Origin of the sequence: Kitasatospora sp. NPDC057940 (assembly GCF_042887425.1) — a bacterium.
Lineage (GTDB): Bacteria > Actinomycetota > Actinomycetes > Streptomycetales > Streptomycetaceae > Kitasatospora.
The window spans coordinates 54,853-110,146 of the sequence record NZ_JBHVPH010000004.1; the positions used below are offsets into that span (position 1 = coordinate 54,853).

55 protein-coding genes (2 of these 55 running past the window's edge) are annotated in these 55,294 nt (G+C 72.1%); 27 read left to right on the forward strand and 28 right to left on the reverse strand.

Annotated features, from left to right (window positions below; genetic code table 11):
- The 4 genes in view from ACFVTF_RS08510 to ACFVTF_RS08525 are tightly spaced (at most 40 nt apart) and all read right to left on the reverse strand, a layout consistent with a single transcriptional unit that may run on beyond the window.
- Positions 1-1,914: the 5' portion of a 3-hydroxyacyl-CoA dehydrogenase NAD-binding domain-containing protein gene (locus ACFVTF_RS08510; RefSeq protein WP_387810915.1), read on the reverse strand. It extends 279 nt beyond the left edge of the window; 1,914 of the gene's 2,193 nt are visible here — the first part of the coding sequence; it begins with the start codon at positions 1,912-1,914; the stop codon falls past the left edge of the window.
- Positions 1,915-1,952: 38 nt separating this feature from the next.
- On the reverse strand, positions 1,953-3,167 hold the full coding sequence (locus tag ACFVTF_RS08515; protein WP_371516392.1) for an acetyl-CoA C-acetyltransferase: 1,215 nt from the start codon (positions 3,165-3,167) through the stop codon (positions 1,953-1,955).
- 40 nt (positions 3,168-3,207) lie between these two features.
- A complete protein-coding gene (locus tag ACFVTF_RS08520; RefSeq protein ID WP_387810919.1) occupies positions 3,208-4,350 on the reverse strand; it encodes an acyl-CoA dehydrogenase family protein in 1,143 nt (380 codons plus the stop codon).
- A 2-nt stretch (positions 4,351-4,352) separates the two neighbouring features.
- On the reverse strand, positions 4,353-5,579 hold the full coding sequence (locus tag ACFVTF_RS08525) for a CaiB/BaiF CoA transferase family protein (protein ID WP_387810922.1): 1,227 nt from the start codon (positions 5,577-5,579) through the stop codon (positions 4,353-4,355).
- Between the two features lie 212 nt (positions 5,580-5,791).
- Between ACFVTF_RS08525 and ACFVTF_RS08530 the strand changes: the two genes are divergently transcribed.
- The 4 genes from ACFVTF_RS08530 (at position 5,792) to ACFVTF_RS08545 (ending at position 10,195) form a co-directional block, all read left to right on the forward strand.
- Positions 5,792-6,256 (forward strand): hypothetical protein, encoded by a 465-nt coding sequence (locus tag ACFVTF_RS08530; protein WP_387810925.1) that lies wholly within the window; start codon positions 5,792-5,794, stop codon positions 6,254-6,256.
- Positions 6,257-6,343: 87 nt separating this feature from the next.
- Positions 6,344-8,464: a hypothetical protein gene (locus ACFVTF_RS08535; protein ID WP_387810928.1), complete on the forward strand. Its 2,121-nt coding sequence runs from the start codon at positions 6,344-6,346 to the stop codon at positions 8,462-8,464.
- A gap of 5 nt (positions 8,465-8,469) precedes the next feature.
- The gene (locus tag ACFVTF_RS08540; RefSeq protein ID WP_387810931.1) at positions 8,470-9,546 is read left to right on the forward strand and encodes a hypothetical protein; all 1,077 of its coding nucleotides are present in this window, start codon (positions 8,470-8,472) and stop codon (positions 9,544-9,546) included.
- 91 nt (positions 9,547-9,637) lie between these two features.
- The gene (locus ACFVTF_RS08545) at positions 9,638-10,195 is read left to right on the forward strand and encodes a GNAT family N-acetyltransferase (RefSeq protein WP_387810934.1); all 558 of its coding nucleotides are present in this window, start codon (positions 9,638-9,640) and stop codon (positions 10,193-10,195) included.
- A gap of 31 nt (positions 10,196-10,226) precedes the next feature.
- Here ACFVTF_RS08545 and ACFVTF_RS08550 read toward each other — a convergent pair whose 3' ends face one another.
- On the reverse strand, positions 10,227-10,610 hold the full coding sequence (locus tag ACFVTF_RS08550) for a DUF5955 family protein (protein ID WP_371516399.1): 384 nt from the start codon (positions 10,608-10,610) through the stop codon (positions 10,227-10,229).
- A gap of 41 nt (positions 10,611-10,651) precedes the next feature.
- A complete protein-coding gene (locus ACFVTF_RS08555) occupies positions 10,652-12,427 on the reverse strand; it encodes a hypothetical protein (protein WP_387810938.1) in 1,776 nt (591 codons plus the stop codon).
- Between the two features lie 291 nt (positions 12,428-12,718).
- On the opposite strand from ACFVTF_RS08555, the gene ACFVTF_RS08560 reads away from it, so the two are divergent.
- The 3 genes from ACFVTF_RS08560 to ACFVTF_RS08570 all read left to right on the forward strand — a co-directional run bounded on the left by ACFVTF_RS08560 (position 12,719) and on the right by ACFVTF_RS08570 (position 15,549).
- On the forward strand, positions 12,719-13,987 hold the full coding sequence (locus ACFVTF_RS08560; protein ID WP_387810941.1) for a sensor histidine kinase: 1,269 nt from the start codon (positions 12,719-12,721) through the stop codon (positions 13,985-13,987).
- Entirely contained in the window at positions 13,984-14,733 is a 750-nt protein-coding gene (locus ACFVTF_RS08565) for a response regulator (protein WP_387810944.1), read from the forward strand. The genes ACFVTF_RS08560 and ACFVTF_RS08565 overlap by 4 nt, the downstream gene beginning before the upstream one ends.
- Positions 14,734-14,901: 168 nt before the next feature.
- On the forward strand, positions 14,902-15,549 hold the full coding sequence (locus tag ACFVTF_RS08570; RefSeq protein ID WP_363371201.1) for a Pr6Pr family membrane protein: 648 nt from the start codon (positions 14,902-14,904) through the stop codon (positions 15,547-15,549).
- Between the two features lie 71 nt (positions 15,550-15,620).
- Here ACFVTF_RS08570 and ACFVTF_RS08575 read toward each other — a convergent pair whose 3' ends face one another.
- On the reverse strand, positions 15,621-15,992 hold the full coding sequence (locus ACFVTF_RS08575) for a toxin Doc (protein WP_350884595.1): 372 nt from the start codon (positions 15,990-15,992) through the stop codon (positions 15,621-15,623).
- Positions 15,993-16,017: 25 nt separating this feature from the next.
- Positions 16,018-16,230 carry a hypothetical protein gene (locus ACFVTF_RS08580; RefSeq protein ID WP_063351004.1) on the reverse strand — a complete coding sequence of 71 codons (213 nt, stop codon included), beginning with the start codon at positions 16,228-16,230 and terminating at the stop codon, positions 16,018-16,020.
- A gap of 245 nt (positions 16,231-16,475) precedes the next feature.
- On the opposite strand from ACFVTF_RS08580, the gene ACFVTF_RS08585 reads away from it, so the two are divergent.
- Positions 16,476-17,987, forward strand: a complete 1,512-nt coding sequence (locus tag ACFVTF_RS08585) for a S41 family peptidase (RefSeq protein WP_387810949.1) — start codon at positions 16,476-16,478, stop codon at positions 17,985-17,987.
- Positions 17,988-18,050: 63 nt separating this feature from the next.
- Here the strand turns inward: ACFVTF_RS08585 and ACFVTF_RS08590 are convergent, their stop codons facing one another.
- On the reverse strand, positions 18,051-19,658 hold the full coding sequence (locus tag ACFVTF_RS08590) for an ABC-F family ATP-binding cassette domain-containing protein (protein WP_387810952.1): 1,608 nt from the start codon (positions 19,656-19,658) through the stop codon (positions 18,051-18,053).
- Between the two features lie 588 nt (positions 19,659-20,246).
- Between ACFVTF_RS08590 and ACFVTF_RS08595 the strand changes: the two genes are divergently transcribed.
- The 4 genes from ACFVTF_RS08595 to ACFVTF_RS08610 all read left to right on the forward strand — a co-directional run bounded on the left by ACFVTF_RS08595 (position 20,247) and on the right by ACFVTF_RS08610 (position 24,814).
- Entirely contained in the window at positions 20,247-21,479 is a 1,233-nt protein-coding gene (locus ACFVTF_RS08595) for a hypothetical protein (protein WP_387810955.1), read from the forward strand.
- A 104-nt stretch (positions 21,480-21,583) separates the two neighbouring features.
- Positions 21,584-23,221, forward strand: a complete 1,638-nt coding sequence (locus tag ACFVTF_RS08600) for an ABC-F family ATP-binding cassette domain-containing protein (protein WP_387810958.1) — start codon at positions 21,584-21,586, stop codon at positions 23,219-23,221.
- Positions 23,222-23,368: 147 nt separating this feature from the next.
- Positions 23,369-24,043 (forward strand): nitroreductase family protein, encoded by a 675-nt coding sequence (locus tag ACFVTF_RS08605; RefSeq protein WP_371516407.1) that lies wholly within the window; start codon positions 23,369-23,371, stop codon positions 24,041-24,043.
- A 150-nt stretch (positions 24,044-24,193) separates the two neighbouring features.
- Positions 24,194-24,814: a GNAT family N-acetyltransferase gene (locus tag ACFVTF_RS08610; RefSeq protein WP_371516408.1), complete on the forward strand. Its 621-nt coding sequence runs from the start codon at positions 24,194-24,196 to the stop codon at positions 24,812-24,814.
- Positions 24,815-24,961: 147 nt separating this feature from the next.
- On the opposite strand, the gene ACFVTF_RS08615 is transcribed toward ACFVTF_RS08610, so the two are convergent.
- The gene (locus ACFVTF_RS08615) at positions 24,962-25,915 is read right to left on the reverse strand and encodes an aldo/keto reductase (RefSeq protein ID WP_371516409.1); all 954 of its coding nucleotides are present in this window, start codon (positions 25,913-25,915) and stop codon (positions 24,962-24,964) included.
- Positions 25,916-26,456: 541 nt separating this feature from the next.
- Here ACFVTF_RS08615 and ACFVTF_RS08620 point away from each other — a divergent pair.
- The 3 genes from ACFVTF_RS08620 (at position 26,457) to ACFVTF_RS08630 (ending at position 29,970) form a co-directional block, all read left to right on the forward strand.
- The gene (locus ACFVTF_RS08620; RefSeq protein WP_387810963.1) at positions 26,457-27,053 is read left to right on the forward strand and encodes a choice-of-anchor C family protein; all 597 of its coding nucleotides are present in this window, start codon (positions 26,457-26,459) and stop codon (positions 27,051-27,053) included.
- 159 nt (positions 27,054-27,212) lie between these two features.
- Positions 27,213-28,262: a hypothetical protein gene (locus tag ACFVTF_RS08625; RefSeq protein ID WP_387810965.1), complete on the forward strand. Its 1,050-nt coding sequence runs from the start codon at positions 27,213-27,215 to the stop codon at positions 28,260-28,262.
- Between the two features lie 190 nt (positions 28,263-28,452).
- Positions 28,453-29,970: a carbohydrate binding domain-containing protein gene (locus ACFVTF_RS08630; RefSeq protein WP_387810968.1), complete on the forward strand. Its 1,518-nt coding sequence runs from the start codon at positions 28,453-28,455 to the stop codon at positions 29,968-29,970.
- Between the two features lie 208 nt (positions 29,971-30,178).
- Here the strand turns inward: ACFVTF_RS08630 and ACFVTF_RS08635 are convergent, their stop codons facing one another.
- A complete protein-coding gene (locus ACFVTF_RS08635) occupies positions 30,179-30,922 on the reverse strand; it encodes an SDR family oxidoreductase (protein ID WP_387810971.1) in 744 nt (247 codons plus the stop codon).
- 97 nt (positions 30,923-31,019) lie between these two features.
- Between ACFVTF_RS08635 and ACFVTF_RS08640 the strand changes: the two genes are divergently transcribed.
- Both ACFVTF_RS08640 and ACFVTF_RS08645 read left to right on the forward strand, forming a co-directional pair.
- The gene (locus ACFVTF_RS08640) at positions 31,020-31,601 is read left to right on the forward strand and encodes a TetR/AcrR family transcriptional regulator (RefSeq protein ID WP_387810974.1); all 582 of its coding nucleotides are present in this window, start codon (positions 31,020-31,022) and stop codon (positions 31,599-31,601) included.
- A 290-nt stretch (positions 31,602-31,891) separates the two neighbouring features.
- Entirely contained in the window at positions 31,892-32,266 is a 375-nt protein-coding gene (locus ACFVTF_RS08645; RefSeq protein WP_387810977.1) for a hypothetical protein, read from the forward strand.
- An 88-nt stretch (positions 32,267-32,354) separates the two neighbouring features.
- On the opposite strand, the gene ACFVTF_RS08650 is transcribed toward ACFVTF_RS08645, so the two are convergent.
- Complete coding sequence (locus tag ACFVTF_RS08650) at positions 32,355-32,948, reverse strand: TetR/AcrR family transcriptional regulator (RefSeq protein WP_387810980.1); 594 nt, start codon at positions 32,946-32,948, stop codon at positions 32,355-32,357.
- 175 nt (positions 32,949-33,123) lie between these two features.
- Here ACFVTF_RS08650 and ACFVTF_RS08655 point away from each other — a divergent pair, with 175 nt between their 5' ends.
- On the forward strand, positions 33,124-34,131 hold the full coding sequence (locus ACFVTF_RS08655) for a hypothetical protein (RefSeq protein WP_387810983.1): 1,008 nt from the start codon (positions 33,124-33,126) through the stop codon (positions 34,129-34,131).
- A gap of 324 nt (positions 34,132-34,455) precedes the next feature.
- On the opposite strand, the gene ACFVTF_RS08660 is transcribed toward ACFVTF_RS08655, so the two are convergent.
- Both ACFVTF_RS08660 and ACFVTF_RS08665 read right to left on the reverse strand, forming a co-directional pair.
- The gene (locus ACFVTF_RS08660; RefSeq protein ID WP_387810986.1) at positions 34,456-34,944 is read right to left on the reverse strand and encodes a tyrosine protein phosphatase; all 489 of its coding nucleotides are present in this window, start codon (positions 34,942-34,944) and stop codon (positions 34,456-34,458) included.
- Between the two features lie 884 nt (positions 34,945-35,828).
- A complete protein-coding gene (locus ACFVTF_RS08665) occupies positions 35,829-36,464 on the reverse strand; it encodes a S1 RNA-binding domain-containing protein (protein WP_387810989.1) in 636 nt (211 codons plus the stop codon).
- 660 nt (positions 36,465-37,124) lie between these two features.
- Here ACFVTF_RS08665 and ACFVTF_RS08670 point away from each other — a divergent pair.
- Entirely contained in the window at positions 37,125-37,568 is a 444-nt protein-coding gene (locus ACFVTF_RS08670; protein WP_387810992.1) for a hypothetical protein, read from the forward strand.
- Positions 37,569-37,653: 85 nt separating this feature from the next.
- Here the strand turns inward: ACFVTF_RS08670 and ACFVTF_RS08675 are convergent, their stop codons facing one another.
- The 4 genes from ACFVTF_RS08675 to ACFVTF_RS08690 form a co-directional block, all read right to left on the reverse strand.
- Entirely contained in the window at positions 37,654-38,148 is a 495-nt protein-coding gene (locus ACFVTF_RS08675; protein WP_387810995.1) for a DUF4240 domain-containing protein, read from the reverse strand.
- Positions 38,149-38,221: 73 nt separating this feature from the next.
- Positions 38,222-38,932, reverse strand: coding sequence for a flavin reductase family protein (locus tag ACFVTF_RS08680; protein WP_387810998.1), 711 nt, complete (start codon positions 38,930-38,932; stop codon positions 38,222-38,224).
- Between the two features lie 297 nt (positions 38,933-39,229).
- On the reverse strand, positions 39,230-40,300 hold the full coding sequence (locus tag ACFVTF_RS08685; RefSeq protein ID WP_387811000.1) for a hypothetical protein: 1,071 nt from the start codon (positions 40,298-40,300) through the stop codon (positions 39,230-39,232).
- Positions 40,297-40,629 carry a PadR family transcriptional regulator gene (locus ACFVTF_RS08690; protein ID WP_244293322.1) on the reverse strand — a complete coding sequence of 111 codons (333 nt, stop codon included), beginning with the start codon at positions 40,627-40,629 and terminating at the stop codon, positions 40,297-40,299. Before ACFVTF_RS08690 ends, ACFVTF_RS08685 begins: the two co-directional genes overlap by 4 nt.
- Positions 40,630-40,749: 120 nt before the next feature.
- Here ACFVTF_RS08690 and ACFVTF_RS08695 point away from each other — a divergent pair, with 120 nt between their 5' ends.
- Complete coding sequence (locus tag ACFVTF_RS08695; RefSeq protein WP_387811004.1) at positions 40,750-41,088, forward strand: hypothetical protein; 339 nt, start codon at positions 40,750-40,752, stop codon at positions 41,086-41,088.
- A 211-nt stretch (positions 41,089-41,299) separates the two neighbouring features.
- On the opposite strand, the gene ACFVTF_RS08700 is transcribed toward ACFVTF_RS08695, so the two are convergent.
- On the reverse strand, positions 41,300-41,761 hold the full coding sequence (locus tag ACFVTF_RS08700; RefSeq protein WP_371516429.1) for an ATP-binding protein: 462 nt from the start codon (positions 41,759-41,761) through the stop codon (positions 41,300-41,302).
- Between ACFVTF_RS08700 and ACFVTF_RS08705 the strand changes: the two genes are divergently transcribed.
- The 3 genes from ACFVTF_RS08705 to ACFVTF_RS08715 are packed head-to-tail and all read left to right on the forward strand — an operon-like array spanning position 41,760 to position 43,246.
- Positions 41,760-42,764: a Scr1 family TA system antitoxin-like transcriptional regulator gene (locus ACFVTF_RS08705; RefSeq protein ID WP_387811007.1), complete on the forward strand. Its 1,005-nt coding sequence runs from the start codon at positions 41,760-41,762 to the stop codon at positions 42,762-42,764. The two genes, ACFVTF_RS08700 and ACFVTF_RS08705, sit on opposite strands and share 2 nt — an antisense overlap.
- Before the next feature lie 2 nt (positions 42,765-42,766).
- Complete coding sequence (locus tag ACFVTF_RS08710) at positions 42,767-42,952, forward strand: DUF397 domain-containing protein (RefSeq protein WP_387811010.1); 186 nt, start codon at positions 42,767-42,769, stop codon at positions 42,950-42,952.
- A gap of 60 nt (positions 42,953-43,012) precedes the next feature.
- Positions 43,013-43,246, forward strand: coding sequence for a DUF397 domain-containing protein (locus ACFVTF_RS08715; protein ID WP_387811013.1), 234 nt, complete (start codon positions 43,013-43,015; stop codon positions 43,244-43,246).
- A gap of 86 nt (positions 43,247-43,332) precedes the next feature.
- Here the strand turns inward: ACFVTF_RS08715 and ACFVTF_RS08720 are convergent, their stop codons facing one another.
- From ACFVTF_RS08720 to ACFVTF_RS08735, 4 genes are all read right to left on the reverse strand, one after another.
- Positions 43,333-43,974 (reverse strand): hypothetical protein, encoded by a 642-nt coding sequence (locus ACFVTF_RS08720; protein WP_387811016.1) that lies wholly within the window; start codon positions 43,972-43,974, stop codon positions 43,333-43,335.
- Positions 43,975-44,086: 112 nt separating this feature from the next.
- Positions 44,087-45,499 carry an IS4 family transposase gene (locus ACFVTF_RS08725; protein ID WP_387811019.1) on the reverse strand — a complete coding sequence of 471 codons (1,413 nt, stop codon included), beginning with the start codon at positions 45,497-45,499 and terminating at the stop codon, positions 44,087-44,089.
- 137 nt (positions 45,500-45,636) lie between these two features.
- Positions 45,637-45,831, reverse strand: coding sequence for a hypothetical protein (locus ACFVTF_RS08730; RefSeq protein ID WP_387811022.1), 195 nt, complete (start codon positions 45,829-45,831; stop codon positions 45,637-45,639).
- 4 nt (positions 45,832-45,835) lie between these two features.
- Positions 45,836-46,534: a hypothetical protein gene (locus ACFVTF_RS08735; protein ID WP_387811024.1), complete on the reverse strand. Its 699-nt coding sequence runs from the start codon at positions 46,532-46,534 to the stop codon at positions 45,836-45,838.
- 136 nt (positions 46,535-46,670) lie between these two features.
- Between ACFVTF_RS08735 and ACFVTF_RS08740 the strand changes: the two genes are divergently transcribed.
- Positions 46,671-47,090, forward strand: coding sequence for a hypothetical protein (locus ACFVTF_RS08740; RefSeq protein WP_387811026.1), 420 nt, complete (start codon positions 46,671-46,673; stop codon positions 47,088-47,090).
- A 68-nt stretch (positions 47,091-47,158) separates the two neighbouring features.
- Here the strand turns inward: ACFVTF_RS08740 and ACFVTF_RS08745 are convergent, their stop codons facing one another.
- From ACFVTF_RS08745 to def, 3 genes are all read right to left on the reverse strand, one after another.
- Complete coding sequence (locus ACFVTF_RS08745; RefSeq protein ID WP_387811028.1) at positions 47,159-49,627, reverse strand: SAM-dependent methyltransferase; 2,469 nt, start codon at positions 49,625-49,627, stop codon at positions 47,159-47,161.
- Positions 49,628-49,674: 47 nt separating this feature from the next.
- Positions 49,675-49,923 (reverse strand): hypothetical protein, encoded by a 249-nt coding sequence (locus ACFVTF_RS08750; RefSeq protein ID WP_387811031.1) that lies wholly within the window; start codon positions 49,921-49,923, stop codon positions 49,675-49,677.
- Between the two features lie 236 nt (positions 49,924-50,159).
- A complete protein-coding gene (gene def, locus ACFVTF_RS08755; protein ID WP_387811033.1) occupies positions 50,160-50,756 on the reverse strand; it encodes a peptide deformylase in 597 nt (198 codons plus the stop codon).
- 83 nt (positions 50,757-50,839) lie between these two features.
- Here def and ACFVTF_RS08760 point away from each other — a divergent pair, with 83 nt between their 5' ends.
- Complete coding sequence (locus ACFVTF_RS08760) at positions 50,840-51,412, forward strand: winged helix-turn-helix domain-containing protein (protein WP_387811036.1); 573 nt, start codon at positions 50,840-50,842, stop codon at positions 51,410-51,412.
- A gap of 223 nt (positions 51,413-51,635) precedes the next feature.
- Positions 51,636-52,427, forward strand: a complete 792-nt coding sequence (locus tag ACFVTF_RS08765) for an aminoglycoside N(3)-acetyltransferase (protein ID WP_387811038.1) — start codon at positions 51,636-51,638, stop codon at positions 52,425-52,427.
- Between the two features lie 13 nt (positions 52,428-52,440).
- On the opposite strand, the gene ACFVTF_RS08770 is transcribed toward ACFVTF_RS08765, so the two are convergent.
- A complete protein-coding gene (locus tag ACFVTF_RS08770; RefSeq protein ID WP_387811041.1) occupies positions 52,441-53,247 on the reverse strand; it encodes a nucleotidyltransferase in 807 nt (268 codons plus the stop codon).
- Between the two features lie 281 nt (positions 53,248-53,528).
- Between ACFVTF_RS08770 and ACFVTF_RS08775 the strand changes: the two genes are divergently transcribed.
- Complete coding sequence (locus ACFVTF_RS08775; protein WP_371516441.1) at positions 53,529-54,440, forward strand: LLM class flavin-dependent oxidoreductase; 912 nt, start codon at positions 53,529-53,531, stop codon at positions 54,438-54,440.
- A gap of 82 nt (positions 54,441-54,522) precedes the next feature.
- On the opposite strand, the gene hemC is transcribed toward ACFVTF_RS08775, so the two are convergent.
- Positions 54,523-55,294, reverse strand: partial view of a hydroxymethylbilane synthase gene (hemC, locus tag ACFVTF_RS08780; protein ID WP_350886445.1) — the 3' portion only. It continues 164 nt past the right edge of the window; the window shows 772 of its 936 coding nt (coding positions 165-936); its start codon lies off the right edge, out of view; it ends in the stop codon at positions 54,523-54,525.

Below are 55,294 nucleotides of genomic sequence, written 5' to 3' on the forward strand. Positions count from 1 at the left end.
GTCCTCGAAGGGGACGTCCTCGAAGGGACCGTCCGCGGCCGGCCGGCCGAAGTGCTCGCGCAGCCCCGGCCAGAGCCGCCCGCGCCTGCCGTCCTCGCCGTACTCGTAGAAGCCGGCGCCGCCGCTGCGCCCGGGGCGGCCGAACTCGTCGACCATCCGGTCGACCACCGCGTCGGCCGGGTGGGGCGTCCAGCCGCCGCCGGCGGCCTCGACCGCGCGCCGGTATTCGTCGCGGATCTTGCGCGGCAGGGTGAGGGTGAGCTCGTCCATCAGCGAGAGCACCTTGGCCGGGTAGCCGGCCTGGGCGGCGGCCTGCTCGATGCTGGCCGGGGGGACGCCCTCGCCGACCATGGCGACGCCCTCGTTGAGGAACTGGCCGATGACCCGCGAGGTGAAGAAGCCGCGCGAGTCGTTGACCACGATCGGGGTCCGGTCGATCTGCCGGACCAGGTCGAAGGCGCGCGCGAGGGCCTCGTCACCGGTCTGCGGGCCCCGGATGATCTCGACCAGGCGCATCTTGTCGACCGGGGAGAAGAAGTGCAGCCCGATGAAGTCCGCGGTGCGCTCGACGCCTTCGGCGAGCAGCCCGATCGGCAGGGTGGAGGTGTTGGAGCAGAGCAGCGCGTCGGGGGCGAGGACGCCCTCGACCTCCTGGAACACCTTGTGCTTGAGCTCGGTGTTCTCGAAGACGGCCTCGATCACCGCGTCGCAGCCGGCCAGGTCCGCGGCCTCGGCGGTGGGGGTGATCCGGGCGAGCAGCGCGTCCTTCTTGGCCTCGGTGGAGCGGCCGCGGGCGATCGCCTTGTCCAGCAGCCCGGCGGAGTAGGCCTTGCCGCGTTCGGCGGCGGCCATGCTCACGTCCTTGAGCACGACCTCGATGCCGGCCTTGGCGCAGGTGTAGGCGATGCCCGCGCCCATCATCCCGGCGCCGAGCACGGCGACCTTGCGGACGAGCCGCTTCTCGACGCCCTGGGGGCGGCCGGCGCCGGAGTTGACCGCCTGGAGGTCGAAGAACAGCGCCTGGATCATGTTCTTGCTGGTCTGTCCGCAGGCGAGCTCGGTGAAGTAGCGGGCCTCGATCGCCATCGCGGTGTCGATGTCGACCTGGGCGCTCTCCACGGCGGCGGCCAGGATGTTGCGCGGGGCCGGGTAGGGCGCGCCGTTCAGCTGCTTGCGCAGGTTGGCCGGGAAGGCGGGCAGGTTGGCGGCGAACGCCGGGTTGGCCGGGGTGCCGCCGGGGATCTTGTGGCCCTTGACGTCCCAGGGCTGGACGGCGGCCGGGTTGGCCTCGATCCAGGCCCGCGCCCGGGCGGTCAACTCCTCCGGGGTGTCGACGAGTTCGTGGATCAGCCCGTGTTCCAGGGCCTGCGCCGGGCGGTACTGGCGGCCCTCCAGGAGGAACTTCAGCAGGGCGTCGGTGATGCCGAACAGCCGTACCGTGCGGACCACTCCGCCGCCGCCCGGCAGCAGGCCGAGGGTGACCTCGGGCAGGCCGAGCCGGCTGGCGGGGTCGTCCAGGGCGATCCGGTGGTGGCAGGCGAGGGCGATCTCCAGGCCGCCGCCGAGGGCGCTGCCGTTGACGGCGGCGACGACCGGCTTGCCGAGGGTCTCCAACTTGCGCAGCGCGCGCTTGATCCGCTGGGACTTCTCGAAGACGGCGGCGGCGTCCTCGGGGCGGGCGGCGGAGAGCAGCCGGAGGTCTCCCCCGGCGAAGAAGGTCTTCTTCCCGGAGGTGACGATCACGCCGCGCAGCCCGTCGGCGGCGGCGAGGCCGGCCAGCCGGTCGACGACGGCGTCGAAGTCGGCGGTGAAGGCCTCGTTCATGGTGTTGACGGACTGGGTCGGGTCGTCGAGGACGAGGGTGACCACGCCGTCCTGGTCCTGCTCCCAGCGGATGGTGGTGGTGTCGCTCATGAGTTCAGGGTCTCCGAGGGGATCCGAGGGACAGTGGGTCAGATGCGCTCGACGATGGTGGCGACGCCCATGCCGCCGCCCACGCACAGGGTGATCAGGCCGTAGCGCAGGTCGCGCCGCTCCAACTCGTCGACCACGGTGCCGAGCAGCATCGCGCCGGTGGCACCGAGCGGGTGGCCGAGGGCGATCGCGCCGCCGTTGACGTTGACCTGCTCGGGCCGGAAGCCCAGTTCGCGGATGAAGCGCAGGGCGACCGCCGCGAAGGCCTCGTTGATCTCGACCAGGTCGATGTCGGCGGCGGTGAGCCCGGCCTTGGCGAGCGCCTTGCGGGTGGCCGGGGCGGGGCCGGTGAGCATGATGGTGGGCTCGGAGCCGGAGACGGCGGCGGAGACGATCCGGGCGCGCGGGCGCAGCCCGTACCGCTCGCCGATCTCCCGGCTGCCGATGGCGACGAGCGCGGCGCCGTCGACGATGCCGGAGGAGTTGCCGGCGTGGTGGACGTGGTCGATGGCCTCGACCCAGTGGTACTTCTGCAGGGCGACGGCGTCGAAGCCGCCGGCCTCGCCGATGCCGGCGAAGGAGGGCTTGAGGCCGGCCAGGGTCTCGACGGTGGTGCCGGGGCGGATGAACTCGTCGCGCTCCAGCACGACCAGGCCGTTGCGGTCGCGGACCGGGACCACCGAGCGGTCGAACAGGCCGTCCGCCTGCGCCTTGGCGGCGCGGGCCTGGGATTCGGCGGCGAAGGCGTCCACGTCGGTGCGGGAGAAGCCCTCGATGGTGGCGATCAGGTCGGCGCCGATGCCCTGCGGGACGAAGTTGGTCTCGTACGCGGTCATCGGGTCCGCGAACCAGGCGCCGCCGTCGGAGGCCATCTTGACCCGGGACATCGACTCGACGCCGCCGGCCAGGATGAGGTCCTCCCAGCCCGAACGGACCTTGGCGGCGGCCAGGTTGACGGCCTCCAGGCCGGAGGCGCAGAAGCGGTTCTCCTGGACGCCGGCCACCGTGTCGGGCAGGCCGGCCGCGATGGCCGCGATCCGGGCGATGTCGGAGCCCTGGTCGCCGACCGGGCTGACCACGCCGAGCACGATGTCGTCGATCGCCGCCGGGTCCAACTCGGGGTGCCGGTTGCGCAGTTCGTGGATCAGGCCGACGACGAGGTCGATCGGCTTGGTGCCGTGCAGCGAGCCGGTGGCCTTGCCCCGGCCGCGCGGGGTGCGGATCGCGTCGTAGACGTACGCTTCGGTGGTCACGGTCAAACGCCTTTCGGGGCAGGGGGTTTCGCGGGAGGTCTCAGCCGAGGACGGACCGGCCGACGATCTCCTTCATGATCTCGGTGGTGCCGCCGTAGATGGTCTGGATCCGGCCGTCGGTGAACGCCCGGGCTACCGGGAACTCGCTCATGTACCCGTACCCGCCGTGCAGTTGGAGACAGCGGTCGGCGGTGCGCTTCTGAAGTTCGGTGGCCCACCACTTGGCCATCGAGGCGTCCACCGGGGTGAGCGCGTAGCGGTTGTGCTCGGTGATGCAACGGTCGACGAAGGCCCGGGTGACGGCGCACTCGGTGGCGAGTTCGGCGATCTCGAAGCGCACGTGCTGGAGCTTGGCCAGCGGGCGGCCGAAGGCCTCGCGCTGCTTGACGTAGTCGGTGGTGATCTCGACCAGGTACTCGGCGCCGGCGATCGCCGCGGCCGCGATGGTCAGCCGCTCCTGGGCGAGGTTCTGCATCAGGTGGACGAAGCCGCCGTTGAGCTCGCCGAGCAGGTTCGCCTTCGGCACCCGGACGTCCTCGAAGAACAACTCGGCGGTGTCCTGGGCCTTCTGGCCGATCTTGTCCAGGTTGCGGCCGCGCTCGAAGCCGAGCGTGCCGCGCTCGACCACCAGCAGGCTCAGCCCGTGCGCGCCGCCCTCGGGGGTGGTGCGGGCGACCACGACCACCAGGTCGGCGAGGATGCCGTTGGAGATGAAGGTCTTGGCGCCGTTGAGCAGGTAGTGGTCACCCCGGTCGACGGCCTGGGTGCGGATGCCCTGGAGGTCGGAGCCGGTGCCGGGCTCGGTCATCGCGATCGCGGTGATCAGCTCGCCGCTGCAGAAGCCGGGCAGCCAGCGGCGCTTCTGCTCCTCGGTGGCGAGCGAGGTGAGGTAGGGGCCGATGATGTCGTTGTGCAGGCCGATGGCCAGCCCGGAGGCGCCGGCCCGGGCGAACTCCTCGGCCAGCACGGCGGCGTAGCGGAAGTCCGGGGCGCCCCCGCCGCCGTACTCCTCGGGGACGGCCATCCCGAGCAGGCCCTGGCGGCCGGCCGCCAGCCAGGCCGAGCGGTCGACGATGCCGGCCTTCTCCCAGCGGTCGTAGTGCGGCAGCACCTCCTTGGCGAGGAAGGCCCGCACGGCGGCCCGGAAGTCCTCGTGCTGCTCGGTGAAGATCTCGCGCTGCAACGCTACGCTCCTTGTCCTGCATCGGAGTTGTCGAAGTTTCCGGAGTTGCCGGAGTTGCCGGAGCTACCGGAGCTACCGGAGTCCAGGGACGGGACGGCCCAGTCGCGGGCCACTTCGGCGGTGTCCGCGCCCGGCCGGGCCGGCGGGCGGCGCAGCGCGCCGGGGGTGACGGAGAAGCGCGGAGCGGGGGCGGGCTGGGTGACGCCGCCCGCCTCGACATAGGTGCCGCGCGCCAACAGGTGTTCCTCCCGGGCTGCCTGACGCATCGTCAGTACCGGCTCCACACAGGCGTCGGAGCCGGCGAAGACGGCCTCCCACTCGGCCCTGGTCCGGGTGGCGAAGCGGTCGGCGATCAGGGCCCGCAGTTCGGGCCAGCGGGCCAGGTCGTACTGCCCGGGCGCCTGCGGACCGAGGTCCAGCAGCCGGGCGAACTCGGCGTAGAACTGCGGCTCCAGCGCCCCCACGGCCAGGTGTCCGCCGTCGGCCGCCCGGTAGACCGCGTAGAACGGCGCGCCGCCGTCCAGCAGGTTGGCGCCCCGGCGGTCCTGCCAGTGGCCGGCCGCCAGCAGCCCCCACAGCATGCTGGACAGGTGCGCCGCGCCGTCCACGATCGCGGCGTCGACGACCTGGCCGGCGCCGGTGCTCCTGGCGTGGTGCAGCCCGGCGAGCAGGCCGACGACCAGGTAGAGCGAGCCGCCCGCGTAGTCGCCCAGCAGGTTGGCCGGGATGCCGGGCGCCTCCTCGGGCCCGCCCGGCCCCGCGACCAGGCCGAGCACCCCGGCCACCGCCGCGTACCCGAGGTCGTGGCCGGCGCTGGCGGCGCGCGGGCCCTGCTGCCCCCACCCGGTCATCCGCCCGTACACCAGCGCCGGGTTGCGGGCCAGGCAGTGCTGCGGCCCGACCCCGAGCCGCTCCGCGACCCCGGGCCGGTAGCCCTCGATCAGCAGGTCCGCCCGCTCGACCAGGTCCAGCACCAGGCCGGGCCCCGCCGGGGACTTGAGGTCGACCAGCACCGACCGCTTGTTCCGGTTGGTCACGTCGCACGCCGGATCGATGCCCAGCGGCGACGGATCCGGCCGGTCCACCCGCACCACGTCGGCGCCCAGGTCGGCCAGCAGCATCGCCGCGAACGGCCCCGGCCCGATCCCCGCGAGCTCGACCACCCGCACCCCCGCCAACGGGCCGGGGCCGGCGGCCGTGGCGCCCGGCGGACTGCTCGTGTCACGCACTGGCTGCAGAACCCTTCTGGGTTTGACAGTAAAGCTGTAACACCCGTGATGATAGAGAAGCGACCCGCCGGTAACAAGACCTCCTCCCCCATCCACCAGCCGTGCGACCGCGAACACGGAGGGTGCGTCAGTGCACTGACGGAGCGTCCCTGTACCGTCGTCATGCCACAGGGGGGATTGACCCCTTCTCGACGAGAAGGAGTTGCACACGCATGGTTAGCCCGTACTTCACCACCGGGCCGGTCTCGCCGGCCTCGGCTCCGGCACCCGGCTCGGCCAGGACCGCGCCGTACGCCCCACCCGTCCAGCCACCCGTCCAGTCCGGTGGCAACGCGCCCGTCCTTCCGCCGGGCCTGGTGACCACCCGGCTGGACGTCCCGCACGAACTCAACGCCTCGGCCGGGATGGCCCGACAGATCGCCACCGACCTCGACAACGCGAACGGCAAGGCCGGGCCCGGCGCACACAGCCTCACCGAGTACGCGAGCACCGCGTCGACCAGGATCCGCGGCTTCTCCTTCGGCGGCGCCCTCACCGGCTGCACCGAGCGCTGGATGCAGCAGTGCAAGGCCCTGCACGACACGCTCGGCACGGCCGCCGGCAACCTCGACAGGACCCAGCAGTCCTACAGCGCCAACGAAGCCGCGACCGCCGCCGACCTCCGCGCGGGCCGCTAGGGGCTGCTCGGCCTGCTTGGCCTTGCTCGGCCCTGCTTGGCCCCAGAAGAACAGCAGTTGGAAGACCAGAAGGGGGAAACCGGACACATGGTGTCCTTCAAGGAACTGCACGAGGCCGACTTCTCCGGGATCACCGACGCCGCCGAAGCCTGGGCCGGCGTCGCCAAAGCCCTCACCGCCCTGGACGGCCGGGTCGCCAAGGACCTCACCAGCACCGCGCAGCGGGCCGGTTGGAAGGGCGCGGCCGCCGACGACGCGACCAAGGTGCTCCAGGCCGTCGACGGCGACTTCAAGCAGGCCTCGGCCGTCGCCACCGCCCTCGCCGCGATCATGAAGACCGCCGCCGAGGACTTCGCCGCCGCCCGCCGCGACCTCGACACGGCGATCCACGACGCCCGGAGCGACAACCTGACCGTCGCCGCGGACGGCCAGGTCAACTGGAGCCTGCCGAAGGAGACGAGGAACGACCCCGACGGCGCCAAGCTGGCTCAGGCGCTCGCGGTCAAGGCCGAGGCCATCGCGGCCCGGCTGACGAAGGCCGTCGAGAAGGCCGACTCCGCCGACCAGCGGGCCACCGCCGCACTCCAGGGCGACATCGGCACCAGCACCACGGCCTTCAACCCCACGCCCTACGGCAGCGGCCCGGTCGCCGACGCCAACCGGGCCAAGGACCTGATGGCCAGGGCCGGCAGCCTCAGCGATCCGCAGCTGAAGCAGCTGCAGGACATCATGGCCGCCAACGCGGGCAACAAGGACTTCTCCACCACGCTGCTCAACGGCCTCGACCACGGCGGGAAGACCGGCCCGGACGCCCTGCTGGAGTACAGCAAGGTCTACGACGGCCTCGCCCACGGCAACCACAACGCCAAGGGCTACCAGGACGTCTACGGCAACCTGTCGGTGGTGCTCGCCACGGCCACCCGTGACGGGGGAATGGGCAAGGCCTGGGAGGACGGCCTGCTGGCCGCCGCCCGCCGCCCGGGAGGCTCGGCGGCGGGGTTCAACGACAACTACCCGGCGCTGACGGCGCTGATGGGGGCGAAGGGGACGTACGACAAGGCGTTCCTGCTCAAGGTCGGCACCGACCTGGTCGACTACGAGCGCACCAGCAAGACCAAGGGCGAGGACCTCTGGGGCCCGAACTGGAACGGCCGGGTCGACCAGTCCGACCCGCTGGGCGGCCTGATGAACGCGTTCAGCCGCAACCCCGAGGCGTCGAAGGACTTCTTCGACCCAGGGAAGAGCAAGAACCTGGACTACCTACTGCACGACCGGAAGTGGCCGTTCCAGGGCAACGAACAGAACGTTCCCGCCGACTTCACTCCCTCCCGTACCGCGTTCGGCTACGCCCTGGAGGCGGCCACGACCGGTCGGGACCCACACAGCGACCAACCGGTCGTCCGTCCGCACGACAAGGTCATGTCGCAGATCATGGACGAGACGATGAAGTCGTTCGCCGGCACCGGCCCCGGGGACAAGACCTCCCTTCCGGCCGGACTCCGTCGGCCGATGGCCGACATGATCGCCGACTACGCTGCGGACACGCACGAGATCCTCGGCAAGGACCTGTACGGCGCGTCCCAGCCGGACGGACTCACCGTCAACCGCGAGCAGTTGCTGCGCCTGATCCGAGGCACCGTCGAGGACCCGGCGGCATTCGCCGTCATCCAGCACGCCGAGACCCAGGAGATCGCCCGCCGCCTGGACGGGTACGGCCCCGACGCGGTGAAGCCCGATGCGACGGGTGGTGTGAACCACGGACTGAACGCCCTCGTCCACGAGTCCAGCAGGACTCTCGGCGCGCTCGACGCGGTGTACGCCGACTCCGTCGTCGACCACGCGGACACCGACAAGTCGGCCCAGGACTGGCAGGCGAAGATGAACTACCACCTGCTCGGTACACCCGTGAACTTGATTCCGGGAGTGGGTGACATCGCGCAGCGTTACACCGATATCGCGACGGCCACCTACGCCGACGCCGCCAAGGCCGAGATCGACAGCAAGCTCCAGGGCAATCTGAGCTCCCACTTCTCGGCAGGACAGCAACAGCTGAAGGCGATGATCGACTACAAGCTGATCATGTCCGGAGTCGACCAGCAGACCATGAACGTCGGAGAAGGCGTGCCACAGCAGCTCCACAGGACCGCGGAAACCGCCTACAACAACGGAATCGACACCACCTACCGCACCGTGTTCGGCAGGGCGTGAGGACCATGGAGACCAAGAGCAAGAGCGGGCGTCCCGACGACGCCGTAGGGCCGGCCGGCAAGGTCGACGCGGCACTCAGTCGGCGCGGGTTCACCACGCGCGCCCTGCGGATGCGGCTGGCGGCGGTGCTGTTGGCATCCTCCCTCGTCCCGGCAGGGGCGGCGGCGTTCGCGCTGTACCGGCTGACGAACATCAGCGGGCCAGACAGCGTGTGCGACGGAGCGGCCACAGCGGAGCAGGTGCACGACCTGCTGGGGTCCGGGCCGATGAGCGAGAACAAGAATGGCTACTCGGCGACGAAGGACTCCACCGGGAACAGCTGCTCCGTCACGGTCAGCTCCGGCTTGTTCAAGACCTCCAAGAAGGTCGTGCGGTTCACCATCGTCCCCAACTCCGCTGACGGCCCGGGCGCATTGGCCGCGTCGGATGCCCGGCTGTTCTCCGGCGAATCGGCCGGCTCGGTCACCCCGGGCGCCGCGTGGGCCGTGCTCCCCGAGGGGTGCCAGAAGGGCGTACGCGCCGAGGTGAACACCAGCGAGGCGGGCCATGACGAGGTCAGGGCCCGCCTGGCCGTGGCCTTCGCCAACAGCGTGGCCAAGGCCCGCTCGTGCGCGGACCGGACACTTCCGGAACCGAAGAGCCTGTCGGCGAAGGCGGCCCGGACGGAACCGGACTGGGCCAACCTCTGCGGCCTGCCCGGGTTCGCACCCGCGAAGAACCCCGAGGCCCAGTGGCCCATGCCGCAGCAGGTCACCACCGCGTCCAACCCGATCTGGTCCTGCACGATCGGCGAGGACCCGAGGCACGACAGTCGGTCACAGGAATTCACGATCACCACCGAACCGCGGGTCACCGCCCTGACCCAGAAGGACGGCAAGAAGCCGTCCGAGTTCGGGCGGGCCAGCTGGGTCGCCGGCGGGACACTCGTCGCCACCTGCCAGGGCAAGGACGTCTTCTTCACCGTCGACGGCGGGTACGAACAAAGCCTCGAAAAGCCCTTCCTGTTCCCCGATCAGAAGGACCTGGTGCGCCAGTTCCTCACCGCCGGGGGCAAGGCGATCGGGTGTGAGCCGATCCTGTAGCCGCGGTGGGCGGGCGGAAATGGTCGGGCGACTGTCGGAGTAATGGCCTATGGTGCGGTAGACCTATTACGCACGACACGGGGGAAGCGCCATGACCACCGCCGGACACGCCACCGAACACGTCACCGGACCCGCCGCCCGCACGATCGTCACCGCCTCCGAGCGGCTGGTCCTCGGCCGGCCCCAGGAGGGGGACGTGGAGGCGGTGTTCGCGATCCACGGGGATCCGGAGACCAACCGGTACAACCCCAACGGGCCCCACCGGGACCGGGCGGCGAGCCAGAAGATGCTCGACGGCTTCGTCGCCGACTGGGCGCGGGACGGGGTGGGGTACTGCACCGTGTCCACCCGGGAGGAGCCGGAGGCGGTCATCGGGTTCGCCGGGCTCTACCTGCACACGCTGGACGGCGAGCGGGTGTTCAACCTCTACTACCGCTTCAGGCCGTCCGCCTGGGGCCTGGGCTACGCCGCCGAGGCGTCCCGGGCGGCGATGGCGGAGGCGCTGCCGCGCTTCCCCGGCGTGCCGGTGGTCGCGCTGATCCACCCGAGCAACGTGCCGTCCCGCCGGCTCGCCGAGCGGCTCGGGCTGCTGCCGGACCCGGACGGCCGCATCGACGACGAGGGCCGGCTGATCCACCGGACGGCCTGAGCCGAGGGGGCGGGAGACCAGAGGGCGGGCCTCAGAACCAGGGCGCGGCGGCCGTGGTCAGGGCCCGCAGGGCCTCGGTGAGGGCCGTCGCGGCCCCGAGGGCGCCGGTGAGCGTGAAGACGGCGCGCCTGACGCGGCCGTCGTCCCGTTGCTGGCCCTCAGGAGCGGCCGCCGCCAGCTCGTCGAGCACCTGTCCGGCCACCTCTGCGGCGGCGGGCGGCAGTTCGTCCGGGGCAAGCGCCCGCAGCCGCTCGCGCAGCGCGTCCACCGCCGTGAGCAGGGCGCTCAGTTCGGGTGCCTCCCCCAGGGTGGGGGCGGTCTGCTGGTGGGTGTACTCGGCGCGGGCATGGCTGCCGCTCTGCACGATGCCCGTGACGTTGCCGGTGATGCTGATCCCGTGGCCGTCGTCGTTCACTCTGCTCCCCTGTTCCTGGTGCCGTTGGTTCCTGGTGCCGTTCAGTCCTGCCGGGTGCCGCCGACGCGCGGCGCCGGGGTGGTGAGCGTCTGGTACGAGGCGCTGGCCGCGTCCCCGGTCTGCACCACGCCGTGGACGTCGCCGTGCACCTGCACGCCGTTGTTGATCACCACGTGCTGCAACTGCTCCGCCCCGTCCGTCCGGTAGCCGTGGTCCCGCAGGCAGTCGCGGACGGCCGACACGATCCTGGCCCTGACGCACTTCACGTACCGCTGGACGTCCATCTCCTGGAACAGTTGCTGGTACGCGCGCTCCGCACCCAGCTCCCGGACGGACAGCGTGGGGCCGTGGTCGACCAGCCGGTTCTCTCGGCACATCCGGGCGTAGCGGAGCGCGTTGCGCCCGACGGCCCGCCGGCTGCGCGCGGCGCGGCGCAGCACGCCGACCGAGCCTGCCACCAGAGCGGGCAGCGCCGCGAGGGACGCCGCGCAGAGGCCGAGCCAGTCACCGAGATCGGCGGGCGGTGCCGCGGTGTCGATCGCGTGGTAGGCGCGCGCGATCGGCGGCAGCACGAAGGCCCTGCTCTCCAGGAACAGCTGCCCGCCCTGGAGTTGGGCCCGCACGAACACGGTGACGACGATCTCCTCGCGCCAGCCCGCGATCCGCACCGTCAGGTAATGCCGCAGCCGTTCCTCGGCGGCGAGGTCGACGCTCTCCACCCACCAGTGCTCCGGGTCCGACCCGCCCCCGTTCGGCGCGGCGGCGCAGTGGGCCGCGTACGGGGCGAGGGCGGCGAACGCGGTGCCGGGGCCGTGGCCGCACCAGTCGGCGGCGGGGCCGAGGCGCTTGCCGCTCTTGAACACGAGGTCGTGCACGGCGATCCCGTGCAGGCGGTCGCCCGGGTAGGCGGGTGTGTCGGCGGCGCCGAGGCGGGCGAGTTCGGTGCGCAGCCGGGCGTGGACGGCCGGGACGGTCAACGCCTTTGCGGTGGATGCTGGTTCGGCCTTGTTCACCTCGGGCAGCAGGTCGTCGGCGAAGGACCAGTGGTCGATCTCGATCCCGGCGCCGACGAAGGGCGCGTAGTCGCTGTAGACGACGTCGGGGTCGGCCTGCTGCCGCGCGAGCCGCTGGTACAGGTCCTTGCGGAGGGGGTCCTCGGGGGTGGCGGCCCGGCCGGTGCCGAGCTCGTACAGCGTCTGTTCGAGCCGCCGCCGGCCGGCCAGGGACACCGCGAACCAGACGGCCAACAGGGCGGCGATCCAGTGCCACCCGAGCGCCTCGACCGCGACGAGCAGGCAGCCGGCGGCCAGCCAGTTGCCGGTCCGGCGGCGCCGGGGCCGGTCGGACCGAATCAACCAGGCCGCCACGAACACCAGGGGGACGGCCAGTTGCAGCAGCCCGAACCGCACCAGCACGTCGAGCGCGTGCGGCACGCCGGCCTGACCGGACGCCACGAGGGAGACGACGACACACACCACGAGCACGGGCAGCACGGCCGCGGCCAGCAGGACCAACACCGCCCGCCCCACCGCCTGCCGCCGGGCCGCGTAGCACTCCTTGAGCACCGCCGCCAGGTCGACGCCGGGGGTCGGCGGCGGTACCCGGTACGGGTGTTCGGCGAGTTCCTCGATCACCGCGTCCCGGAAGGCCGGGTCGAGGTGCGCCCCCGCCCGCAGGTAGGCGGTGGCGTCGCCGCGCGGCGCGCCGGCCTGGGCCTGGATGAGCTGCTGCAGCGGGTCGGGCACCGCCGGGGCGACCGGCGGCAGGGGCGGGTGCGGGTGCCGGGGCGGCGGTACCGGTACGGACGGTTCGGCCATGGCTGTGCCCTCTCCCGTCCACCTGTGCGTCTCATGAGGCGTGTGTCCGGGTCAACGACGCTCCCCCGGCCCGGGAGGAGGGTAGCAGGGCAAGATCCCCCCGGAGGGGGAGATGGACCGTTCGCCGGGTTGACGCGTCGGCCCGGGGAGCGACGGGACCGTGGACGGCATGAGGATCAGGGAGGACGCGCGGCACCGGCCCGGGCTGCTGCTGGCCCTGGCGGCGGGCATGATGTCACCGGCCGGACGGGCGGCCCCGGGCCGCACGACCGCTGACGTAGGGTCAGCCGGGTGAACACGGGGGCGGGCGGCCGGATGCGGCGGGCGGCGGGGGCGCTGCTGGGGCGGCGGGCCCGGCTGCGCTGGGTGCACCTGGTGCTGGGCGGTGCGCTGCTGATGCCGTACTGGCTGCTCTCGGTGGTGATGCTCGGGGCGCTCAACCCGGACCAGGGGCAACTGCGCCAGACGCTCCTGCAACTCACCGCGCTGTTCACCTCCCTGCCGATGGCCGCCGTCACCGCGCTGGTCCCGACCGTACGGGCGCTGGAGGGGGCCGCGGCCCGGGCGCTGTGCGCGGCGCTGCGGCCCGAGGAACTGGCCGCCGGGCCGGCCCGCTCGTGGGCGGCGCGCCGCCGCGCCGCACTCTGGTACGTGCTGCACCTCTTCTTCGGCGGTGTGGTGGCCGGGATGACGCTCGGCGGGACGCCGTTCGCGGTGGTGCTGCTGTTCTCCATCACCGGCACCGGGGATCTCGCACGGTACTGGGAGGACCGCTTCCCCGGCTGGATGCTCACCGGCCCGGCGCTGGGCCTCGCCCTCCTGCTGCTGATCGTCGCCACCAGCGCCGGCTGCGGCGCCCTGCTGGCCCGCTGGGCGCCGGCCCTGCTCGGCCCGACCCCGGAGGAGCGGCTGGCCGCCGCCGAACGCCGGGCCACCGTGCTCGCCCAGCGCAACCGGCTGGCCCGCGAACTGCACGACTCGGTCGGGCACGCGCTCAGCGCGGTCGGCATCCAGGCCTCGGCGGCCGCCCGGGTGTTGCGCACCGACCCGGACTTCGCCGCCGAGGCACTCCAGGCGATCGAGCGGACCGCGCGAGCGGCCGTCGCCGAACTGGACACCATGCTCGGGCTGTTGCGCGAGGAGGAGCCCGACGCGGGCCGGCCCGCCGGGCCGACCCTCGGCGGGCTGGACGACCTGCTGCGCCAACTCGCCCGCACCGGCGTGACGGTGGACGCCGAGCTGGCCCCGGGTCTGGCCCGGCTGCCCGCCGGAGTCTCCCGGGAGGCGTACCGGATCGTGCAGGAGGGCCTGACCAACGTGCTGCGGCACGCCGGGCCCGCGCCAGCCGGACTGCGGGTCTCCCTGGCCGGTGGCCGGTTGGAGATCGAACTGACCAACCCGCTGGGCCCCTCCCGCCCGAGCCGCCCCGGCGGCGGGCGCGGGCTGCGCGGGATCGGGGAGCGCGCGACCGCCCTGCGCGGCGGGAGCACGGCGGGGCCGAGCGAGGACGGAACGACGTGGCGGCTGGCCGTCTGGCTGCCGGTGGGAGGGACACGATGAACGAGGACGACCACGGCGGGAGCGTGCATGGCGAAAGCACGCACGGCGGGAGCGCGCACCGCGAGGGCCGCGACGGGGCCCTCGACGGCATCCGCGTGGTGATCGCGGACGACGAACGGCTGGTCCGGACGGGCCTACGGGTGGTGATCGACGCCGAGCCGGACCTCACCGTCGTCGGCGAGGCCGCAGACGGCGCGGAGGTCGTCCCGCTGGTGCGCGAACTGCGCCCGGATGTGGTGCTGATGGACGTCCGGATGCCCGGCATCGACGGGATCCGGGCCACCGAGCAGTTGATCGGCGGGATGGCCCGGCCGCCTCGGATCTTGGTGGTCACCACCTTCGAGCACGACGACCACGTGTACGACGCGCTGCGGGCGGGCGCGGCCGGCTTCCTGTTGAAGCGGGCGCGGGCGGAGGAGATGGTCCAGGCGGTGCGCCTGGTCGCGCGCGGGGACTCGCTGCTCTTCCCGGCGGCCGTCCGCGACCTCGCCCTGCGGCACGGCGCGGACGCCCGCAGCACCGCCGCCCCGGACCGCAGCAGCATCGGGCGGCTGACCGGACGGGAGGGCCAGGTGCTGCGGCTGATGGCCACCGGGCTCAACAACGGCGAGATCGCCCGGGAGCTGGTGGTCAGCCAGGAGACGGTGAAGACGCACGTCGGCAGCGTGCTCGCCAAGCTGGGCGCCCGCGACCGCACCCAAGCGGTGATCGCGGCGTACGAGTCGGGCTTCGTCCTGCCGGGTTGAGCCGAGGGGGGCTCAGGGGCCCAGGGAGCGGCGGGGCTGCGGAGTCCGGCGGGCCCGGGCCCGAGGAGGACCGTTTCTTCCGTCGCCCCGCTACCTGCGAGTAGAGTGCGACGTTCCCCCTCAACCGTCCGATACCTCCCGTATCGCCTGAAACGAACTGGTGGCCGCATGACAGTCCGGACCCGCCCCGCGCTGTGGTGGCGCATGGGCATCGTGCTCTCGGCGGGCCTCGGCCTGACCCTCGGAACCGCGCCGCTGGTGTTCTTCACCGTGCAGAGCAACGTCATCGTGCTCGGCTACTTCATCGGCGCCGTGTACTGGATGCTCAAGCGCGACACCGTGGACGCGCCCGCGCCCCGGCTGCGCGGCGCCGCCACCCTGTACATACTGATCACCGGGCTGGTCTCGCACGTCCTGCTCCAGCACGGCGCCAACCCGCTGCCCGGGCTGGTCAGCGGGCCGGACAAGCTCGCGCACTGGTCGTCGTTCTTCCTGCACTACGTGACGCCGGTGATGGTGATCGCCGACTGGCTGGTGCTGAAGCCGCGCAACGCGGCGGCCTGGAAGGACATCCCGCTCTGGCTGGCCTTCCCGCTCGGCTACGCGGCGATCGTGCTCGCCCGGAACGCGCTGTTCGACGACTACCCGACGCCCTACCCCTACTTCTTCTTCGACCCCACCACCAAGGGCTACGGCTACGTCTGGGGCCAGATAGCCCTGCTGACGGTCGAGTTCGTGGTGCTGGCCGCCGCCGTGGTCGGCCTGGACCGGCTGGGAACGCTGGTCGCGGGCAAGCTGAGGTCCGCCAAGTCCTGAATGCCCGGGCGCAGATGACGGCTTCTCCCGGGGGCGCCCTCCCCGGGTGACCGTCCGCGCGGCGGCCGGCCTCAGATCCGCCAGGAGCGGATCCGGTCGGCCGCCGCGAACACGTCCGCCCCGCCCGCCGCGATGTCGCGGGCCAGCTCGACCAGCGCCCCGTACGGCGGGTCGATGCCCTCCTTGGCCGCGTGCATGTACGCGGCCGTCGTCATGCAGGCGTACAGGTTGTTGCGCACCGGCAAGGGGCGCAGCAGCACGATGGTGTGCATCAGGGTGGCCGCGCACCAGGCGGCGTCGGCGTCGTGGCCGAGTTGCGCGGTGTTCACCCGGTGCCGGGCGACGGCGGCCTGGAGCGCGGAGTAGTCCCGCACGCTGAGGTCCTCCGGCGAGGCCAGCTCCTGCACGTCGAGCAGCCAGCGCAGGTCGACGTGGAGCAGCATCATCCCCGGACCCCCGCCGCGCCGTTCACGCCGCCGGCGCGTCCTCCGGGAACGCGGCGTCGAACTCCGCCCGGTGCGACTTCCAGAACGCCACCGCGTGGTCCACGAACACCCGCCGCTGCTGCTCCCGCACGCTCAGGTCGTGGATGTACGCCTTGATGCTCTTCCCGTCCGCGGCGGCGGCCTCGCGGATCGCGGCGAGCTCGTGCTCCGTGTACTCGATGTTGAGCGCAGGCATGGCGCCGATGGTACTGGAGCGCAACGGAGTTGGGACCACCGGCGGAGGATTTTCACCCGCCGTCAAAGGGGTTTGCTGTCGATACCCCCACGGAGTGGTTTCGGCGGAGCCGCGGGTAGCCCCGAAGTCGGGCGGGGGTCGGACGCCCGGGATGACGCCGGGGCGGTGGGGGCCGCCGTAGCGTCGGGGGCAAGGCGGCGGAGCGGTTCCGCGGGGGAGGCCGGGCGGTTCGGCGGAGGCCGGAGATGACGCGCAGGGCAGCGGGCAGGGCGGCGGTCGGCAGGACTACGGCGGGCAGGGCGGCGGCGGCCACGGCGGTGGCGCTCGCGACGACGGTCGCGGTGGCGGCGGCGGCCACGGCGGTGGCGCTCGCGACGACGGTCGCGGTGGCGGCGCCGGGGGTGGCCGCGACGCAGGCGGACGGCCAGGACGGGCGGGGCGGCAGGTCCCTCCAGGGGGTCTGGCAGATGGACGGGTACGGCCTGGTGGCCGTGGTCTCCGGGAGCAGCCTGACCACCTACGACGTGACGACGCACAGCTGCGTGCCCGGGTGGGTCACCGGGACGCAGGACGGCGCCCCCGGCCGGGACGGCACCGTCCGGTACGTCCTGGGCGACAACGCCCTCACCCTCACCCCGCAGCCGGGCGGGCGCCGGGCGATCGACGCCGAGGAGGGCGGGACGGGCACCAAGACGCTGCGCCGCCTGGACGCGCTGCCGGCGCTGTGCGCCCGGCCCGCCCCCGACGACCCGCTCGCGGTCTTCGACCGGTTCTGGGAGACCTTCGAGGAGAACTACCCCTTCTTCGCCGCCAAGGGGATCGACTGGCACGCGGCCCGCGACGAGCAGCGCGCGAAGATCACTCCGGCGACCACCACCGACCAGCTCCAGCAGGTCTTCATCGACCTGCTGACCCCGCTCAAGGACGCGCACACCAGTCTGGCCCGGGTGACCGGCACCGGCCCGACCGGCGTCTACTCCGGCCGGCGCGACGGCTCGCTGAAGTCGACGCCCGCCCTGCGGGACGCGGCCCGCAAGGCCGTCGACGCACAACTGACAGGCCCCGAACAGGAGTTCGCGGTCAACGCGCAGGGAGTGAGCCGGCTGGGTGTGGGCCGGCTCCCGGACGGCGTCGGCTACCTGCGGGTGAGCGGCTTCGACGGCTACGCGACCGGCGGATTCGCCGCCCAGGCCAAGGAGCTCGACCGGGCGCTGGACGCCCTGCTCGCCGATCCCGACCGGCTCGACGGCCTGGTGATCGACGTCCGGCTGAACGGCGGCGGCTCGGACGCGCTCGGGCAGCAGATCGCCGCCCGGCTCACCGACCGCCCGTACGTCGCCTACCGCAAGGTGGCCCGCGACGACCCGGCCGACCCCACGAAGTTCACCCGGCCGCAGCCGGTCGTGGTGCGGCCCGCGCACACCGAGCACTTCACCGGCCCCGTCGCCCTGCTCACCTCCTCGCTGTCGATCAGCGCCGCCGAGACCTTCACCCAGACCCTGATGGGCCGCTCCCCGCACGTCGTCCGGATCGGCGAGAACACCCAGGGCGTCTTCTCCGACGTGCTGATCAAGACCCTCTCGCCGGACTTCATGGTGGTGCTGCCGAACGAGAAGTACCTCACGCCCGACGGCAGCACCTTCGACGGCCCCGGCATTCCGCCGGACATCCGCACGCCGGTGTTCACCGACGACGAGTCGGCCGGGCTCAAGGACTCCGCCCTGAGCACGGCCCGCCGCGTCCTCGGCGAGCAGTAGCGGCCGCGGCGCGGGCGGGGCCGCCCGCGCCGTACCGGCCCCCTGCATCGGACCCGCCCCCCGCTACATCGGATCCACCCCCCGCAGTTCGCCGTCCAGCTCCAGCCACCGGGTGAGGCCCAGGCCGCGCAGGAACGGCACGTCGTGGCTGGCCACGATCAGCGCGCCCTGGTAGGCGGCGAGCGCCTGGGTGAGCTGGCGGACGCTGGCGAGGTCCAGGTTGTTGGTCGGCTCGTCGAGCAGCAGCAGCTGCGGCGGCGGGTCGGCCAGCAGCAGCGCGGCCAGGGTGGCCCGGAACCGCTCGCCGCCGGAGAGGGTGGCGGCGGGCTGGTCGGCCCGGCCGCCGCGGAACAGGAAGCGGGCCAGCCGGGCACGGATCGCGTTGTCCCCGGCGGCGGGGGCGAACAGCTTGACGTTCTCCGCCACGGTCAGCTTGTCGTCCAGCAGGTCGAGTCGCTGCGGCAGGTGGCGCAACGGCACCGGCGTGCTGACCTCGCCCTCCAGCGGGGCGAGTTCGCCCGCGATGGTGCGCAGCAGGGTGGTCTTGCCGGAGCCGTTGCGGCCGACCAGGGCGATCCGCTCGGGGCCGCGCAGGTCGAGGTCGGCGGTGGTGCCGTAGGGCAGCCGGACCTTCTGCAGGGTGAGCACGGTGCGCCCGACCGGGACGGCCGTGCGCGGCAGGTCGATCCGGATCTCGGCGTCGTCGCGCACCGCCTCCTCGGCGGCGGTGAGCCGCTGCCGCGCCTCCTCCAGCCGCTCGGTGTGCATGCCCTGGAGCCGCCCGGCCGTCTCCTGGCCCTGGCGTTTGAGCTTGCCCGCGAAGATGTGCGGGTCGTTGCGGGTGACCGAGCGCTTCCTGCCGTAGCTGGCGCTGCGGTCCAGCCGGGTGCGGGCCTCGGTCAAGTCCCGTTTCTGGCGCTCGACGTCGGCCTCGGCGTTGCGCAGCAGCCGCTCGGCGGTCTCCTGCTGGGCGGCGAGGGTGCGCTCGTACTCGGCGAAGTTGCCGCCGTACCAGGTGACCGCGCCGTCCCGCAGGTCGGCGATCTGGTCGACGTGCTGGAGCAGTTCGCGGTCGTGGCTGACGATCAGCATGACGCCGTGCCAGCCGGCGACCGTCTCGTAGAGCCGCTCCCGGGCCGCCCGGTCCAGGTTGTTGGTGGGCTCGTCGAGCAGCAGGACGTCGGGGCGGCGCAGCAGCAGGGCGGCGAGGCGCAGCAGGACGGCCTCGCCGCCGGAGAGCTCCCCGGTGGTGCGGTCGAGGCCGAGGCGGTGCAGGCCGAGCCGGTCGAGGGTGGCGCGGGCGCGCTCCTCGACGTCCCAGTCGTCGCCGACGGCGTCGAAGTGGCGCTGGTCGGAGTCGCCGGACTCGATGGCGTGCAGGGCCTCGCGGGTGGCCCGGATGCCGAGCGCCTCGTCCACCCGCACGGTGGTGTCCAGCGTCAACCCCTGGGGCAGGTAGCCGAGTTCGCCGTCGATCCGGACGGTGCCGCCGGTCGGGGTCAGCTCGCCGGCGATCAGCCGCAGCAGGGTGGACTTGCCGGCGCCGTTGAGCCCGATCAGGCCGGTGCGGCCGGGGCCGACGGCGAGGTGGAAGCCGTCCAGGACGGGCTTGCCGTCGGGCCACTCGAAGGTGAGATCGGTGCAGAGGACGGCGGTGGTGGGTTGTGCCATGGAGGGCCTCCCGGGTGGTTGCCGAAGGGAACGATGAGCAACACGGGGAGACACCGCGGGTGCGGGCCGGTACGGCCGGGGGGAGGGCGGGGCGGATCCGGATCAGCCGGATCGGGCTCGCCACGGGGCCGTGACTGAGGTCGCACACTCGCACACCGCGCGGCGAAGGGCCTGCGCGGCGGGGGCGGTGTCTCGGGACCTCAGTAGAGCAACGGCCTTCTCCTTGTCTGGCGGATGACTCCGTCCACGCTACGCACGGCGCCGGACCCGGGCAACCGAATTTCGGCGCACCGGAAAGCGCACCGGGAAGCACACCGGAAAGCGCCCCGGGAAGCGCCCCTGGACACGCACCCGAACACGCACCGGGAAGCGGCCGCCGGGGTGGGAGCCGACCGGATTCCGGAGGGCCGGAGGAGGGCGGGTGCCGGTCCGGTGCCGATCCGGTGACGGCCCCGCCCCGGTCCCGGGGTGTGCGCGAGGAGGCCTTTGTCCGCGTGGCAGACTCCTCCCCTGCCACGCCTGCGGCTCCCCGGAGCCGTACCCGAGGAAGGGGTCGCGTGGCGGTTATTCACAGGGGGATTTGAAGTCATGTCACCGATGTACCGGCCGAACCGTGCTGTCCTGGGCGCCTCCGTCGCCGCGCTGACCGTGCTGGCCGCGACCGCGTGCGGCCCGGACAACAGCGACCCGGTCACGGCCCGGACCACGGCGCCGACGGTCGCGGCCGGCGCCACCGGCAAGCCGGGCGCGGCGCCGATCAAGCTGCCGACCGCCGAAGAGCTGAAGACCTGGAAGTTCGAGGACTGGGACAGGTGGGCCCAGCAGAACGTGATCACTCCGGCGGTCAAGGGCTACTGGACGCTGCAGCGGATCCTGAACGCCAAGCCCAAGCCGATGCCACAGCCGCAGGCCGACCCGACGCAGCCGCCGGCCCAGCCGACCGGCGCGGCCCCGGCCCAGCCGACCTCGAAGCCGGCCACCCCGGCCCCGGCGCAGCCCACCACCGCCCAGCCCCCGAGCACCGGCGACGCGCTGCCCACCGTCATCGAGGCCAAGCCGACCCAGCACCCGTTCGCGAAGAACCTGCACGTCAACGGCAAGCTCTTCTTCAAGGACGGGAACCAGGACTACGTGTGCTCCGGCACCGTCGTCTCCGACCCGGCCAACCCCGGCAGGAGCAACCTGGTCTGGACCGCCAGCCACTGCCTGAACGGCGGCAAGGGCGGCCAGTACTACACCAACATCTCCTTCGCCCCGGCCTACAACAGCAACGGCCTGCTGAGCGGCGGCAAGCAGGCCAGCGAGACCGACGCCGAGCCGTACGGCGAGTGGGGCGCGACCGCCGGCATGGTCTCGCCGCAGTGGTCGGCCGAGGCCGACCCGGAGCACGGCGGCCCGTGGAGCCAGTACGACTTCGGGATCATCAAGGTCGCCGACCCGAGCGGCAACGGCAAGTCGCTGGAGGAGACCGTCGGCGGCTCCGTGCCGATCTGGTTCAACGCCCCGCGTGACCAGCTCAGCAGCGTCAGCGCGTACGGCTACCCGGCCGGCAAGCCGTTCGACGGCGTCGAGCTGGACCACTGCGACAGCGGGAAGCCGGTGAAGAAGACCGGCGACCCGAGCCGCCCGGCGATGCTGATGATCGGCTGCAACATGACCGGCGGCAGCAGCGGCGGCGGCTGGGTCGCCACCAAGGACGGCAAGCCGGCCCTGGTCAGCGACACCTCGATCGGCAACGGCGCCAGCACCTGGGAGGCCGGCCCGTACCTGGACGACGTGGCGGCCCGGATGTTCGACTACTTCTCGAAGAAGTCCAAGTGACCTCCTGACCGGCCCGCGTGGCCGGTCCCCGGGGTCGCGGCAGCCGCGCCGCGGCCCCGGGCTTTTCCGCCACCCGGCCCGCTCCTCCTACAATCGGGCTCATCATGAGCGCCACACTCGTAGTCAAGGACCTCGCCGCCGGTCACGGCGAACGCACCCTCTTCTCCGGCCTGGACCTGGTCGTCGCCCCCGGTGACGTGATCGGCCTGGTCGGCGTGAACGGCGCCGGCAAGTCGACGCTGCTGCGACTGCTGGCCGGGCTGGACACCCCCGAGGGCGGTTCGCTGCGGCTCAGCCCGGCGAGCGCCAACATCGGCCACCTGCCGCAGGAGCCGGAGCGGCGCGAGGGCGAGTCGGTGCGCGACTTCCTGGCCCGCCGCACCGGTGTGGCGGCCGCGCAGACCGCGCTGGACGAGGCCACCGAGGGCCTGGTCGAGGGCCGCCCGGGCGCCGACGACGCGTACGCGGCGAGCCTGGACCGCTGGCTGGAGCTGGGCGGCGCCGACCTGGAGGAGCGCGCCGAGGAGGTCGCCGACTCGCTCGGCCTGAAGGTCTCGCTCGACCTGCCGATGACGGCGCTGTCCGGCGGCCAGGCCGCCCGGGCCGGCCTCGCCTCGCTGCTGCTCTCCCGCTACGACGTCTTCCTGCTGGACGAGCCCACCAACGACCTCGACCTCGACGGCCTGGAGCGGCTGGAGGCCTTCGTCAAGGGCCTGCGCGCGGGCACCGTGCTGATCAGCCACGACCGCGAGTTCCTGGCCCGCACCGTCACCAAGGTGCTGGAGCTGGACCTGCACCAGCAGCAGGTCAACCTGTACGGCGGCGGCTACGAGGCGTACCTGGAGGAACGCGCGGTGGCCCGCCGGCACGCCCGCGAGGAGTACGACGAGTACGCCGACACCAAGGCCGGGCTGGAGGCCCGGGCCCGGATGCAGCGCGGCTGGATGGAGCACGGCGTGCGCAACGCCCGCCGCAAGTCCTCCGACAACGACAAGATCGGAAAGGCGCAGCGCGCCGAGTCCACCGAGAAGCAGGCCTCCAAGGCCCGGCAGACCCAGCGGATGATCGAGCGGCTGGACGTGGTCGAGGAGCCGCGCAAGGAGTGGGAGCTGCGGATGGAGATCGCCACCGCGCCGCGCTCCGGCTCGGTGGTCGCCACCCTGCGCGCGGCCGTCGCCCGCCGCGGCGACTTCGCCTTCGGCCCGGTGGACCTCCAGATCGACTGGGCGGACCGGGTCGCCATCACCGGCGCCAACGGCGCGGGCAAGTCGACGCTGCTGGCCGCCCTGCTCGGCCGGCTCGAACTCGACGGCGGCAGCGCCTCGTTGGGCTCCGGCGTGGTGGTCGGCGAGGTGGACCAGGCGCGCGGGCTGTTCCTCGGCGGCGAGCCGCTGGCGGAGGCCTTCGCCGCCGCCGTCCCGGAGTTCACGCCGGAGGAGGTGCGCACCCTGCTGGCCAAGTTCGGCCTCAAGGCGGTGCACGTGAAGCGCCCGGCCGGCACCCTCTCCCCCGGCGAGCGCACCAGGGCCGCGCTGGCGCTGCTCCAGGCGCGCGGGGTCAACCTGCTGGTGCTGGACGAGCCCACCAACCACCTGGACCTGCCCGCGATCGAGCAGTTGGAGGCGGCGCTCGGCTCGTACACCGGGACCCTGCTGCTGGTCACCCACGACCGGCGGATGCTGGACACCGTCTCGGTGAACCGGCGGATCGAGGTCCGGGACGGGCGGGTGCACGAGCTGTAGTCCCGTCCGGCAGGGCGGGCCTGCCGGACGGCCCTGCCGGATGGGCCCGCCGGATGGGCGTTCCGGACGGCCCTGCCGGATGGACCTGATCTGCGGATTGGTCTCGACCTCTTCCCGGCGCGGCCGTCATGTGCTGTGCTGTCGGCCATGGTTGACAGTGCAGTGGCAGGGACGCCCTACCCGACCGTCCCCCTCACCCCGATGACGGTGCCGGCCCACGAGGCCGAGGCCCGCAGCAAGTCCTTCCACGACGTGATGGCGCAGCGCCGGACCGTCCGCGACTACGCGACCCGCCCGATCCCGGACGGCGTCGTCGAGTGGGCGATCCGGACCGCCAACACCGCGCCCAGCGGTGCGCACGTCCAGCCCTGGCGGTTCGTGGTGATCACCGACCCGGAGCGCAAGCGGCGGCTGCGCGAGGCCGCCGAGGTCGAGGAGCGCGAGTTCTACGCGCACCGGGCGTCGGAGGAGTGGCTGGCCGCGCTGGCGCCGATCGGCACCGACTGGCACAAGCCGTTCCTGGAGGACGCGCCGGCGGTGATCGTGGTGTTCGAGGTGCACAAGGGGCCCGATTCGCCGCGCCCGTACTACACCAAGGAGTCGGTGGGGATCGCGGTCGGACTGCTGCTGGCCTCGCTGCACCAGGCCGGGCTGGCGACGCTGACCCACACACCGAGCCCGATGAAGTTCCTCAACGAGGTCTGCGAGCGCCCGCTGGAGGAGCGTGCCGCGTACGTCATCCCGGTCGGCTACCCGGCCGAGGGGGCGCGGGTGCCGGATCTGCGGCGCAAGGAGCTGGACGAGGTGCTGATCCGGCTCTGAGCGCCGGGCGCGTGCGCGCCCAGGTGCGCCGGGGTACGGCCGGGCGCGCCGGGGCGTGGCGGGGCGGGGGCGGGGACCGGTGAGAGGCCTGGTGGGAGGCCGTCTGGAATTCATTGGTGACAGGTCCCGGCCAAGGACATAATCGCGCTCATGAGCCACCCGCAGTCACGGTCCTGCAAGTACCCGCCCGCCCCGCTCCACGCGCCCGGCCCCACCGCCGTCACCGCCGGGCGGCCGCCCGAGGAACTGCGGCTGCCCGGCGGGATCTCGCTGCTGCGCCGCCGCAGCACGCACGCGATGGCGCTCAACAAGGCCGTCCGCGCCAACCTGGACCACCTGCGGCCCTGGATGGAGTGGGCGGCCGAGCCCCCCACCCGGGCGCAGACCGCCGAGCTCGCCCGGGCCGGCTCCCGCGCCTGGGAGGCCGGCACCGACTTCATGTACCTGGTCGGCCTGGACGCCGAACCCGGCGGCGTGGTCGGCGCCCTCGGCCTGCACGGCCGGATCGGCCCCGGCGCACTGGAGATCGGCTACTGGGTCGCCGCCCGGCACGCCGGCCGCGGCATCGCCACCACCACGGCCGGGGCGCTGACCGAGGCCGCCCTGGCGCTGCCCGGCATCGCGCGGGTGGAGATCCACTGCGACGAGGCGAACGGCGCCAGCGCGGCCGTCCCGCGCAAGCTCGGCTACCGGCTCGACCGGGTCGCCGAGGCCGCCGTCCGGGCTCCCGCCGAGACCGGGCGGCAGCTGATCTGGGTCCGGGAGGCCTGACGGCGTTCCGGGGCGGGGCCGGCGACCCCGGCGGCCCATGCCCTTCGGTGCCGCTCGCCGCTCAGTACCGCCCGCCGCTCAGTGCCGCCCGCCGCTCAGTACCGCCCGCCGCTCAGTGCCGCCCGCCGCTCGGTACCCGCTCGCCGGTCAGTACCGCTCGCCGGTCGGCGTCGGCAGCGCGTCCAGGTCGGCCAGGTCGGCCGCCGAGAGCACGATCTCGGCGGCACCCGCGTTGTCCACCAGGTAGCGCGGCGTCTTGGTGCCCGGGATCGGGAAGACGTACCGGCCCTGCGCCAGCACCCAGGCCAGCGCGACCTGCGCGGGCGTCGCGCCGATCCGCTCGGCGACCTCCCTGACCCTGCCGACCAGTGCCAGGTTCTCCTTCAGCGCGTCCTGCTGGAAGCGCGGCAGCCGGCGGCGGAAGTCGTCGGCGGGCAGTTCGTCGAAGGAGGCGATGCTGCCGGTCAGGAAGCCCCGGCCGAGCGGCGAGAACGGCAGGAAGGCGATGCCCTGCTCCTCGGTGTACGGCAGCACCTCGGCCAGCACGTCCCGGGTCCAGAGCGAGAGCTCGGACTGCACGGACGCCACCGGGTGCACCGACTGGGCCCGCTTGATCTCCTCGACGGTCGCCTCGGAGAGCCCGATCCGGCGGGCCTTGCCGGCCGCGACGGTCTCGGCGAGGGCGCCCCAGGTCTCCTCGATCGGGACGGCCGGGTCGACCCGGTGCAGCTGGTAGAGGTCGACGTGGTCGGTGCCGAGGCGGCGCAGGCTGTCGTCGATCGAGCGGCGCACGTGCTCGGGCCTGCCGTCGCGGGCCGACTGGCCGGCCCCGCCCGGGACGATGCCGACCTTGGTGGCGAGGAAGGCGCGCTCCCGGTACGGGCCGGCGAGCGCGGCGCCGACGACCTCCTCGTTGGTGTAGGGGCCGTACATGTCGGCGGTGTCGATCAGGGTGACGCCGAGGTCCAGCGCCTGCCGGATCACCCGGACGGAGTTCTCGTCGTCCCGGTTCTGCACGTCGTAGGCCCAGGTCATCCCCATGCAGCCGAGGCCGATGACGCCGGTCTCCGGGCCGTTGGTACCGAACGTGGCGTTGCGCATGACGGTGCTCCGATCGTGGTGGTGTGCCCGGCCGCTCGCGGGGTGCTGCGGTGGATCAACGCGTCCAGCTTTCACCTTGGAGTGCACTCAAGGTCAAGCCCGTCCGGACGCGCTCCGGATCCGCCTCGGATTCACCTCGGATCCGCTCCCGATCCGCCTCCGACCCGGTCCCGATCCACCTCCGGTCCGCCGACCGCCAGAGGGGGCGTTGATCGTATGAGCGGCCCTCGGCTCACCCGGGAGTGGGATGCGCCCGAGGCGCCGGCGGAGCGCGTACGTCGGACTTCACCACCATGCGAGCGGACACGGCAGTCCGAACCGTTCGTCCACACCACGTCCCGCCACCGGGCGGGCGCAGGCCGACCGCCCGGCCGACACCAGGCGATCACCCGTCAAACCGGCGCGCGGTAGCCCGTCGACGGAACCTCCGCACCACCGGGCGCCACCCGTCCGGTCTTGGCAGGGCTCGTGGCGACGGCGGACTCTCTGGGCACAGCCGATCATCGGCTCATCCACTCGGTATCTCGTTGGGGAGGAACCCATGACGTTCTCGCGCACCCGCCTCGCCGCCGTCGCGGTGATCGTGGCCGCCGCCACCGCCGTGACCGTCCCGGCGCAGGCCGCCGGCGGCCACCGCGCCCTCAGCCGCTTCGACGACGGAAGCTTCGAGTCGCCCAAGGCCCCGGCGAACAGCTTCGCCGAGTTCAACGCCGGACAGACCATCGGCCCGTGGACGGTCACCAGCGGCAGCGTCGACCTGATCGGCGCCGGGTTCTGGCAGGCCGCCGAGGGCGACCAGTCGGTGGACCTCAACGGCGCCACCACCGGCGCCGTCGCCCAGACCTTCACCACCGTTCCGGGCGCCACCTACTCCGTGACGTACGCGCTGGCCGGCAACACGGCGGCCGCACCGACCGTGAAGACCGGCCGGGTGCTCGTCGACGGCCAGGACTTCCAGGACTTCTCCTTCGACACCACCGGCAAGTCGCCGACCAACATGGGTTACGTGGGGCGCCAGTTCAGCTTCGTCGCGCGGAACGCCTCCACCACGCTGACCTTCGCCAGCACCAACGCGGGCGCGGCCGGCCCGGTCGTGGACGACGTCCAGGTCAAGGAGTGCAAGCCGTGTTGCGGGTGATCCGCTGAACCGCCCGCCCGCCCGTTCGCCGGTTCGGAACCGGCGGGCGGGCCCTCCCCTCCTCACCGACCGTTGTTTCCCCCTCGCTTAAAGTGCTTCACCCCGCACGGCGAGCCTGACAGGGTCGGTCACCGGAAGGTGCACTCCCTGTGAGGAAGGGTGGATCCCTTGTTCAACCGATTGAACCGATTCAACCGATCGAACCGACTCAACGGACGGAAAGCATCCGCGCTCGCCGTGGCGACGTTCACGGCGGCACTCGGCCTGGTGCCGGTCGGCACCGCCCAGGCGGCGGCCTGCCAGTGGCAGAGGACGGCGTGGGAGCTGCCGTCCACCGCCACGTCCGGCACGGTGTCCGCGAGCGACGGCAGCCGGTACGGAGTCGGCGTCACCGGAACGCGCAACACCAGCTGGCCCTACGACTACACGGACGCACACGGGACGCTGTGGGACAACGGGAAGGTCGTGCTGCGGCTCCCCGGCAGCAAGCCCGACATCTCGGGCGTGAACGCGGCCGGCCAGATGGTGGGCAGCGACTACGTCGGCGGCAAGTTCAAGGCCGTGACGCTCGACCGCTCCGGGACGACGACCGCACTGCCGTCCAATCCGAACTGGAACGGTTCGTCGGCCAGCGTGATCAACAACGCCGGTGACATCGCCGGGACCGCCGGGATCGGAACGAAGATCATCCTGGTGGTGTGGCCGGCGAGCGCGCCGGGAACGTACCGCGAACTTCCCCTCCCGGCAGTCAGTTTCCTCTTCCTCAACGGCATCGACGAGCAGGGCAGGATCGTCGGGTCCACCAACTCGTTCGGCTTCGTCTCGGACCTCAACGGCCAGTGGCACACGCTCGCCGCACAGGGCTCCAACGCCAAGGGCACTCCTGAGGCGATCCGGGACGGGCGCATCGTCGGCGGCGCGGACACCGGCACGAGCTACGCCGAAGCCGAATGGGACGCTCAGGGTTCGCTGACCCGGACCATCACCGCGGGCGCCGTCACGGCAAGTGCCATCGGCGGCAACGGAATCGTGGGCGGCACGAGGTTCGTCGGGACGGCTCAGCGGCCCGTCCTGTGGCGTGACGGCGTGGTGGCGGACTCGTTGGCGGCGGTCCCGGACACGTTCAGGATCAAGGCGATCAGCAACGACGAGAAGACCCTCATCGGGAACGACTCTTCCCAGCCCGCGAGCTACACCTGCTCGCCTTAAACCGTTCCTAAAACCTTCCCACAGTGGGCCTCCGATGCCCCGGAAGTGCTTGACGTGCACAGCTGGTCTAGTCCAGTTTGATGCTCAGCACCGCGCTCCTCCCCCGCACCGGACCAGCCCCCATGCTGCCGCCCGCCCCGCGTATCCCCCTTCGCGGCGCGGGCGGCCCCACGTCCCGAGAGGCACCCCCATGCCCAGCGCGCCCCAGCCCGCCCCCACGCACCGCCGCCCCGCCGGTCGCACCAAGCTGCTGAGCCTCGCCGCCGCCACCGCGCTCGCCGCCGGCGGCCTCGCCACGCTCGCCGGGAACGCCGGCGCCGCCGACGGCAACCTGCTGGCCAACCCCGGCCTGGAGAGCGGCACGCTCAGCCCATGGAGCTGTTCCGGCGGGACCGGCAGCGTCGTCAACTCCGGCGCGCACAGCGGCAGCTACGCGCTGAAGGGGGCGGTCGGCGCGAGCGACACCGCGCAGTGCGGCCAGACCGTCACCGTCCAGCCCAACACCACGTACAACCTCAGCGCCTGGGTGCAGGGCCAGTACGTCTACCTGGGCGCCACCGGCAGCGGCGTCACCGACCCGGCCGTCTGGACGCCGGGCGGCGCCAACTGGCAGCAGCTGTCCACCAGTTTCACCACCGGCCCGGCCACCACCAGCGTCACCGTCTACCTGCACGGCTGGTACGGGCAGGGCGCCTACCTCGCCGACGACATCACGCTCACCGGCCCCGGCGGCGGCAACCCCACCACCCCGCCGCCCACTTCGGGCACCCCGACCGGCGACCCCACCGGCACGCCCACCGGCGGCCCGAGCACCCCGCCGCCGAACGTCGCCGTCCCCGTCGCGCCCTACATCGACATGGGCGCCTGGCCCACCCCGTCCATGCCCGACATGGCCAAGTCCGGCAACCTCAAGGCCTACACCATGGGCTTCGTCACCGGCGTCGGCTGCAAGGCCAGCTGGTTCAACGCCTACGACCCGCGCACCGGCTGGGCCAAGGACCAGATCGACGCGCTGCGCGCGGCCGGCGGCGACGTCAAGCTCTCCTTCGGCGGCGCCAGCGGCACCGAACTCGCCGCCGCCTGCACCACCGTGGACTCGCTGTTCGCCGAGTACGACGCCGTCGTCAACGCCTACAACCTGCGCTACGTCGACTTCGACATCGAGGGCGCGGCCATCGCCGACACCGCCTCCAACGACCGCCGCTCCGCCGCGCTCGCCAAGCTCCAGCAGGCCCACCCCGGCCTCAAGGTCTCCTTCACCCTGCCCGTCCTCCCCGAGGGCCTGACCGCCGAAGGCGTCGCCATCGTCAAGTCCGCCCGCGACGCCGGGGTCGCCGTCGACCTGGTGAACATCATGGCGATGGACTACTACCGGACCGGCACCGACTACGGCAACGCCGCCGTGCAGGCCGCCCAGGCCCTGTTCGGCCAGCTCAAGGCGCTCTACCCGGCGAAGACCGACGCCCAGCTGTGGGCCATGGTCGGCGTCACCCCGATGATCGGCGAGAACGACGACCACCAGATCTACAACCAGGCCGCCGCCCAGCAGTTGGTGACCTTCGCCCGGCAGAACCACCTCGGCCTGCTGGCCTTCTGGGACGCCACCCGCGACGCCAACGCCTGCACCGGCGGCTCGCTCTCCAAGTGCACCAACATCGCGCAGCAGCCGTACGAGTTCGCGAAGATCTTCGCCCAGTACGCGGGCTGACCGCGCCCCACGGGCCGGCCCCCGCCCCGCCGGGCGGGGGTCAGGCCCACGAACGCACACGGCCGAACCGCACGGCCGAACCGTGACGACGCCCGGCCCGGAGACGACTCCGGGCCGGGCGCTGCTGCGACCCGGGCACTGCTGCGGGTCGGGCACTGCTGCGGGTCGGAGCCGGCTCCGGCCCGGGCCCGGGCGGCCGACGGTTCGTTCAGCGCCCGGTGGGCAGGTTGGCCCCGCCCGTGCAGTCGAACACCACGCCCGTCACGAAGGTGTTGGCGGCCAGCAGGCGGATCGCCTGCGCGACGTCCTCGGCCCGGCCGACGCGGCCGACCGGGGTGGTGGCGGCGAGGCCGTCGAACAGCGCCGTCCGCTGCTCGGCCGGGACGCGGTCCCACCACGGGGTGTCGATGACGCCGGGCGAGACGGCGTTGATCCGCAGCGGGGCGAGTTCGACGGCCAGCGGCGGGACCATCGCCTCCAGCGCGCCGTTGATGGCGGCGAGTCCGGCGGTGCCGGGGATCGCGGCGCGGGCGGAGGCGGCGGTGATCAGCGTGACGGATCCGTCCGCCCGCAGGTGCGGCAGCGCCGCCTGGAGGACGCGGACCTGCGGCCAGAACTTGGCGTCGAACCCGGTGGCGAGGTCGGCCAGGTCGAGCTGGGCGAACGGGCCGCTGCCGGCCGCGCCGCTGACCGCGACGACCAGGTGGTCGACGGTGCCGGACCGGGCGAAGAAGGCCGCGACGGCCTCGGGGTCGGCCGCGTCCAGCTGGTGGCCGACGGTCGTGCCACCGATCCGGGCGACGGCGGCGTCCAGCCGGTCCCGGCCGCGACCGGTGACCACGACCTCGGCGCCGTCCGCGGCGAAGGCGGCGGCCGCGGCCTCGCCGATGCCCGAGCTGCCGCCCATCACGACGACGCGCTGTCCGGTGAAGAGGTCTGACGTGGTGCTCATGGTGGCGTGTCCTTCTCTTGTCGAGACCGCTAGTTCCGTCAATAATGTTATCGAGACTGCTAGTCTTGTCAAGCGGGGGAAGAGGAAAGGGAACACGATGACCGAAGCCCGCCCGCACACCGGACGCCGCCGCAACGAGGCCGCCCACCAGGCGATCCTCGACGCGGCCCTCCAGCTGCTCGCCGAGTCCGACGGCACCCCCGTCACCATCGACGCCATCGCCCGCACCGCCGGCGTCGGCAAGCAGACCGTCTACCGCTGGTGGCCCTCCAAGGGCGCCGTCCTGCTCGACGCCCTCACCGACCGCGCCGACCAGGACGTCCCCGGACCCGACACCGGCACCCTGCGCACCGACCTCCGCGCCTTCATCGCCACCACCTTCGACGGCTCCCAGCGCGACACCACCGCCCCCGCCCTGCGCACCCTCGTCCGCGAAGCCGCCCGCGACCCCCACCTCGCCGACCTCATGCAGACCTTCACCGCCACCCGCCGCACCGCCCTGCGCGACCTCCTCGCCCGCGGCCGCGAACGCGGCGAACTCGCCGACGACACCGACCTCGACCTGATCGTCGACCAGGTCTACGGCGTCTTCTGGTACCGCTTCCTCCTCGGCCACGCCCCCCTCGACACCACCGTCGCCGACCGGCTCACCAACTCCCTGGTCGCCGGGAACGGTTAGGCCCCGCCGGGCGGGGCTTGCCGGGCACCCGAGCCAGTTGATCATCCGATCCGCCTTCGGTACCGTCCCGTGGGGCCCTCCCTGCGGGACGGCACCCGTCCGGGGAGGGGACATTCGTGCAAGGGCGAGGCGCGGCAAGGCCGTTCGGATCCCGGCCGGCGCGACGCGCGGCCGCACTGGCTGCGGCCGCGACCGCCGCCGTCGCCCTGACGGCCGGCTGCGCGGCCGGGGGCCCGGATCCGGATCCGAGGGCGTACCCGGGCAGCCCGAAGGGGCAGACCCTCGAAAAGGTGACGAAGGCGTTCGGACTGGACCTGCCCGCGTGCGACCTTCAGGGCGTCGGGTTCCACGGATCGGCGAAGTACCCCGGGGAGGCCCTGAACCTGAGCTTCCGGGCTCCGAAGGACTGCGTGGACCGCTTCCTCGCCGACCACTCGGTGGACCTGGCCCGTCCCGTCCACTGGAGCCCCGGGCAGGGGGCAGGGACGGGCTTCGACTCCGACGCCGAGACCCGGGCCTTCGGCTGGTCCTTCGACAAGAACGTGACCTACGACCTCTTCGTCGACTTCACGACCTCCACCGGAAGCCGCTTCAGCGTGCTGGCCGACCCCGGACAGACCGAGCGGACGGTGCACCTGGAGGCCCGCCACCTCGGCGGTTCCTGACCCCGGAGGCCCGCGCCCGCCATCAGCCCGTCCTGGGCCCACCCTCGACCCGTCCGCCGACTCCCGCCTGGCGCCACTCCGGGCCCGTTCAGACGCCCGACGGCCCTCGGCGCCGGATCAGCGGCAGGTAGACCTCGTCCACGATCTCGACCAGGACGTCGTCGGGCGCGGTCGGCACGCCCCGCACCACGAACTCGTTGCGCAGCAGCACCACCGCCACCGTGGCGACCCTGGGGTGGAGCGCCTCGGGGGCCGCTTCGCCGCGGGCGACCGCGCGCCCCAGGACGGTGAGCCAGGGGGCGGCCGCGGCCTCGCCGGACTGGTCCTGGAGCTGCGCCAGGAACTCCGCCGCGCCACCGGCGGCGGCCAGGAGTTCGCGCAGGACGGCGCCGAGCGGGGAGCTCCAGTGCCGGTTCGCCTGGCGGAGCAACTCCAGGGCGTCCCCGCGCAGTTCACCGGTGTCGGGGGGCACGGCGGCGGTGGCCAGCTGCTTGTAGGCGGCGATGCCAAGGGCCAGGCGGTTGGGCCAGCGGCGGTAGAGGGCGTTCTTGTTGGTGCCGGCGCGGGCGGCGACCTTGTCCATGGTCAGCCCGGCGAATCCGGACTCGGTGAGCTCCGCCACCGCCGCCTGGAGGATCGCCTCCTCCAGTGCCGCCCCGCGCCGCCGTGTCTGCCCGGCCATGGCCCTCGTCCCGTCCGATCCAGTCCGGCCCCGTCGCCGGTACCGCCGTCGATACCGCCGTTGGTACCGCCCCTACCCTCCCATCCTTCTTGTCCTCTCCGGCCCGCGCCAACTAGGGTACTAGCCGTACCATATTTGCCTGCTCCCCGCCCCACCCCCAGGAAGGCAGGACACCGTGCGCGCCAAAGGCATCAGCTACGACACCGGATTCGTCAAGGACGGGTCGTACTCCCGCAGCCGGTTCGACCCGAAGGAGGTCGAACGCGAACTGCGCATCATCCGCGACGACCTGCACTGCAACGCGGTCCGCGTCATGGGCGGCGACCCCGACCGGATCGAACTCGCCGCCGACCTCGGACTGGAGGTCTGGTACTCCCCGTACCCGCTGGAACTCGCCGCCGACGAACTACTGGCCCTGTTCGCCGACTGCGCCGAACGCGCGGAACGGCTGCGGCGGCGCGGCGCCGAGGTGGTGTTCGTCACCGGGGCCGAACTCAGCCTGATGAACCCGGGGTTCCTGCCCGGCGACACCACGGACGAACGCATCGCCCTGCTCAGCCGACCCGAGCTCGTCCGCGAACACCTCGGCCCGGTCAGCGCCCGGGTCAACGCGTTCCTCGACCAGGCCGTGGCCACCGTCCGCGAACACTTCGGCGGACGCGTCACCTACGCCGCCGTACCACTGGAGCGCGTCGACTGGACGCCCTTCGACCTCATCTCCCTCGACCTCTACCGCTCCGCCGAGACCGCCGACCGGTTCGCCGACGGCGTCCACGACCTGGCCGCACAGGGAAAGCCCGTCGCCATCACCGAGTTCGGCTCCGCCGGCTACCGCGGCGCGGGCGACCGGGGCGCGCTCGGCCTGGACATCGTCGAGTACGACGCCGAGGGCCCCGTCCGCCTGAAGGACACGTACGAGCGCGACGAGGCCGGCCAGGCCGCCTACCTGCGCGAACTGCTGGAGGCCTTCGACGCCGGCGGCATCGACGCCACCTTCGTCTTCACCTTCGCCCTCTACGACCACGTGCACCGCCCCGACGCCGACCCCCGCGACGACCTCGACCTCGCCAGCTACGGCATCGTCAAGGTCTACGAGGACCGCCCCGGCACCACCTACCCCGACCTCCCCTGGGACCCCAAGGCCGCCTTCACCACCCTCGCCACCTACCACCACACCCACTGACCAGGCGCCACCCCACCTCACCTCGCACAGGAAGCCGACCAACCCGACTTCCTGCGCGGCACCCACCCAGCAGCGACCCGAATGTGGCGGCCGGTCTGGCCGCGTCCGCACCTTCGCGGTCATCATGACCAACCGCGAAGGAGAGCGGCTGCGGCACCGGATCGCCGACGTCGACGCGGACGAGCAGCGCGGCCTGGCCGACTTCGTCGCCGGACTGCTCTCCGACCTCGACGCCGCCGTCTTCGACCTGAACACCGACTGGTCATCCGGTCCGGTCGAGGGCCGCGTCAACGACCTCATTCTGAGGAATCTGATTTGTCAACATCATGCGTATTTGAGTAGTTCCATCGTCCACCCTCGTTGCTCGGCGGTGTCCGGGACGGCGAGCCCGCGAGCCTCTTCGATCTGGTTCCAAGCGGTGTCGGGATCGATGCCGTTGAGGATGAGGAGTGCGGCCGCGAGGAGGGATGAGCGTCCGATGCCCGCCCGGCAGTGAGTGACGACGTGTGCGCCTTCGTGTAGCTGCTCGGCGAGTCTGTGCAGGGTGGGCAGGATCATGGTGAGGTCGGGGACGGCGCGGTCGGGGATGGGTATCGCGACGAACTGCAGCCCGACTGCCGCAGCTGTCCGGGGTTCGCCCGCGAGGCCGAGGTCGTCGAGTTCGGGTTCGGTGAGTGCGCAGACCAGGACATCGACGCCGCAGTCTTTCAGCACGCCCATCTCGTCTTCGAGCCAGTCATTGCCACGGGGTCTGGCCATGGTGCTCAGTCGTCCCGGGCCCGGGAGGTCGACAGTGAAGAGGGCGGGTCGCATGTCAGCAGCACTTTCGGTCGGTGGAATCGGATGGTGATCGGACAGTCAGTGGCAGGGGTCGACAAGGTTCGGCGCAGGGCTCGCCCGGGGTCGGGCCGACCGGGGTGGCCACCTCGGCGAGACGCTCAAGCAAGCGGTCGAGAGAGCTATGCCCGTCGTCGACGGCGGCGCGTTCCTCTTCGGTGAGCGGAATGCTCACGAGCATGCGCTGCAAGTTGGCCTTGGATTCGACGAGTTGAGCTTCCGTCGATGCCTTGGGGCGTAGAAATCGCAGCGGGCGCAGGCCATCCGGTGCTGGCACTGTTCGAAGAACGAGTAGGAGCACAGCCCGTGACCGAGATCGTAGTACTGCCATGGTTCACCGGCGGCCCCGGCCCACCGGATTCGACCCACGCAGCCCCTCCTCCATCGGGAAGTCCTAGAACACGCGGACCGGCACCAGCCGCCGCTGGATCGTCGCGTTCACCAGCCCCGACCTCGACTCGATCGAGACGACATTCGCACCGCGACGGCCCGCCCGCGAGGCCAACTCCCTTACATGGAAGGCGATATGTGCGCGGTACGCGGCGACTGGATCGACGGCGCGCGCCCGAGATCGGTCCGGATCTCCAACCAGGCCGCTGCCCGCTCATGCCGACCCAGCACCGGCCACTTCTCCGTCAGCACCGTCGTGCCGCTCAAACCATCCTCCAAGTCCGTGGTCACACCGAGGAGACAAGATCATCTCCGGCAGATTCCACGTAACTTTTAAAGCGCTCAAGCGCAGCATGTTCGACCGAGCGAAGCCAGCCAACGCTCCCCACGCACGGACGACCCATTGACCGACCAACGAACCGCGAGTGAAGCAGTCACCTGAGCGGCACGACACCGGCAGGCCGGGCGTCCTACAGCCTGGAAAGGAACACCCTTCGCTGCGGCCGCTCGACTTCCGTGACGACGACTGACATCTCGTCGCCGACCTGAAAGATCTCCGGCAGGCCGGCTGCGGGCCTGCCGTGGACCTCTTTGAAGGGCACCAGTCCCACGACTCCGTCCCCGACGTCAACGAAGGCGCCGAAGGGGAGCACCTTGAACACCGTCCCGCGAAGCGTCTGCCCCACCACCGTGCCGTCGGCAAAGGCCTGAAAGGGGTCGGGCAGCAGTGAGCGCAACGACAGTCTGGCCTCAGCATTGTGGGTGTCAAATTGGAGGAACTCGCATGAGACGCGCTGTCCGACCTCCACGACGTCGGTCGGAGCTCCGATGTGCCGCCAGGACAGTTCGGGGATCGTGATAAACCCGACGCCGGGGAACATGGGATGGTCCGGTCCGTTGTCCAAGGCCACGAAGACCCCGAACCGCTCGATCGCCGCGACGGTGCCGGAAAGGATCTCGCCGCGGTGCAGTGACTCCAGGAACGCCCAGAGGCCTGGGCTCTCAGACTGCCAATCCATGCCCGCCACCTTGGCATACGCGTCGCAGGTCGACGACTCCCCGATGGGACCGACAACAGGCCGTCGCGGCCTCGCGATCAGCTTCACGAAATCCGTGCCTGAACCCATTCGACCTGTCGAAAACGGGCCCAGCAACGCCACCTTCCAAGAACTCCCACGCCCCACCACTCGACCGGACCAGATCGAACACCGCCTGCCAGTCCTCCACCGAGGCGCCCTCCACGAACACATTCGGCGGAGCACCCATGACGTCAGGGTCGAAGAAGTTTCTGACGTCGTCCCACAGCAGATCCGGCATCCCGCCATGCTGCCCGCCCGCGGCTCCCGAACGCAGCCCGACTTCCTTGACGAACCCCACGGAGGCCCCCGCAGGAAGTCGATCTGGCCGACTTCCTGCGCAGCGGTCCCGGCCTGAACTTGGGGCTCACAGAATATGAAGACCGGTCTACATAGCTATGCGCGCGGCGAGTGCACTCCGGCCTGCACAGGAAGTCGGCCTGACCGACTTCCTGTGCGGAATCCACCGTGCGCAGCGCAGAATAAGACGGTCGGTCTACATATTCGGCTCGCGGCGGGCGCGGGCGCCCTCTCCCGCGCCCAGGGGGGCTGGAGCGAGGAATATGACGGTCGGTCTACATAATTCCCTGGGGTGGAAACGGCACCGGGGCGAGGGGCGGACTGTCCGATGGGGCGTGTGAGCTGGTCAGGGCCGCGCTCTAGTGTTGGCAGTTGAATGAAGGGGGTCGCTTGTCACGCAAGACGGCCGCGGCAGAGGTGGGGATGGAGGGGATCACGTTTCCTGCCTGGTACGGCGAGCACTACGTGACGCTGGCTGAGCTGCTGGTCCGCCTGGGCAGCTTCGGCCTGGAGCTGAAGTGGCGCGTCGAGTTCGACGAAATCGTCGATCCTCGTTGCGTCGAGATGGAGAGACAGTCTGCCGACGGCGGCATGGACACGTTGACGCTGTTGTCGCTGACGACCCCCTTCCTCCAGCTGATCGACGCCGAAGCACTCGGGTTCGCCGGGGACGAGGCGATGATCGCCCTGACCGAAGTGGACAGCTCGTTGTGGGAGGTCAGGGCTGTCGACGAGCGCGTACTCAGTGAGCTTCGCCGCCACTATCCGGGTGCACGGGAATCATCTGCGGCGCCCCCACCGGCCGGGCGTGGTCACAGATCCGAGCAGGCTTGAATCCCCTCCCCCACGCATAGGAAGTCGGCCTGATCGACTTCCTGTGCAGCGCTCCAGGTGGGCCGGGTTGGGCGGGCGGGGGCGGCTAGTCGGTGAAGCGGGCTGATAGGTGGGGGAGGAGGGTGGGGAGGTCTTCGTCGTCCCAGGGTTCGCCGGTTGGGGGGCCGGAGGTGATGTCGTTGGTGGGGAGGTCGGTGCCGGTGAGGCGGCGGTAGGCGTGGGCGGCCGCGTAGGCGAGGTCTTCGGCTTCCAGTTCCTCCTGGTTGGGGGTGAGGAGTTCGGCGAGGCTGTCCGGGTCGGCGAGGGCCTGTTCGAAGAGGGTGCGGCCGGCGCCTATCAGCCAGTCTCGGAAGTAGTCGAAGCCGTCGTCGCTGCAGCCGCCGTTGACGAGGTGGCCCGCGCCCCAGAGCAGCCAGGTGCAGGAGCGGGCCTTCTGCTGCGCGTAGTGCCGGTCGAAGTCGGCGATCTGATCGGGCGCCAGGCCGGCGAGGTGCTCGGTGAGCGCGTCGGCGTGTTCGCTCTCGTCGGCGGCACCGGCGCGGGTGTCGTCGATGATCTGCCAGAAGGTGTCGAGGTCCATGCCCGTCACCCTGGCAGCCGGGGCTGACAGGCAGGAGGGCGGAACGGCATGAGGGCAGAACGGCAGAACGGCTTCAGCGGGGCGTCTGGGTGCGGAAGCTGTGGCCGAGTTCGGGGCCGAGCCCGTAGTAGTGGCGGAAGTTGTAGATCAGCGGGCTCCAGCGGGCCGGGTCGACGTGCTGGGAGCCGGGGACGACGATGCGCGGATCGGCGTGGACCTTGAGCACGTGCGCTTCGACGATGAGGAACCCGCCGGAGGCGTCGGGCTGGATCCGGGCGGCCCGGGCCTCCAGTTGCAGGGGGCATTCGGCGACGCGCGGCGGCCGGACGAGTTCGGAGGGCTCGGGCCGCAGGCCTGCGGCCGCGAACTTGTCCCGCTCGAACCGGAAGGCGTCCTGCTTGTTCGCGGGTACGGGCGTGCGCCCGGTGAGCGGGGCGAGTCGTTCGACCGCCGGCCAGTGGGTCGGCGCGGGCAGGTTGATCACCAGCTCGGGTCGGCTGCGGAGGTTGTGCGCGGTCTGTGCCTCGGCCCCCATGCCGAGGACGATCACCTGGCCGAGGGCCCAGGCCGAGGACATCGGCGCGAGGTTGGCGGTGCCGTCCGCGTTCTCCGTGGAGAGCAGGACGACGGGTGTGCCGAAGTAGAGGATGCTCGGCGCGATGGCCACGTGGTCCGCGTCCGCCGAGCCGTCAATGCGCGTGTCGGCACGCGGGTCGGTCCGCGGCTCGGTCCGCAGGTCGGCGCGCGGGTCGGTCCATGTGCTGCCGGGTGTCATGGTGTTCACGGGAGTCGACGGTAGGGCGGCGATCCTTCGGCGCGGACCGAAGGATCCCCGTCGGCCGGTCCGACGATCGCACTGCCGGGGCCGACGGTCGCGAGGGGCCGGAATGGGGCCGGAATGGGGATGGAACGGGGCCAGGTGGCCGACACCGAGCAGTCTCAAGCGATTCGGGTCCGGATGGCGGCCCGAGCCAACCCATGCCGCAAGTCGTCCGCCGTCACCGGCACCGCCGGGAGCGTCCGCGAAGCGGGACGCCGCGCAGACCGGGGAGGTCGTGCGCGGCGTCCGGGCTGGGGTGGGTCATGCCGCGCCGAGGCGGCTCGGGGCTGCCGGGGCTGCCGGGGCGGGCTTCAGGTAGCGGACGGCGGCTGCCGTCACCAGGGCGATCAGGGTGACGGTGAGCAGGTACTGGCAGAGCAGGCCGAGATCGCCGAGCTCGTTGTCGTACCAGCGGAAGAACGCGTTGAGGCCGAGGCTGAGGCTGAGGACCGGCGGGAGGACGGCCAGTGCGGTCGCGGCCGGTAGCAGCCGACCCCAGCGGAGGGACGCGAGCGAGAGCAGGGCCAGCGGGATGCAGACCCCCATCGACGTCAGCACGGGCTGGGGAAGTACGGGGAGGGAGTTGTCGTCAAGAAGTGCGCTGAGGCGGCCCAGGTTGGACAGCAGGAGGCTCGCGACCAGCACCAGGGCGGGCGGGACGACGGCGCGCGGTCGGCGGGCGATCGTGCTCTCCAGCAGGTCGCCGGGGGCGGCGAAGACCAGCAGGGACCACAACACGTTCGCGCCGGACGACATGATCAGGAGGGTGTAGTCCGGCGGAAAGCCCGGCACCGCGATCCATATCTCACGCTGCTGAACGAAGCACTGGGCGATGGCAGCCACTCCGGCCAGGGCTGCCAGAGCCCGGACGGTGGTCCACCGGCGGAACAGCAGGGCTACCACGACCAGCAACCAGAGCACCTGAGTGACGGTCTGGGCGATCAGCGGGGAGTGCCAGTCGACGAAAGCGGTTCCGGGGTGCTGCAACGCGGAGGACTGGTTGTCCGTGGCCTCCCGCCACTTATCCGGGAGGAACACGAGGGCGGTCAGCTGCTGGCCGAGCGCCATGGCGGCGGCCAGCGGGGCGGTGGTGGCGAGCAGGCGTCCGGCGGTGCTGCTCGCGGTGATGCCGGTGCGCACCCGCAGGCCGTACGCGGCGACGCCGACGGTCTCTCGGATGGCGGCCAGGCGGCCGGCGCCCGCGGTGGAGTCGGCGTGGACCGCGATGATCTCCTCGCTGCGCTCGGCGCGGTAGGCGGCGGGGTAGGCCCGCAGGGCCAGTCGCAGTCCTCGCAGGGTGGTGCCGGTGGTGCTGTTGCTGGCAGTGCTCACGCGAGGGCCCCCCTGGCTGTCGGACGAGTGGTGCGCAGGCGCCGGTCGGCCTCGGCGACTACCGCGCGCAGCCGGTCGGCCTCGGCCGCGAGGGTGTCCCGCCCCGCGTCGGCGAGTGCGTACGTCCGGCGGGCGCGGCCGTCGATCACCTCGTCGCGCTCGACCTCGATCAGTCCCTGTTGGAGCAGGCGGTCCAACGCGCTGTAGAGCGTGCTGGTCCGCATTTTGACCCGGCCGTCCGAGAGCGCGGCGACCTCCTGGATCAGCGCGTAGCCATGCCGAGGCGCGTCGGCCAGTGCGGTGAGCAGAAGCAACGTGGGCTCCTGCATGGAGCGTAATGTCATGCGGATACATATACCGTTCATAGGCATATACCGTCCAGTGTTCATGTAGCCAGCGCGAGCGGACGCCTGAGCAACCGTTCGGCCTCGGAAACCGTCATCTCACGGATGTCGGGGTACGACCCCGCCTCGCCTCAAGGACCCCGGGAGCTGGTCTCGTTGCAGCGGAAGAAGCCGCACTGGCAGCCGTACTGGTGGCGGCTGATGTTCCGTTCGGACACCGCGCCGGAGTGGGTGGCGATGGATCGCGGACCGCTCTCCCCGGTCTCGAACCACGCGCTGAAGACGATGTCGATCGAGGCCTGGGCCGACGCCCTCCTGGAGGAGGCGCTCCACGAACTCGAAGACCTGCGCGGCGACCTGCGCGTCGAGTGCTACGAGGAGCCCGTCCTCACGGACGGCACTCCGCCGGTGTATTCGTGCCAGGGGCGGCTGCCGGGGAGGTGAGTCCGGGGCGGGTTCGGCGCGGGAAGTCGGTGGGGCCGACTTCCCATGCCGCAGTCAGCGAGCGGGGGTTGGGGTTGTGGTTGAGGTCGGACTCGGGTGGGGGTGGTGGTCGGGCGGGTGCTGGGCGGTGAGGGGGTAGATCCAGGCGAGGAGCGCGAGGAGGAGGGCGAACGGGAGGAGGGTGTAGGCGGTCGCGGTGCCCGGGGTCACGTCAGGACGCATCGAGGGCGGCGGGGAGGTCGAGTTCGGCCCAGACGGTCTTCGCGTTGGGGTGACGGGGGATGCTGCCCCAGCGGTCGGCGAGGGCGTCGATGAGGGTGAGGCCGCGCCCGGACTGGGAGTTGGGGGCGAGGACGGCGGGCAGAGCCGGGAAGCGGTCGCCCCGGCAGTCCGAGATCTCGATGCGCAAGGTCGTGCCCCGGCGCACGGTGGTGGTGAGGCAGAGGTGAAGCTCGAAGCCGCGCCCCGGAACGCGGCCGTGGGTCGTCGCGTTGGCGGCGAGCTCCGCGACGATCAGGAGAGCCGAGTAGTACGGCTCGGTGTGGGACAAGTTCAGCCCCCAGGTGGTCAGTTGACGCCTGGCGATGCGCCGGCAGATGGCGGCGCCCTTGGGGGTGGCAGCGAGGGTGATGGTGTGACGGCGGGGGCTGTCGAGGGGGATGTCGGTCGTCATGGAAAAAATCGTGACGGCGCGGACGTACGCTGACCACGGATTCGGCGAGCACTCAGAGTGCCTGTGCGGATGCGGAGGGTTGGCCTGTCGGTCGGCCCAGATCAATCGGTCGAAAGGGTGGGTGATTGTCGTGGGTGGCGTCGAGCGCACGGTCTTCGATGACGGCGAGACGGCGGAGAACTCCGACGGGGTCGCGGAGTTCTATGCGGCGGTGGGCAAGTTGATCAGGCTCTTCCGGGAGCGGGCCGGGATGACGCAGCGCGAGCTGGCCGAAAGGCTCGGGTACAGCGAGGACCAGTTGGGAGCGGTCGAGCGCGGCAAGCGGACGCCGAGAATCGAGATCCTGACGAAGGCGGACGAAGTCCTCGACGCGGGCGGCGCGTTGAAGATCGTTGCCGACGACGTGATGAAGGCGAAGATCCGGATCACCACCCGGCACCCGGCGTTCTCCAAGGCCTTCACGTACGAGGAGTGGCGGGCCATCGAGATCCACGAGTACAGCAGTCTCCACATTCCCGGCCTGCTTCAGACCGAGGCCCATGCGCGAGCGCTGTACGACATGCGCAGGCCGTGGCTCTCCGTCGAACAGATCGACGACTGGGTGTCCGCGCGGTTGGCACGGCAGGAGATCCTGAGCCGATGGCCGCTGCCGGTCATGAGCTGGGTGATCGACGAGAGTGCCCTGCGCCGCCCGCTGGGGGGTTGGGACGTTCACCAGGCACAGCTTCGCCACCTGCTCAAGGTGGCCGAGATCCGCGGCCTGGAGCTTCAGGTGATGCCGCTGGACAGGACAGAGAACGCCGGCATGGGAGGCTCCTTCATCCTCCTCACGCCGGCCGGGCGGGCCCAGATCGCGTACGTAGCGGTCCAGCACGTCAACAGGCTGATCACGGACCCGGAGGAAGTCCGTAAGATGGCTGCACGGTACGGCACCCTCAGGGGGCAGGCGCTCACCATGAGGGAGTCCTTGGCCTTGATCGAGATGATCCTGGGAGAGCGATGAGCATGGCCGAGCTGGCGTGGTTCAAGAGCAGTTACAGCAGCAACGAGGATGCTGCGTGCGTGGAGGTCGCCGAGACCCCCGGCGTCGTCCACGTGCGTGACTCCAAGGACAAGAGCGGCCCGCAGCTGGCGTTCGAGCCGGCCACGTGGCAGGCGTTCGTGGCGTTCGCCGCGACCGCTGAGGTCTGAGCAGTCCCCCGACGGCCCACCGCTAGGCAGCGGTGGGCCGTTGGCGTACCGTCAGAAGGCATGGAACTCGCCTGGTTCAAGAGCAGCCACAGCAGCAACGAAGGCGCTGCCTGCGTCGAGATCGCGTGGCGCAAGAGCAGCTACAGCGGCAACGAGGGTGGCGAATGCGTCGAGATCGCCGAGACGACCGCCGCCGTCCACGTCCGTGACTCCAAGGACAAGGACGGCCCCCAACTCACCTTCTCCCCCGCCGCCTGGCAGGCCTTCGTCGACTTCGCCCCAACCGCCTCCTGAGGGCCCGAGGCCGGCAGGACCAGGACCTCAACACCGTTGCGTTTGGGCTGTGAGTCGTACGTCAAGCCCCAGCCTCGACCGTGCCCTCAGCTGAAGACGATGGCATGGCCGCTGGCGATGCTCGACTGGCATGCTGCATAGAGCTGGGCCCAGGCGAACTTCTCGGGCTCGAAGGGGTCAGTGCGCGGCATGTCCACCAGTTTGGCCTGCTCCGCACGGGAGAGCGTTCCGTCCTCGTCGGGATGGATGTCGATCCCCGGTGCCAGCCAAACCAGCTCGGACTGCAAACGCTGGCTGGACCCGACCATTCCGTACCCCAGGACCTCGTCATCTTCGGGCAGGAACAACGGCTCATTCATGTCAACCGGCACGTAGTAACCCCCGTTGTCGGCATGGCAGAGCAGGTGTGACGAAAACCTGGTCAGCTCGTCATCGACCTTCTGCTGGTCCCGGGCGTACTGCTCAGCGTCCACGGCGTGAGCGGGGGTGACAGCTTCCCCGCGCAGCCGCAGGACGAACGCACGGCGCAGGTGGCTCAGGTAGCTGTAGGGAAAGCCTCCGGCGTAGAGGACATCGCCAGCGGGATCCGTGCCCGGTTCGCGCCAGTCGATGCCCTGCCTGGTAAGTGCCTGGTTGAGCAGGGCGAAGGCGCTCAGATGGTGTTCCCATCCCTCGGGGTCGTTGCGGGCCAGGTCGTTCAACAACCCCACTGTTATCGAGAGTCCCATGCCCACAAGGTTAAGAGGAGGGTCTGACACGGCAGCTGTAGTTCGTGATCGCTGACGTGTTCGTGCTGTTCTTGCGTCCTGAACATGAAAGGGAGTTGGTTGTCGGACGCGTTTAGCGGCGGGCGCGGGGTGAAAGTCCGCCTTCCATGGCGTGGATCTCGACGGAGAGGGTGTAGGCCTGGGCGGTCTGCGGGTGTTTTCCTGCGTTCGGCCCGTACTTGCTCGTTGGGTTCTTGCGGCTGCGGGCCTTGACGCGCTGGCGCCGCGCGGTGGGCAGTAGGTTGTCCAGGACCATCCGGCCGATCGGTCCGAGCAGGGGGTCGGGTTCGGCGGCGTGTGTGCCGGTGGTGACTTGATCGGCGGCGGCCTGCAGCAGAACGGTGAAGCTGATCCGCTCCATGGCCAGACCCGGTCGAGCGGTGACCGCGTCGGCCGCGGTGCGGATGAGCGCCTGGTAGGTCGACAGAAGCGCGTAGACCTCCTGGTCCAGGCCCGGGACGCTGTGCGAGCGCAGGACGCGGCCGTCGAGCATGGTCGCCTTGATCGAGAAGTAGGTGGTCTCCACCTGCCACCGGCGGTGGTAGAGCTCCACGAGTTCGCTGGCGGGGTAGCGCTCGTGGTCGAGGAGGCTGGTGACCAGCCGCCACGGTTCGCGCCCAGTGGTGCCGTCGGCGAGGGTGACGGTGATCCACGCCTCGATCATGCGCACCGGCAGCGTGCTGTAGCCACTCCCGGCCCGGTAGGGGGCGGCCAGGCGGGCCAGGTAGGAGCCGTCGGGCAGGCGGCGCTGGATGGTGGGGCGGCGCCGGGCGGAGGAACGCACCAGGAACTGAGCGCCGGTCGCAGTCACCTCGCGCAGGAACTCCACGGCGTCGAAGGCGGCATCGCCGAGCAGCAGCATCGAGGCATCCAGGCAGCTCAGCAGGTGGCGGGCGTAGGGAAGTTCACCCTCGTCCTCGGGGCCGAAGCAGGCGGCGAGCACGGCCCGGGTGCCGCACTCGACCACCACGAGCAGGCGTAGCAGCGGGTAACCGAACTCCAGCAACTCGCCGACGCGCTTCGGGTAGCGCCAGGTGACCTGCTCGTCGTCGGGCACGTGCAGATGCGTGCCGTCCAGTGCCACGGTCCGCAGCCCGCGGTAGAAGGACCCGGCCTGGCCGCGATCGGCGACCGGGCCCGCGAGGACCTCGAACAGGCGGCGCAACGGGACCGCTCCCACCCGGCGTCGGGCTCTGGCCAGCGACGATGCAGCCGGGCGGACAGGGGCGAGTACGTCAAGGGCTGCGGTGAGCTTGCCCCACACCACCCGGTAGGAGCACTGCTCGAACAGGGCCAGGGCCACGACGAAATACACCACGCCCCGGGACGGCAGTAGCCGGAGCCGCTTCTCGCGTGCCCCGGTCTCCTCCAGCACCGCGTCGACCAGCGCGTAGTCCACGATCTGGGTCAGCTCGCCCAGATGCCCGGGCGCATGGACACCCGCGGCTGTCTCGATGGTGCGGGTGATGGCAAACTTCTCCTGCAACGGGACCCCTGGTTCTTGATCACATGGCTCGACACCACAGTGATCTACCAGGGGTCCCGTTCTGGCTGATCAGCGGCTTGACGAACCACCAGTCAGCCAAACGCAACGGCGTTGACCAGGACCTCTGAGGTCGATCTCTAGCCCGCAGCGCCGTCCTTCGCGATGACGGCCTGGGCCTGCTGCGTCCGCACGCTCAACTGCCGGGCGAAGCTCCGCAGGGAGTCGGCGTTGCTCGCGATGTACTGGTTGTCGTAGGCAATCTGCACCGCGACGACCTGGCCGACCGTGTTCAGCGAGATCTTGCAGGCGATGTCGACCTCGGCCGTCGACACCTCGTCAGGGGTGCGCAGGGGCAGCGTCCCAGCCGGTGGGGTGGTGCCCCCCCATGCCCCACTTCCGGTCGCTGTAGGCATCCGCCGGGCCGGCGTGGCTGTAGCCCTTCGTCTTCATGCACGCGCTCCACTCCGCGTACGCGGTGGTGAGGCGCGGGTCGGTGAGGGGGATCCGGGGGCCCTTGTCGGGCAGCCCCTGCGCGCCACCGGGGACGGGCGGTGCTCCGCCGAGCGCGTCCGCGCCGGCCTGCCAGCAGCCGCCCTTCGGCACCGGTTTGCCGTTGAAGCTCGTGCCCGGCTTCCCCGAGGAGTCCGATCCGTAGAGCACTGAGGTGACATCCCGGGAGAGGTCGGAATCGGGTATGACCTGATTCCGGTCGTACCCCTTCTCGGCCGCTTTCGCGGGGGCGAAGTACCCGTAGAGCTGCGTCCGTTCCTTGGCCGCCGTCGCCGCCTGGGCGAAGGCGTCGTCGGTCTCCTCCGGGGTCTGGAGGCCGAAGTCCTTCATGCAGCGGACGGTGGCGAGATGCGAGGCCCGGCTGATCGTCGTCTGGTTGATCGACTCGATGACCTGCCGTAGCGGCTTGAACAGATGCGCCCCGGCCCGTTCGGGTTCGCCCTGCAGTCGGGTGTCGGTGGCTGTCCGGTCGAAGCCGAAGGTCTCCATCCTCCGCGCGGGTGAGTCGAGTTGGACCTTGCGCATGATTCGGCGGGGCTGGACCGCGAGACAGTATGGGGCCATGGTCACGTTTGGGACACCGACAGCCGCTGCCGTCTCCGAGAGTCAGCCCCCTGCCCGTTGGGTGGTCCGAGTCGCGCACATTGCGGCACTCACCGCTGTGCCGTCCGGGATCTGGCGGATCGCGCTGGGGGTCGGCATACCGGTGGGATTCAACACCACGGGATTGGACATCCCCGGCTGGTTCAGCGCCATGTGCATCGCGATGAGCTTGGGTACCGAAGGCCTCACGTTGCTCACCCTTGGGCTGGTCAAGCCCTGGGGCGAGGTGGTGCCGGGCTGGATCCCGCTGATCGGAGGGAAGCGTGTCGCGCCGCTGGCGGCGGTGATTCCGGCGTTGCTCGGCGCGGCCGTTGTGATGCTGTTGACGATCCCCCGGGCGGGCGGCTTCGGAGGGGCCCAGGGAGCCCCGACCGGGCCGGCGCTCGTCGTGATGGACGCCTGTTACGCACCACTGCTGCTGTGGGGGCCACTGCTCGTGGTCGTCACGATCTCCTACTACCGGCGGCGCCTGAACTGAGCAGGCGCAGTCAACCTCGTTCGGCCAGCCCGGACCCCTTGGACTCATCCATCTGGAGCGCCGCGCGGTCAGAGGCCCGCCTCCCAGAACGCGCGCCGCACCGTGTGCAGGGCGGTGGCGGACTGCTCCCAGCCGTGCCACCAGAACAGGCCGCCACTGTGGCTCGCCTCGGCGGCGAGCGCCGTCAGGTGCGCCCAGGGCCCGGCCGGGAGGCCGAACTGCGGGCGGGCGGCCAGGCGTTCGGCCGCTTCGGCGGCGACCGGCACCATGCCGACCACCGGCAGCGGCGGGCCGCCGGGCGCGTGGCCGGTGCCGGTGGTGCCGGTGGTGCCGGTGGTGCCGGTGCCGGTGCCGGTGCCGGTGCCGGTGAGCATCGGGTGCAGGGTGATCGGGTCGAGCAGCAGGGTCAGTTCGGCGGACGGCAGCGGTGCGGGGCCGTCGCGCCAGCTGAGGCGCTTGCCGGTGAACTCCGCGTGGAGGACCGGCTGTCCGTCGAGGGCGACGCCGTCCGCGGCCACCCGTAGCTCCGCGCCGCGGCCGCCCGGCAGCTGCACCCGGTAGCAGCCGTACAGATACGGCGGGACGGCCGATGCCGCCACGGCCCGGGCGTAGGGGACGGCGACGCCGTCCACCTCGAAGCCCGCCGGGCCGACCACGACGGCGGCCGCCGTGGGCACGCCGTCGACCGTGACGCGGACCCGCAGCGCCGGGCCACCCCCACCCGGACCGACGGAGACGACCAGTTCGCGCCCGGCCTCGTCCGCCGCCCGGTAGTCGCCGACCAGGTCGGCGAGCGGCGGCACGTCCGGCAGGGCGTACTCGGCGAGCTGCACCGAGAACTCCGCCACCGCCACCCGCCCGGCGGGCCACACCGCGCCGACCAGTCGGCGCCGCCCGTCCCGGCCGACCTCGGTGCGCAGTTCGCCGCCGCAGTCGTTGCCGTCCTCGACCCGCCAGCGCAGCACGCCGTGGGCGTGGTGCGGGGCGGTGATCCGCCGGCCGTTGACGTGGATCCGGTGCCGGGGCGGGTCGGTGGCGCGTCCCAGGACGTAGACGTCGAGGTCGCCGTCCGGCGTGCCGTAGAGGCCCGTCCACGGGTACAGGGCCTCGGCGAGGACGGTGTCCAGGTCGCGCCGGATGCTGCTCCCGTCGACCCCGAGCCCGCCGACCCCGAGCCCGCCGTCGAGTCCGCCCCCGTGCCCGCCGTCGCGCACCGACCGGAGCAGCGCGCGCGCCTCCGACTTGCGGGTGAGCAGGGTGCGCAGCCGCCGCGCCGCCTCCGGGGTCGGCCGCCGGTAGCGGCCCTTGGCGGCGGCCTGCATGGCGGAGTCCTCGCGGCGGGCCAGCAGGGCGCGTTCGGCGTCGGCGAGGTCCGGCGGCGCCCAGGACGCCACCGCCGCCTCGGGCTCCCGGACGAAGCGTTCGCGCAGGGCGCCGTCCTCCCCCAGGGCGAGGACGAAGCGGGCGGCGGGCGTGTCCTCCTGCCAGTGGTAGCCGCCGGGGACGTGGAAGTCCGCGAAGCCGTCGAGGGCGGCGAGTTCGCGCGGCCCGTAGTCGTCGATCGTCCGGACCGGGCCGGTGGGCGGCCGCACGGTCTGGCCGGGCCGGATCAGGCCCAGTCGCTCCAGCATCCGCGGGTCGGCCGGGGCGGCGACGGCCGGCGGGAGGTACCAGGTGGAGGCGCTGGTGACGGTCCGCTGCACGGCCCGGTCCCGGAGCCCGGCGACGGTGTGCCGGTCGGTGACGGGGGCGGTGCCCCGGTAGCGGGCGCCGATGTAGTTGACCACGGGGTGGTCCGGGCCGTAGACCTCCTCCAGCCGGTCGACCAGGACGGGCAGCCGGTGGTTGAAGAACCCGGTGCGCTGGTAGCCGAGTTCGCCGACCAGCCCGACCTGCCAGAGCACCAGGTGCAGGCCCGGGTCGATCCGCCGGCCGCGGATCAGCAGGTCCGAGGCCTCGAAGGTCTGCATGCCGGGGCTGCTCGGGTCCACGCCGAGGTCGGCGCACAGGACGTCCAGCGCGCTGATCCCCGGCCGCATCACGGCCGCGTGGCCCTCACGGCGGGCGATCCGGACGGCGCGGTGGCTGGAGAGGACGAACACGCCCGGATGGCCGTAGAAGACCGCCGCCACCCGCCGCCCGGCCCGGACGAAGTGCAGGATCGCCTCGGACATCTGCACGTACGTCAGGTAGCGGTCCTTGGCGTCGTCGTAGAGGACGCCGAGGTCGTAGGAGTCGGGCCGCCAGGCCTTGATCCGCACCACCGTCACCGGGTCGGCGACGCAGTGGAAGACGTGGTCCGCCTCGCGGAGCAGCCGCTCGTCGGCGCGGGTGAACCCGGCCGCCTCGATGCCGGAGCCGAGCACGGTCAACTCGCCCTTGGGCGTGGCCGGTTCGGCGGGCCCGCCGTCCTGCTCGGGGCTGCCCGGCCCGGGGGCGGCGGCGATGGCCCGGGCCAGCTCCGCCCAACGGTCCTCGTGCTCGCGGCGGGTCGGGAAGCGGTCGAAGGGGCGGCCGTACGGGCGGTCCGGGTCCATCGGGCGGCGTCGGTCGGTGTCGGCGGCGGCGGTCGGTACCGGCGGCGTCAGGCGGCGTCGACGGCGAAGTCCGTCTGGACGACCTGCGGTGGGGGATCCATCAGGCCCGGGGCGTCGACCTCGAAGTCCATCTGGGTGATCTGCGGCGCGGGCTCCGTCAGGATCGGGCTGTCCAGGTCGAAGTCCGTCCGGCCGACCTGGCGGAAGGGCTCGTCCGCGACGGTGCCGGGGTCCAGCGTGAGATCGGCGTCCACGTCGATGTCGACGACGTCGACGGCCAGGCTGCTTGCGGTCACGGTAGGCATTCGACAGTCACTCGTCCCCTCGGAGCCGCGGGCGTTCGCGCGTTCATGCTACTGAACACCAGTTCGCGCCGACAGCCCCGCGGGTACGGCTGCGCCAGGCGGAACGGGAGCCGCGAAGGAACGCGACCGCCCCGCCCGACACGTCGGCGCCGAATGCCGACAGTTCCCCGCTGTCCGGGTGCGCCGCCCCCGGACCGGCCCGCACCCGGGGCTCCGGTCGGGCGCGGTCAGCGGGCCGCTGACCGGGCGGCGCGGGCGGCCCGCTGGGCCCTCTTGGCGAGGACGTCCTCCCGGCGGTCGGCGGTCTGGCGCAGGACGCGCTTGCGGTCCCGGTCGGACAGCCGGTCGATGTACAGCTGCCCGTTCAGGTGGTCGGTCTCGTGCTGGAGGCAGCGGGCGAAGTAGCCGGTCCCCGCGGCGGTGACGGCGGCGCCGTGCTGGTCGAAGCCGTGCACCACCACCTCGGCCGGGCGGGCGAGTTCGGTGCCGGCACCGGGGACGGAGAGGCAGCCCTCGGTGTCCTCGATCAGGCGGCGGCCGGGCTCGCGGGGCTCGACGACCGGGTTGAGTACGTGGCCGACGTGCCGGACGCCCTGGTCGTCGCGGCAGTCGTAGACGAAGAGGCTCAGGTCCACGTCCACCTGGTTGGCCGCGAGCCCGCAGCCGTCGGCGACCTGCATGGTGGCGAACATGTCCTCGATGAGGCGGGCCAGCCGCTCGCTGCCGAAGTCCTCCCCGGTCGCCGGGCGGCAGGTGCGGCGGAGGATGTCCTCCCCCACCTCGGTGATCCGCAGGACGGTCGGGCGTTCACGCAGTTCGGACATCGGCGCTCCCTCGTCGACACCGTCGGCACGACGGCAAGGATGACGGCTTGTCATCGACTTTGCAAAGTAGCAGACTTTGCAAAGTGACCGAAGATGCCAGAGGCGCCGAAGACACCGAAGACCTCACCGCACCGCCCGCCACCGGCGCCCTCCCCCAGCACCCCGTACGCACCGCGCTCCTCGGCCTCCTCGCCGAGCAGGCCGCCCTCACCTCCACCGAGGCCGCCGCCGCCACCGGGTACAGCTCCGGCCTGTGCTCCTTCCACCTGCGGCAGCTGGCCCGCCACGGCCTCATCGAGGAGGCTCCCGCCACCGACGGCCGCGCCCGCCCCTGGCAGCTCCCGCAACCGTCCCAAAAACCCCACCAGCACGCCGCAGCCGACGAGTTCGGGGAACTCGCGCGCGGCCTGGAGGACGAGAGCTACCAGCGCTGGCTCGCCCACCGCGACACGGCCCCGGCCGACTGGCGCCAGGACGAGGCGTTCAGCACCGTCCTCTACCTGACCCCCGCCGAACTGGCCGCCGTCGGCGAGGCCGTCCGCCAGGTGCTGGCCCGCTATCGCGACCGCGAGGCCGACCCGGCCGACCGGCCGGCCGGCGCCCGCCCGGTCGCCGCCGTGGCCCGCCTCTTCCCGCTCCTCCCGGACGGGCGCTGACGGGCAGGGCCGCCTGCACCACGTACAGACGGAGCAGGAAGTCGGCCGGACCGACTTCCTGCTCCGCGACCGTCGACCATCACGGGAAGTTCAAGGCCAGGCCGCCCGGCCGGCGGCCCGCCGCTCCCGCGCGCCCACCAGGGCCAGATGGAGAGCCGGGCCGTGTTCAAGGCGAGGAAAAACCCGCTGGCGCGCCGGCCCCACCCACCTGCAAGCTGGCCCGATGCACGTCAACGGCCCCCTCTGCACCCGCCAGTCCCTCACCGCCGAGCTGCGTGCCGCCGGGGTCGAACCCGGCGGCACGCTGCTCGTGCACTCCTCGCTGCGCTCCCTCGGCTGGGTCTCCGGCGGGCCGGTCACCGTCGTCCAGGCCCTGCTCGACGCCCTCGGACCGACCGGCACCCTCGTCGTCCCCACCCACACCGGCGACAACTCCGACCCCGCAGGCTGGTCCAACCCGCCGGTGCCGGAGGCCTGGTGGCCCGACATCCGGGCGTCCTGGCCCGCGTACGACCCGCAGGTGAGCCCCACCCTGGGCATGGGCGCCATCCCCGAGACCGTCCGGACCTGGCCCGGCGCCCGGCGCAGCGCCCACCCCCAGACCTCCTTCGCCGCCCTCGGCCCGGGCGCCGCCGAGACCACCGACGGGCACGCCCTCGACTGCCTGCTCGGCGAGTCCAGCCCGCTCGCCCGGCTGGAGGACCGCGACGCCCAGGTCCTGCTGCTGGGCGTCGACTTCGGCTCCTGCACCTGCTTCCACCTCGCCGAATACCGCGTCCCGGGCCCGAGCGAGGACATCTCCTTCGCCGCCCTCACCCCCGAGGGCCGGCAACGGCTCACCGTCCGCGACCGGGCCGTCCGCGCCGACGACTTCGCCGAACTCGGCACCGCCTTCGAGGCCGACCGCCCGAAGGCCGTCCGCCACGCCACGGTCGGCGCCGCCACCACCCGCCTCTTCCGCCTCCGCGACGCCGTCGCCTACGCGCAGCACTGGCTGCCCGAGCACCGGGCGTAGGGCGTGTCCGATTTCAGGTCCGGGGCGTCTTCTCCCCGTGGACGGCGGTGTACTCGGCCGCCAGCCACGGCCCGAGGTCCTCGGTGAGCACCGTGAGGACGGCCGGGTCCGCCGTCGGCGTGCGCGCCACGGTCGCCGCCAGACGCATCTGCTCGGCGCGCTCCGGGTAGTAGTGGGCGAACGCCCCGGCGGACTCGGCGAGATCGCTGGTCCAACCACCCCACCGCGGCATCACCAGGGTGAAGCCCGTCCGCACGATCCGGCGGGCGACCGCGCGGCCGAGCGCTCGGCGTTCGGCGGGTGTACCGGCCGAGCCCGCCCGCTCGCGCCAGCGCGGGAGGGCAAGGGCGAGATCACCGTTGGTCTCACGGGCGAGCGTGGAGGTGGGGCGGTAGCGGGGCAGTCCGGCGGCGAGGTCGTCACCGAGCAAAGGGGTGCACAGGCAGGCCACGAACCAGCCCAGATCGTGACGTTCGAGCTCGCTCAGCAGCGTGTCGGCACTGAACACGAGGATTCCGACACCGTTGACCTGCGGGAAGGAAGCATCGAGGCGGGATTCGAGCGCATCGGCATCGGCCCGGTCGGCGGCGGAGGGCTCCTGCCTCAGGGCGAGCAGGAGATCGAGATCGGAGACCTCGGGGATCGCGGTACCGCGCGGGATGCTGCCGTAGAGGTAGGCGCTGTGCAGCCGGGGGCGGTCGAAGACCTCGGCGATCAGCGTCCGGGCGGCGGCGACCACGGGTGCGAACACCTCGGGCACCCGGCCCAATGAGCCCTCCCGTGCGATGAAGCCGTCGTCGTCCAAGCCCGCGGTGGTCATGGGCGTACTCTGCCGGTTCCCGCACCCCCCGAGCGAGCCGATTTCGGACGCCGGGCATGGCGAATCGTCAACTCCGCGGTGATTCCCGGGCATCATTCCAGGCACGGACGCGAGGGGAACGGCGTTGGACCCAGGGAACACCTCGCGCCACCGTCGCCGCACTCCGACGAGCACGCTCCCCGGAACGACGAGCCGCAGGACGGGGAGCAGGGCCGTGCACCGCGCGCGGGCCGCGGAGGAGCGGCGCCCGTATGCGGCCTGCCCTCCGGAGGATGATCCCCATGCAGCCCGACCCTCAGCCCACCTCCCAGCCCGCCCCGCAAACCGCCCCGCAGGCCGTCAAGATCGGCCTCGGTCTGCCCCTCCAGGACCCCGTCCTGCTGTTCGAGTGGGCCCGGCGGGCCGACGCCGGCCCGTTCAGCACGCTCGGCCTGGCGGACCGGGTGGTGTTCGACAACCCCGAACCGCTGGTGACGCTGGCCGCCCTGGCCGGCGCCACGTCCCGCGTCCGCCTCCAGACCGAGGTGCTGCTCGCGCCGCACCACGTCCCCGCGCTGCTCGCCAAGCAGACCGCCACCCTGGACCTGCTCTCCGGCGGGCGGTTCACGCTCGGCCTCGGCGTCGGCGGCCGGGAGGACGACTTCCTGGCCGCCGGCATCGACCCGCGCCGCCGGGGCCGGCTCCTGGACGAGCGGATGGCGGTGCTGCGCCGACTCTGGGCCGGTGAGCCGTTCGGCGAGGGGGTCGGCCCGGTCGGGCCCGCGCCGGCGACGCCGGGCGGCCCCGAGGTGCTGTTCGGCGGCTTCGCCCCGGCCGCGCTGGACCGGGTCGGCCGGTTCGGGGACGGCTTCCTCGGCGCGGGGGTGCCGCCGGAGGTGATGGCCGGGCTGTTCCAGGACGTCGAGAAGTCCTGGCAGCGGCACGGCCGCGACGGTCGGCCCCGGCTGGTCGCCCAGGCGAACGCCGTCCTCGGCTCGGCGGAGACGGTCGAGCAGGCCCGGCGCAACATCCGCGCGTACTACGAGTCCAGCGGCCGCGCCGACCGGATGGAGGAGGGCCTGCTCACCACGCCGGAGGCGGTCCGGGCCGCCGTGGCCGGCTTCACGGCCATCGGCGCGGACGAGGTGATGCTGTACTGCTGGTCCCCCGAGGTGGACCAGGTGGACCGCTTCGCCGAACTGCTGTTCCGGTAGCGGTCGGTCGCAGAGCCGGAAACCAGTGCGGGATGCTGGACATCAGTGCGGGATACCGGAGATCGGTTCGGGGTGCCGGGGGTCAGTGCGGGATGCCCGCGATCAGCTCCTGTGCGCCCTGCCGCTTGAGCGCCAGCGCCGTGGAGGTGCCGAGGTCCTCGGGGCTGAGCGCGCCGGCCCACTCGTGGGCGTCCAGCACCTGCTTGCCGTCCGGGCTGAAGACCCGGCCGCGCATCGAGAGCCGACCGTCCGGTTCGGCCTTGGCGTAACCGGCGATCGGGCTGTTGCAGTGGCCCTGGAGGACGTGCAGGAACATCCGCTCGGCCGCCGCCTCGCGCCAGGTGTCGCGGTGGCCGAGCGCGGCGACCGCGTCGACGGTGACGACGTCGTCCTCGCGGCACTGCAGGACGAGGATGCCGGCGCCGATCGGCGGGCACATCGCGTCGAGGTCCAGGATCTCGGTGATCCGCGCCTGCTCGCCGATCCGCTCCAGCCCGGAGACGGCGAGCAGCAGCGCGTCGGCCTCCCCGGCGGCCAGCTTGGCCAGCCGGCTGTTGGCGTTGCCGCGGATCGGCACGCACACCAGGTGCGGGTGGGAGGCGGCGAGTTGGGCGACCCGGCGGACGGAGGAGGTGCCGATCCGGGTGCCGGGCGGCAGTTCGGCGAGGGTCAGGCCGCCGGGGTGGACGAGGGCGTCGCGGATGTCGTCGCGGCGCAGGTAGGCGGCGAAGACGGTGCCGGCGGGCAGCGGGCGGTCGGCGGGCACGTCCTTGAGGCAGTGCACGGCGACGTCGGCCTCTCCGGCGAGCAGCGCGGCGTCGACCTCCTTGGTGAACGCGCCCTTGCCGCCGAGC

What these genes read in the sequence shown, in the direction of transcription:
- ACFVTF_RS08580 (WP_063351004.1), bottom strand. Translation starts at nt 16,230, where the DNA reads ATGCCTGCGCTCAACATCGAGTACACGGAGCACGAGCTCGCCGCGATC.
- ACFVTF_RS08650 (WP_387810980.1), bottom strand. Translation starts at nt 32,948, where the DNA reads ATGGCCGGGCAGACACGGCGGCGCGGGGCGGCACTGGAGGAGGCGATC.
- ACFVTF_RS08600 (WP_387810958.1), top strand. Translation starts at nt 21,584, where the DNA reads ATGAGCGCCACACTCGTAGTCAAGGACCTCGCCGCCGGTCACGGCGAA.
- ACFVTF_RS08565 (WP_387810944.1), top strand. Translation starts at nt 13,984, where the DNA reads ATGAACGAGGACGACCACGGCGGGAGCGTGCATGGCGAAAGCACGCAC.
- ACFVTF_RS08695 (WP_387811004.1), top strand. Translation starts at nt 40,750, where the DNA reads ATGTCGGGGTACGACCCCGCCTCGCCTCAAGGACCCCGGGAGCTGGTC.
- ACFVTF_RS08720 (WP_387811016.1), bottom strand. Translation starts at nt 43,974, where the DNA reads ATGGGACTCTCGATAACAGTGGGGTTGTTGAACGACCTGGCCCGCAAC.
- ACFVTF_RS08635 (WP_387810971.1), bottom strand. Translation starts at nt 30,922, where the DNA reads ATGAGCACCACGTCAGACCTCTTCACCGGACAGCGCGTCGTCGTGATG.
- ACFVTF_RS08620 (WP_387810963.1), top strand. Translation starts at nt 26,457, where the DNA reads ATGACGTTCTCGCGCACCCGCCTCGCCGCCGTCGCGGTGATCGTGGCC.
- ACFVTF_RS08540 (WP_387810931.1), top strand. Translation starts at nt 8,470, where the DNA reads ATGGAGACCAAGAGCAAGAGCGGGCGTCCCGACGACGCCGTAGGGCCG.
- ACFVTF_RS08590 (WP_387810952.1), bottom strand. Translation starts at nt 19,658, where the DNA reads ATGGCACAACCCACCACCGCCGTCCTCTGCACCGATCTCACCTTCGAG.
- ACFVTF_RS08555 (WP_387810938.1), bottom strand. Translation starts at nt 12,427, where the DNA reads ATGGCCGAACCGTCCGTACCGGTACCGCCGCCCCGGCACCCGCACCCG.
- ACFVTF_RS08675 (WP_387810995.1), bottom strand. Translation starts at nt 38,148, where the DNA reads ATGGACCTCGACACCTTCTGGCAGATCATCGACGACACCCGCGCCGGT.
- ACFVTF_RS08640 (WP_387810974.1), top strand. Translation starts at nt 31,020, where the DNA reads ATGACCGAAGCCCGCCCGCACACCGGACGCCGCCGCAACGAGGCCGCC.
- ACFVTF_RS08545 (WP_387810934.1), top strand. Translation starts at nt 9,638, where the DNA reads ATGACCACCGCCGGACACGCCACCGAACACGTCACCGGACCCGCCGCC.
- ACFVTF_RS08770 (WP_387811041.1), bottom strand. Translation starts at nt 53,247, where the DNA reads ATGACCACCGCGGGCTTGGACGACGACGGCTTCATCGCACGGGAGGGC.
- ACFVTF_RS08710 (WP_387811010.1), top strand. Translation starts at nt 42,767, where the DNA reads ATGGCCGAGCTGGCGTGGTTCAAGAGCAGTTACAGCAGCAACGAGGAT.
- ACFVTF_RS08570 (WP_363371201.1), top strand. Translation starts at nt 14,902, where the DNA reads ATGACAGTCCGGACCCGCCCCGCGCTGTGGTGGCGCATGGGCATCGTG.
- ACFVTF_RS08690 (WP_244293322.1), bottom strand. Translation starts at nt 40,629, where the DNA reads ATGCAGGAGCCCACGTTGCTTCTGCTCACCGCACTGGCCGACGCGCCT.
- ACFVTF_RS08610 (WP_371516408.1), top strand. Translation starts at nt 24,194, where the DNA reads ATGAGCCACCCGCAGTCACGGTCCTGCAAGTACCCGCCCGCCCCGCTC.
- ACFVTF_RS08575 (WP_350884595.1), bottom strand. Translation starts at nt 15,992, where the DNA reads ATGCTGCTCCACGTCGACCTGCGCTGGCTGCTCGACGTGCAGGAGCTG.
- ACFVTF_RS08535 (WP_387810928.1), top strand. Translation starts at nt 6,344, where the DNA reads ATGGTGTCCTTCAAGGAACTGCACGAGGCCGACTTCTCCGGGATCACC.
- ACFVTF_RS08530 (WP_387810925.1), top strand. Translation starts at nt 5,792, where the DNA reads ATGGTTAGCCCGTACTTCACCACCGGGCCGGTCTCGCCGGCCTCGGCT.
- ACFVTF_RS08745 (WP_387811028.1), bottom strand. Translation starts at nt 49,627, where the DNA reads ATGGACCCGGACCGCCCGTACGGCCGCCCCTTCGACCGCTTCCCGACC.
- ACFVTF_RS08630 (WP_387810968.1), top strand. Translation starts at nt 28,453, where the DNA reads ATGCCCAGCGCGCCCCAGCCCGCCCCCACGCACCGCCGCCCCGCCGGT.
- ACFVTF_RS08775 (WP_371516441.1), top strand. Translation starts at nt 53,529, where the DNA reads ATGCAGCCCGACCCTCAGCCCACCTCCCAGCCCGCCCCGCAAACCGCC.
- ACFVTF_RS08715 (WP_387811013.1), top strand. Translation starts at nt 43,013, where the DNA reads ATGGAACTCGCCTGGTTCAAGAGCAGCCACAGCAGCAACGAAGGCGCT.
- ACFVTF_RS08735 (WP_387811024.1), bottom strand. Translation starts at nt 46,534, where the DNA reads ATGCGCAAGGTCCAACTCGACTCACCCGCGCGGAGGATGGAGACCTTC.
- ACFVTF_RS08605 (WP_371516407.1), top strand. Translation starts at nt 23,369, where the DNA reads ATGGTTGACAGTGCAGTGGCAGGGACGCCCTACCCGACCGTCCCCCTC.
- ACFVTF_RS08585 (WP_387810949.1), top strand. Translation starts at nt 16,476, where the DNA reads ATGACGCGCAGGGCAGCGGGCAGGGCGGCGGTCGGCAGGACTACGGCG.
- ACFVTF_RS08615 (WP_371516409.1), bottom strand. Translation starts at nt 25,915, where the DNA reads ATGCGCAACGCCACGTTCGGTACCAACGGCCCGGAGACCGGCGTCATC.
- ACFVTF_RS08660 (WP_387810986.1), bottom strand. Translation starts at nt 34,944, where the DNA reads ATGCGACCCGCCCTCTTCACTGTCGACCTCCCGGGCCCGGGACGACTG.
- def (WP_387811033.1), bottom strand. Translation starts at nt 50,756, where the DNA reads ATGTCCGAACTGCGTGAACGCCCGACCGTCCTGCGGATCACCGAGGTG.
- ACFVTF_RS08595 (WP_387810955.1), top strand. Translation starts at nt 20,247, where the DNA reads ATGTCACCGATGTACCGGCCGAACCGTGCTGTCCTGGGCGCCTCCGTC.
- ACFVTF_RS08700 (WP_371516429.1), bottom strand. Translation starts at nt 41,761, where the DNA reads ATGACGACCGACATCCCCCTCGACAGCCCCCGCCGTCACACCATCACC.
- ACFVTF_RS08765 (WP_387811038.1), top strand. Translation starts at nt 51,636, where the DNA reads ATGCACGTCAACGGCCCCCTCTGCACCCGCCAGTCCCTCACCGCCGAG.
- ACFVTF_RS08705 (WP_387811007.1), top strand. Translation starts at nt 41,760, where the DNA reads ATGGAAAAAATCGTGACGGCGCGGACGTACGCTGACCACGGATTCGGC.